The organism is Streptomyces sp. NPDC022910 (assembly GCF_055561075.1).
In genome coordinates this window covers 1-40,723 of record NZ_JBVHHL010000066.1, presented here as the reverse complement: position 1 = coordinate 40,723, position 40,723 = coordinate 1, and the positions used below count along the sequence as shown (strand labels likewise).

The window sequence follows — 40,723 nt, the reverse complement described above, 5'->3', positions numbered from 1 at the left end:
TGCCGCCGATGCCGGCATGTACGCCGTGACTCTCGTAGCCTCCGCCTCCGCCCCCCCCCCCCCCCCCCCGGGGCGCCGCCCCCCCCCCCCCCGGGGCCCCCCCCCCCCCCCCCCCCCCCCCCCCGGGGGGGGCGCCCCCCCCCCCCCCCCCCCCCCCCCGGGGGGGCCCCCCCCCGCGACCGCCCCCTCTTCGTGCGTCAGCCGCGCAGGCTGCGGGCCGGCAGGAACACGTGCGCGGCGCCGCTGAGGGTTTCCTCGGCGCCCGCGAACGCGGCCAGCCGTGCCGGGTCCACGGGCCGGCCGGGCACCGCATCGGGCCAGGGGCGGGTGGCGAACACGAAGTAGGCGTAGCCGCGTGTGCGGACCGCGGCGAGCCACTCCGGGGGCACGGTGCACTGGGCGTTCAGGTACGGCATGGTGACCACGGCCTGGCCAGCCTCCGCCAGCAGTGTCACGGGCAGACCCGGGCGCTGGGAGCCGTCGACGACCTCCTCGCCCAGGTTCAGTCCGTTGTTGCGCAGCAGGGCCGCCACGGCGGCCCTGGAGCCCTCGGGGCCGTTCGCGCCGTCGCCGAGGGAGTAGGCGAGAAGGTAGGGCATGTCTCCGTCGGGAGCTTCACCGCTCCAGGCCAGGACGACGAGCGTGCCGAGGTCTGCGGCGCGGAAAGGGCGCGTATCACTGGGGGTTGTGGTCACCGCGGAACCGTATCGACGGGCCGGAGCGTGGCCGGACGCTTTCTCGCCCGACCGGGGGATTCGGTCGACGGCGACCACACGAACGGGGGATCCGCGGTGACGGCACGGCCGGAAGGCGAGGTGGAACTCACCGGCCCTGGAGGGGAAGTCCGCCGAGCAGCCGGGCAGGGCCGCCCTGCTGGTTGAGGGTGGTCGCCGCGCTCTTCACGGTGCTGAGAAGGGAGTCCTTGTTCTCGGTGTCGAGGCCGTCGGACTGGTGCGAGAGGGGACGCACGTCGAGCGTCTTCTGGGCGGTGACGGTCTCCAGGGCGCCGTTGAGGCTGGTGGGCGTGAGGTTGGAGGCATCGCCGGCGAAAGCGGGGGCGGCGATCCCGGTGACGGTCAGGGATCCGGCGACGACAGCGGCGGCCTTGAGGGACTTCATCGGGTTCCTTTCTTCGGCGACTCATGTCACCAGGGGGAATGGGTGTGCCCTGGCTAACGAGCCCCCTGACCCGCGGAAACCCCGCGTGCGGAAGATTCCTGTGGCTCGCAGGAAAGCTGAGGAGAAGCGGCCCGGGACCGGCCCTGTACGCGGCCGAACAGCCGTCGGCCTGCACCCGCGTCCGGCACGACGGCGGTTCGGCGCGTGTGTACCGCCCCGGCTCAGGTCGTCGGGCGCGACGGCAACGCCGTGGGCGGCGCGGTGAGCGTCGGGTGCGGCATCGGCCGCAGACTGGGCATCGGGGCGATACTGGGCATCGGCGGGAGACTGGGCATCGCGGGCAGGCTGGGCAGACCACCACCGACCATGTTGACGAGGACGACCTTGAAGAGCGCGTGCAGCACCTGCTTGGCCATCGGCAGCACCTCTCTGGAGTCACCCGAGGTGGCCGCTGCCATCAGCTTGTCGACCGCCTTCTGCAGAGCGGCGAGCGCTTCGCCCTGCGAGAGGGAGACCGTCGGTATGGGGACGGTCGGCACGGGCGTCGGCGTGCCTGTCTCGGCGAGGGCGTCCTTCGCGGCCTTGCCCAGCCTGGCCGTCTCGTCCGCGGGGAGCTGACCGTTGTCCGCTTTGAGCACGGCGGTGAGCAGATCGGTGACCGGTGCCGCGGCACCGCCGGCGCCGGCCAGCCACTGGGCCTGCGCCAGGAGCGCGTCCGCCCCGGGCACGGGTGCCGCCGCCGCGTGCGTGCGGCCGTGCGATGAGTCGTGGTCGGCGGCCACGGCAGTCGGCACGGCGATGCCGAGCACGAGCGTGGCGCAGACGGCGGAGGAGGCGAGGCGCCGGGCGGGCAGAGCACGCATGGGGTGTTCCCTTCGTTGTGAGCGTTGGGGTCCTTGTGCTCACCGTGAAAGCGGACATCGACTCCTGCAACCGAGCGAACGCGTTGCGTAGCTCCCGCACCGGGCAATCGCGGGCTTCTTCCCTGGTGGGACGCCCTTCGACGCATTGAAACCCGACCCACCCGTTTGGGGTACGCCCGGACGACGCAACGCCAACCGGCCGCCTCCCGGAGGGAGAACGGCCGGTAGAAGGGGTCCGCTCGGGCGTCAGCCGTTGACGCAGGAGTTGCCGAACGCGGGGTTCAGCAGGCCGATCACGTTGACCGTGTTCCCGCACACGTTGACCGGAACGTGAACCGGGACCTGCAGGACGTTGCCCGACAGGACGCCCGGGGAGTTGTCGGCGGCGGCGATGGCGCCGCTGTCGGCGGCGGCGATGCCGGCGGTGCCCGCCACGGCCGCAGCGGCAACGGAAGTCAGGGCCAGGCCCTTCGCGATACGCGACATGGAGAGGTGCTCCTTGGGGATCGTCACAACAGCCGGGGCGGAATGCCCGACGTTGAGTCAACTGCGGGGTGCGCACCCGGGTTGCGCCTCCGATGGGGTGATCTCCGGAATTGCCGGGCTCCACAGCTCCGACACACTTGACTCGTCCGGCAGGCCGCGGTTCCGCCGCCGTGCCGTGCGTCGCCGCCGATCCCACGCCGCACGACACACCGCCCCCGCCCCACGCAGGGCGGGCCGGACCCGCTGCGCCAGGCCCGGCCCGCCGGTCCGCGCGCTCCCCCGCAGCGACTGCCGGAGCGTCCAGCGTGCCCTCAGGCGATCCTGCCGGTCTTGGAAAAATGCGCACTACGGTTCGGGGAGATCAGGAGACTGGTCGCCTCACCGCGGTAGCTGATCACCCGGGCGCAGCCTGGGATGGGGAGACGCGACCACGGTCTCCCAGCTGCCACCCGGCCCGCGCCTGCCCCGCGACACGATCCCACTCGCCATCCGCCCTCCCCCAGCGCACACCGGAAACCACCCATGGTGCACGCCACCGGAAAAGGCCGGAACCCCGCCGGACGACGGTTTCGCCCAGCCCTGAGGCCCTGGAGGACGCGCGGGTGCCCGAGCACCGCTCGCGCCTACGCGCGCCGCCTCACGCCCCGCACGACCTCAGAAACGCCCGGGTCCGCCGCGCGATCGGCAGCGGCTTGTCCGGATCGCACGGGTACATGTCCTGCTCCACGATCGCGAACAGGTCGACGTCGAGCTTCTGCACGGCCGCCAGCACCGGCTCCAGCGCGGGGACTCCGGAGGGCGGTTCGCACATCACGCCACGCGCCACCGCAGGGCCGAACGGGACCTCGTCCGCCCGTACCTGGGCCAGGATCTCCGGGTCGACCTGCTTGAGATGGAGGTAACCGATCCGCTCCCCGTAGGTCTCGATCAGCTTGACGCTGTCACCGCCGCAGTACGCGTAGTGTCCCGTGTCCAGGCACAGCGACACCACCGAGGAGTCCGTGGCGTCGAGGAAGCGCGTGACGTTCTCCTCGCTGTCGATGTGCGTGTCGGCGTGCGGATGGACGACGATCTCCAGCCCGTACCGCTCGCGCACCTCGCGCCCCAGCCGCTCGGTCTGCGTGGTCAGGTGCCGCCACTGCTCGGCGGTCAGGGTGCTCGGCTCCAGCACCTCGCCCGTCTTGTCGTCCCGCCAGAACGCCGGGATGACCACGAGGTGCGAGGCGCCCATGGCCTGGGTCAGCGCGGCGATGTCCGAGACGTGCGCCCACGTGGCCGCCCATACGTCAGGGCCCCGGTGCAGCCCCGTGAAGACCGTGCCCGCCGAGACCTTGAGGCCGCGCCTCCCGGTCTCCTCCGCCAGCACCGTGGGATCGGTGGGCAGATAGCCGTAGGGGCCCAGTTCGATCCACTCGTACCCGGACTGGGCGACCTCGTCGAGGAAGCGCTGCCAGGGCACCTGACGGGGGTCGTCCGGGAACCAGACGCCCCAGGAGTCGGGGGCCGATCCGACCTGGATACGGGAGAGTGGGCCTTGGGGTGACAACGACGTCATGGGCGTCAGCTTCCGGCCACTCCGAAGCCATGTCAAGCTGTCGTCCGAATGTCTGGACAAAACATTGACACGGCTCCCTCAACGCGGCTAGACCTGGGGGCAGCCGATGTGAAGGGAACTCGATGGAGGAGTTCAAGGAGTCCGCGCCGCACGCCGCCGCGGGGTCCGGCGGCCCGAGCGGCCCCGGTGGCCCGTACGAGCTGATCACCATGGGCCGGATCGGCGTGGACCTCTATCCGCTGCAAACGGGCGTGCCGCTGCCGCAGGTGACGTCCTTCGGGAAGTACCTGGGCGGTTCGGCGACGAACGTCGCGGTCGCCGCTGCGCGTCTCGGACGCCGTACTGCGGTCATCACGCGCACGGGCGACGATCCCTTCGGCACCTACCTCCACGAGGCACTGCGCGGTTTCGGCGTGGACGACCGCTGGGTCACGCCGGTCGCGGGGTTGCCCACCCCGGTGACGTTCTGCGAGGTGTTCCCGCCGGACGACTTCCCGCTCTACTTCTACCGGCAGCCCAAGGCTCCCGACCTGGAGATCGACGCGCACGAGCTGGACCTGGACGCGATCCGCGCCGCGCGCATCTTCTGGATGACGGGCACGGGCCTGAGCGAGGAGCCCAGCCGCACCGCCACCCTCGCCGCGCTGGCCCATCGCGGCAAGGCCGGTACGACGGTCTTCGACCTCGACTGGCGGCCCATGTTCTGGCGCGACCCGGAGTCCGCGCGCCCGTTCTACGCCGAGGCCCTGCGCCACACGACCGTCGCCGTCGGCAACATCGACGAGGTGGAGATCGCCACCGGTGAGCGGGACCCGCACGCCGCCGCACGCGCCTTGCTGGACGCAGGCGTCGAACTCGCGGTCGTCAAACAGGGACCCAAGGGCGTCCTCGCGGTCAGCGGCACGGGCGAGTCGGCGGAGGTCCCCCCGCTCCCGGTCAAGGTCCTCAACGGCCTCGGCGCGGGCGACGCCTTCGGCGGGTCCCTCTGCCACGGGCTGCTGGGCGGCTGGGAGCTGGAGCGGATCATGCGGTACGCGAACGCCGCGGGCGCCATCGTCGCCTCCCGTCTGGAGTGCTCGTCCGCGATGCCCACGGCCGCCGAGGTCGAGGGCGCGGTCACGGCGGGAGCGGTGCTGTGAGGACCGGACATGTCGGGGGCGCCCGCCACGAGGGCGAGGCCGGCACCGAATTCCGGAACGGCCGCTCCGGCGACACGCACGCGCGCGTGGACGAGGAGAAGGCCACCACCGCGCGCGTGGAGCACCAGAAGACCGCCACCGCGCGCGTGGACGACGACAAGACCCCCACCGCGCACGCGGAACACGACAGGGCCCCCACCCCGCGCGTTGACATCGCCGAGCTCGTTCGCCTCCGCGCCCACCGGCCCCAGGCGATCGCCGAGGCCGCCGCCCGCCGGTCACGGCGTCCCTTGATCAGCGACACGGGCCGACTGATGATCGTCGCCGCCGACCACCCCGCCCGCGGCGCCCTCGGCGTCGGTGACCGCAGGATGGCCATGGCGAGCCGCGCCGACCTGCTGGAGCGGGTCTGTCTGGCGCTGTCCCGTCCCGGTGTCGACGGCGTGCTCGCCACCGCCGACATCCTCGACGACCTGCTGCTGCTCGGCGCCCTCGACCACAAGGTCGTCATGGGGTCGATGAACCGCGGCGGCCTCCAGGGCGCCTCCTTCGAACTGGACGACCGCTTCACCGGCCACCGCCCGCGGGACATCGAGCGGCTCGGCTTCGACGCGGGCAAGCTGCTGCTCCGCATCGACTACGACGACCCGGGATCGCTCAACACCCTGGAGTCCACCGCCCGCGTCATCGACGAGATGGCCGAGCGCGGGCTGCCGGTCTTCATCGAGCCGTTCATCAGCCGCCGCACCCCCGAGGGCCGGCTCCGCAACGACCTGAGCGCCGAGGCCGTGACCAGGTCCATCGCCATCGCCAGCGGCCTGGGCGGCAGTTCGGCGTACACGTGGCTGAAGGTCCCGGTCACGGACGATCCGGACGACATGGCCCGGGTCATGGAGACCTCCACTCTGCCGGCCGTGCTGCTCGGCGGTGACGTCGGCGAGGACCAGGAGGGCGCCTACGAGAAGTGGCGCGGGGCCCTCCAACTGCCCACCGTCAAGGGCCTGGTGGTCGGCCGTTCGCTGCTGTACCCGGCGGACGGCGACGTCGCCACGGCCGTGGACACCGCCGTAGGACTTCTGTGAGGGCCGCATGAGCAACGAGCTGTACGTCCCCAGGGGCGCCACCACGAACGCGCAGTACGCCCTCGACATCGACCCCAAGCGGGCCGGCTGGAGCCACAGCAGTCTGCGGATCGTGGAGCTCCGGCCCGGCAGCACGCATATGTTCACCACCGGTGACAGCGAGTGGATCGTGCTTCCCCTCGAGGGCGCCTGTACCGTGCACATAGAGGACAAAATGTTCCAACTCCTGGGCAGGGACGACGTGTTCGCGGGGGTTTCCGACTTCGCGTACGTGCCCCGGGACGCCCGGGTCCAGATCGCCTCCGGCGCGGGAGGCCGCTTCGCCCTGGCAGGAGCGAAGTGCGAGCGCCGACTCCCCGCCCGCTACGGCCCCGCGCCGGAGGTCCCCGTCGAAGACCGCGGCAGCGGCAACTGCGCCCGCCAGGTGCGCAACTTCGCCTCTGCCGACGCCTTCGAGTGCGACAAGCTCATCGCCGTCGAGGTGATCACACCCGGCGGAAACTGGTCCTCGTACCCGCCGCACAAGCACGACGAGACGCGGCCGGGCGAGGAGACGGAGCTGGAGGAGATCTACTACTTCGAGATCCAGGGCCCGAACGGTTTCGGATACCAGCGCGTATTCCCCTCCCGTGAGGGCGGATCCGACGTCCTCGCCGAGGTCCGCAGTGGCGATGCCGTCCTCGTCCCCGACGGCTGGCACGGCCCCTCCGTCGCCCAGCCCGGACACACCATGTACTACCTGAACGTCATGGCCGGGCCGGGTGAGGAGCGCCAGTGGCGGATCTGCTTCCACCCGGCCCACATAGAAAGCACAGGGGGATACCGATGACCTCAACGACGAGGCTCACGGTCGCTCAGGCGCTCGTACGCTTCCTGGCCGCCCAGTACACCGAGCGCGACGGCGTGCGCCGCCGCCTGATCGGCGCGACCTGGGGCATCTTCGGCCACGGGAACGTCGCGGGCCTCGGGCAGGCGCTGGTCGAGTACGGCGATGTCATGCCGTTCCACCAGGGCCGCAACGAGCAGTCGATGGTTCACGCGGCGGTCGGCTACGCCCGCCAGTCGGACCGGCTGTCCACGCACGCCGTGACGACGTCGATCGGGCCCGGCGCGACCAACCTGGTCACGGGTGCCGCCCTCGCCACCGTCAACCACCTCCCGGTCCTGCTGCTGCCCGGCGACGTCTTCGCCACCCGGCCGGCGGACCCGGTGCTCCAGCAGCTCGAGGTCCCGCACGCCGGTGACGTGTCCGTCAACGACTGTCTGCGCCCGGTCTCGAAGTACTTCGACCGGATCACCCGCCCCGAGGCACTGATCCCGGCCGCCCTCCAGGCGATGCGCGTGCTCACCGACCCGGTGGACACCGGCGCGGTCACGCTCGCGCTGCCGCAGGACGTGCAGGCGGAAGGCTTCGACTGGCCGGAGGCGTTCTTCGCCGAGCGCACGTGGACGGTGCGCCGTCCGGGCTCCGACCCGGTCGAACTCGCGAAGGCCGTCCACGCGATCCGCTCCGCCCGGCGCCCGCTCGTCGTGGCCGGTGGCGGCGTCCACCACAGCCGGGCAGAGGAGGCTCTCGCCGAGTTCGCCGAGGCCACCCTCATCCCGGTCGCCTCCACCCAGGCCGGCAAGGGCTCGCTGCGCTGGGACCACCCGCAGGACGTGGGTGGCATCGGGCACACCGGCACGGCGACCGCCGACGAACTGGCCCGCACCGCCGACCTGGTGATCGGCGTCGGCACTCGCTACACCGACTTCACGACGGCCTCCGGCACCCTCTTCAGCGGTGACGGTGTCCGTTTCCTCAACCTGAACATCGCCCCGTTCGACGGGCACAAGCTCTCCGGACTGCCGCTGATCGCGGACGCGCGCAGCGGTCTGGGGGAGCTGACCGAGGCGCTGGAGCTGCACGACCACCGCGTCGACGCGGCATACGTCACCGAGTACACCGAGGACAAGCAGCGCTGGGAGCACCGCGTGGACGCGTGCTTCGAGGCCGAAGAACCGGACGTCCGGCCGACGCAGCCGCAGGTCATCGGCGCGCTCGACGCCGTCGTCGACGAGTCGGACATCATCATCAACGCGGCCGGCTCGCTCCCCGGCGACCTCCACAAGCTGTGGCGGTCCCGTTCCCGTGACCAGTACCACCTCGAGTACGGCTACTCGTGCATGGGCTACGAGATCCCGGCGGCCATCGGTGTGAAGATGGCCGCCCCGGACCGGCCGGTGTGGGCGCTCGTCGGCGACGGCACGTATCTGATGATGCCGACGGAGATCGTCACGGCCGTGCAGGAGGGCGTCGCGATCAAGATCCTGCTCGTACAGAACCACGGCTACGCGTCCATCGGCGGCCTGTCGGAGACAGTGGGCGGCGAGCGGTTCGCAACCGCCTACCGCTTCAGGTCCGAGGACGGTACGTACACGGGGGCGCCGCTGCCCGTGGACCTCGCCGCCAACGCGGCCAGCCTCGGCATGCGCGTGCTGCGCGCGAAGACCGTACGCGGCCTGCGCGCCGCCCTCGCCGAGGCACGCGACGCGGACACTCCCACATGTGTCTACGTGGAGACCGAAACCGCAGACACTGTGTCGGGCGCGCCTCCGGCGCAGGCCTGGTGGGATGTACCCGTGGCCGAGACCGCGACACGGCCGTCGGCGGTCAAGGCGCGCGAGGAGTACGACCGGCACGTCTCGACCCGACGCCGCCATCTGTGAAGGAGTTCTTGGGCATGACGAAGATCGTCAACCACTGGATCGGCGGCAAGGCCGTCGAAGGCGCGTCGGGCACGTACGGTCCGGTGACGGACCCGGCGACCGGCGCGGTCACCACGAAGGTCGCCTTCGCGAGTGTGGACGAGGTGGACGCGGCCGTCGCGGCGGCCAAGGACGCCTACCGCACCTGGGGGCAGTCCTCGCTCGCGCAGCGCACGTCCATCCTCTTCAGGTTCCGGGCGCTGCTCGACGCGCACCGCGACGAGATCGCCGAGCTGATCACCGCCGAGCACGGCAAGGTGCACAGCGACGCGCTCGGCGAGGTCGCGCGCGGCCTGGAGATCGTCGACCTGGCCTGCGGCATCAACGTGCAGCTGAAGGGCGAGCTGTCCACGCAGGTCGCGAGCCGCGTGGACGTGGCCTCGATCAGGCAGCCGCTGGGCGTCGTCGCGGGCATCACGCCGTTCAACTTCCCGGCGATGGTCCCGATGTGGATGTTCCCGATCGCCATCGCGTGCGGCAACACGTTCGTGCTGAAGCCGTCCGAGAAGGACCCGTCGGCGGCGATCCGCCTCGCCGAACTGCTGGCGGAGGCCGGCCTGCCGGACGGCGTCTTCAACGTCGTCCACGGCGACAAGGTGGCCGTGGACCGTCTCCTCGAGCACCCGGACGTCAAGGCCGTGTCCTTCGTGGGCTCGACCCCGATCGCCCGCTACATCCACACCACGGCCTCCGCGAACGGCAAGCGCGTGCAGGCCCTGGGCGGCGCGAAGAACCACATGCTGGTCCTGCCGGACGCGGACCTGGACGCGGCGGCCGACGCCGCGGTCTCGGCGGCGTACGGCTCGGCGGGCGAGCGCTGCATGGCGATCTCCGCCGTCGTCGCCGTGGGCTCCATCGGCGACGAGCTGGTGGAGAAGATCCGCGAGCGCGCCGAGAAGATCAAGATCGGTCCGGGCAACGACCCGGCGTCGGAGATGGGCCCGCTGATCACGAAGGCGCACCGCGACAAGGTGGCCTCGTACGTGACGGGCGCGGCGGCGGAAGGCTCCGAGGTCGTCCTGGACGGCACCGGCCACACCGTAGAGGGCTACGAGGACGGTCACTGGATCGGCATCTCGCTCCTCGACAAGGTGCCGACCTCGGCGAAGGCGTACCAGGACGAGATCTTCGGCCCGGTGCTGTGCGTGCTGCGCGTCGACACCTACGAGGAGGGCGTCGACCTCATCAACGGCTCGCCGTTCGGCAACGGCACCGCGATCTTCACCCGGGACGGCGGCGCGGCCCGCCGCTTCCAGCTGGAGATCGAAGCGGGCATGGTCGGTGTGAACGTGCCGATCCCGGTCCCGGTGGGCTACCACTCCTTCGGCGGCTGGAAGGACTCGCTCTTCGGCGACCACCACATCTACGGCAACGACGGCACGCACTTCTACACCCGCGGCAAGGTGGTCACCTCCCGCTGGCCCGACCCGTCGGAGGCTCCGGCGGGCGTGGACCTCGGGTTCCCGCGGAACCACTGAGAGTGCCCCCGAAACCTTGATGAGGCCGTCCGTTATGCGGACGGCCTCATTTTTTTACACAACCTTGCTGCGGTTCCCGTACGGTGAAAAGCCGCCGTGCGGCAGTGCAGTAGACGCGCGAATCAGTTGTGCAACAACATCTCGCCACTGATTCCGTAGGTGGGGACCCATTGACGTGACGGTTTTCGTCGGGGTTCCATCAGCGCCGGGAGCGGACGAAGTGACATACGACGAGAGCCGCCGGAGGCGATAGCGCTCCCTACCGCAACCAGCCGCACCAGTCGATCGGAACCGCCGCATGACCGACACGCTCCGTCCTGTCGACAACGCCGTCATCGAGGCGTCGGACAGTCCTCAGAAACTCAAGCGCTCGATCGGAGTCGTCGGCGGCACCCTGCTCACGCTGTCGTGCGTGACGCCCGCCTCCACACTCTTCGTGGTCGTCCCCGATCTCTTCGGCTCGCTCGGCACAGCGACCGCCCTCACGATCGCCATCGGCTCCCTCCTCTGTATCGCCGTGGCGTTCTGCTACTCGGAGCTGGGCACGCTGATCCCCAGCGCCGGCGGCGAGTACGCCATGGTGTCCACGCTGGCCGGGCGGCTGGCGGGCTGGCTGGTCTTCGTGCTGTCCCTGCTGGTCGTCATGATCGTCCCGCCGGTGATCGCGATGGGCACGGCGGACTACCTGGCGCCGGTCGTGCACCTCGACCCGGCGATGACGGGCGCCGGGGTCATGCTGCTCGCCACCCTCGCCGGTCTGCTCGACCTGCGCGCCAACGCCTGGATCACCGGTATCTTCCTGGTCCTCGAGGTCGTCGCCGCGGGTGTCGTCGCGATCCTGGGCTTCACGCACAGCGAGCGCGGCGTCGGCAGCCTGGTGTCGATGCAGGTGGCCGGCTCCGGCGGCCACGCGGACACCGTGACGGCCATGCTGGTGGTCTCCGGGCTCGCCATCGCCCTCTTCGTCACACAGGGCTTCTCGACCGCCGTCTACCTCTCCGAGGAGCTTGAGGACCCGCGCCGCAACGTCGCCCGCACCGTCCTCACCACTCTCGCGATCTCCTCGGTCGTCATCCTGGTCCCGGTCGTCGCCATCACCATGGGCGCCTCGGACCTGCAGGCCCTGACCGGCGGCGACATCAGCAGCATGGTCACCGCCTGGTCGAACTCGGCCGTCGGCACCTTCGTGAGCCTCTGCGTGGCCCTCGCGATCATCAACGCAGGCATCGTCATGGTCATCCAGAACTCCCGCGTGCTGTTCGCCTCGGCCCGCGACAAGGCGTGGCCCGAGCCGGTCAACAACGCCCTTGCCAAGCTCGGCCGGTTCGGCTCCCCGTGGGTCGCCACCCTCGTGGTGGGCGTCCCCGGCGCGCTGCTGTGCTTCGTCAACCTGGACACGCTGTACGGCGTCACGGGCGTCTCCGTGACCGGCATGTACCTACTGGTGGCCGTGGCCGCCCTGCTCGCCCGGCGCGGCTCCCATGCGAGGACTCCGGCGTGGCGGATGCCTCTGTGGCCCGCGATGCCCGTCCTGCTGATCGTGGTCCTGGCGTACATCCTCAGCCAGCAGGAGGCGAGCTACCTGCTGTGGACGGGCGGCATCACGGCGGTGGCCACCCTGTACTGGCTCCTCTACCTGCGTCCGCGCCGCGACACGCGCTGGCTGGTGTCGATTCCGGAGGACGCGCAGGCCTGAGCCCTCGCGTGTGTCCCGGGCCGCTCTCCGCACGATGTGTCAGGGAGCCGGAGCCTCGCCCGTCTCGAGGCCGGCAAGCGTCGAGGCACCCGAGTACACCAGACGCCTGCCGCGCAGGACGCGCAGCCGGACGGTGCCGGCCGGATGGTGGGTGGAGTGACCGAGACGGTGGGGGGTGAGCGAGGGAAGGGGCAGCCGCAGAGCCGGGCTGCCCGCTCCCTCGCCGGTGAGCTCTGCCCGGTAGCGCGGACTGGTGGCGGTGATCCGCCACAGCCCGGCCTGGTGTCCGCCCCGCACGATCGCCGTGGGAGGGAACAGGTTGAGGCGTCGGCCGCCCCTGCTGATCACCATGCCGCCGACCGGCGCGGTGATCCGGCCCCGCCCGAGCAGGCCGCCGGCGAACGCCACGCCGATGCCGTCGCCGTCGAAGCCGTGCGCCTGTCCCCACCACCACCGGGGAGGAAACCCGCGTCCCCAGGACTTCTCCGCGTACACCTCGCACGTCGAAAGGTCCCAACGGTGGCGGCCCAGGCGCACCGTCCCTTCGACCCGTGCGTCGAAGAGGTGGGGGTGCCAGTAGTGGTTGAGACCCGGCAGCAGCGAGAAGACGCCGGCCGCCGGAAGCACGCTCCGCCGTCGCGGTGAGGGCACGATGGTCGCCTCGAGGCACACGTCCGCGAAACGGACCCGCAGCCTGTCGTGTGCGAAGCGGAGTGCGGGCGGAACACCCACCGCGTGGCAGCGAGTGGCCGTCCAGGCACCGTCATGAGTGGTCGACCGGACGAGGGAGAGCGGGCTCGCCGCTACGGTCACACTTCCCCAGCGACGGCCTCGGTGGTGGTTGACCCCGCACGCGACCAGGAGGACCCGGCGCCGTTCGGTGTCGGTGAACCGCCACAGACAACCCTCCATCAGCGCCTGGTGGGAGCGGAGGGCGTCTCCCCAGGGCGGGGTAGCGCCCGTGGCGCGCCACCACGCGGCGGGCATCCTCAGGTCTCCCGCTGTGTGACGTACTCGGCCATCGCGGCGCACCGCTCCCGGATGTCGCGCGGCAGGCGCACCGGCGCGAGCGCTTGGAGCGCCGCCGTCGTCCGCCGGCGCGCTCCGTCGCGTGCCGCGGCGGTGGGGGCTTCCTCGATCAGGTCCAGGATCTCGGGCAGGTCCTGCGGGCTGGGACGTTCGTTCGTACGTCCCAGCAGTCCCCGCAGTCCCCGCAGCCGCGTGACCGCGGGATCGGTCGTGGTGAGCGCCGAGATGACCGGGATGGCCTTCCGTGCGAGCCGGAGGTCGTTGCCGACGGGCTTGCCGGTGCGTCGTCGGTCACCGAGCAGACCGAGGATGTCGTCGATGCACCGGAAGGCCGTCCCGAGGCGGCGCCCGAACGCCGCGGCTCGGTTCTCCGCGACCGACACCGCGGAGGGCCCGGTCCAGGGACGCGCCTTCCCGTCCCTTCCGGGCGGAGCGGGCGGCGCTTGTGCCGGGCTGCTCACGGCCGGCGTGCTCCGTCCTCCACGGGGTGGGGAGCGCAGGTCGCTGGTGCGGACGAGGGCGGGCGGTGGGCTGCCACCGCCGTGCGGGCCAGCCACCCGGCGAACAGTGCCGAGGTGCCCGCCGCGATGACGTTCCACAGCGCAGGGGCCGGTGTACCGCGCCGGGCGAGGTCGACTAGCAGCGCTGTCATGGTCGCGCAGGTGGTGAGCGGGAGTTGCATGGAAGCCCAGAAGGTGACCCGGTCCGCGCCGCCGCGCTCCGCGAGCGCTCCGCGCCGCAGTCCCAGGAAGGCGTGGATGCCCGCAGGAGCACAGACGACCTGGGCCACCGCCACGATCAGCGGCAGGCGACCGGTGGCGGTCAGCGCCAACACGCCGACATAGAGGACGGCCTGCCCCGCTCCGTACACCTGAACCACCCGCACGGGCCCGAGGACGGTGGCGAGGGTGTGCTTGCCGACGATGCGGTCACCTTCGATGTCGGCGAGGTTCATGATCAGGCAGCGCAGCACCTGGAGGAGGCAGACGACGGCCGTGCACCACAGCAGGAGCGGGGAGAGCGGAGCGGACTGCAGGAGAGCGGCCAGCAGCGGTCCCATGCCGTAGAGCACGGCCGCGCAGGTGACTTCGCCGAACGCGTGGTAGTTCAGCCGTAGCGGAGGAGCCGTGTAGAACCAGGCCAGTGCCGCCAGGGTGACGGCCAGGAGTCTGGCGGACCCGCTGGGCATCGCGGCCATCAGCGCGGTCCCGATGAAGAGCGCGACGAAGGCGGCGGAGAGACTGACACCGGGCTGGAGCAGCCCGTCGACCAGGGTGCGGCTGCCGCCGGTCCAGGACGTGGGGGAAGGATTGGCCCGGTCCGCGTCCAGGTCGAAGTACTCGTTGCAGAAGTGGGTCATCAGGTGGGTCGACCAGGCGAACCCCAGAGTGAGCAGGTACGCGGGGAGCGAGAACCCTCCGGTCGCGTGGACGGCCAGAGTGACCCCGAAGCCGGTCACCATCATGCTCTGGAACAGGAACTTGACCCGGGCCAGTCTGAGGAAGGCGGCCACCGGGCCCACGTCGACCGGTGAGGCGGCCGCCCGGTGCGGACTCATGGGGCCTCTCTGGTCGCCATGATGATGCCGTGCGGGGTCCAGCCGGGCACCGTCACGCGCTCGATGGCGCCGAACCCCGCGTCGCGCAGGCACTGTTCGTGCACCCGCCACGGATAGATCATGCCGCCTTCGGCGGGCAGGGCCGCGAAGTAGACGCTGTCGAGCGCGGCGATGAGCGGTCCGTCGCCCTCGTCGTTGGACATGGAGTTGAAGATGACGACGCGGCCACCGGGCCGGAGGGCGTCGTGCGCCTTACGAAGGAGAGCCGTGTTCTCCTCAGGGGTCCAGATGACCAGTTGGTGGGCGAAGAGCACGCAGTCCATGTCCGTCGGGAACGGGTCGGCGAACATGTCGCACGGCTTGACCGATACGCGGGAAGCCAGACCCGCCTCGGCGATCTTCGCTCTGGTCACCCTGGCGGACGCGGGAATCTCCAGCACGGTGACGTCGAGGCCGGGGTTGTGCCGTGCCAGGGCGATCGCGTTGACGGCATCGCCGCCGCCGCAGTCGAGCAGGCGCCGCGCACCGCTGAGGTCCAGCTTGCGCACGAGATGGTCATGGGCCAGTTCTGACCAGGAGCGCATGTAGCGGTAGAAGACGGATTCGAGGCGTGGGTGGCTGCTGAAGCGGTGGTACAGGTCGGGGTCGTCGCCGGGAATGCGACGCAGGCCCACATTGGTGTTCTGGCGCAGTGAATCGACGAAATCCGCCTGGCCCTCGTAGACGATGTGCTGCTCGAAGGCGACCGTGTCCTTGATCTTGGGCCAGGTGCCGTCCTTGTCGAGCGTCGCGACGAGGTCGGCGACGCGGTAGCGCGAGCCCTCCTTGACCGTCAGGCCCAGGGCGGTACATCCCAGCAGCAGAATGGCTCCGGCCCGCTCTTCCAGCTCCAGGCGGTCACGGATCTCCGCCTCCGTCAGGGGGCCCTGCGCGAGGAGCAGTTCGATCAGACCCAGCTCGCAGGCGGCGTTGAGGTACTGGAAGGCCGCATGCCCGAACAGGATGAACGACAGGCGGTCCATGGTCAGCCCGTGAGCCGACCGTCCCGGGGCGGCCTGTGCCCCGGAGGGCTGCGCCGTGGTGGATGACGTCATGAGGAGCCTTCCGGCGGCGTAGGAGCAGTGGCGCGCATGTGTGGTGGCCGTGCTCATGCGGCGCTGTGGTGACCACGACGCATGCTCGCATGCGGGAACAGCGGGGCGAAGAAGGCCGGGGAACGCGGTGGTCCCTGCGGGTGAATGGGCCACTCACACGGTGTATGGGCTGGCGTTTCGGGACATCGGGCGTGCCAGGATGCTGCGTCGGCGGGAAGCCTTCCGTTTGTCCTCGGCGCAAAGGACTCCAGGTATGGAGCTGCACACCACCACTCTTTCCTCTCGTCCCGCGCGGCAGGACGCGGGTGCTCATGGAAAAAGGACCCTGGATCTCATGGGGATCGACCATATTCGGCTGTGCGTCGGAAACGCCCGTCAGGCGGCGCACTTCTACGTCACCGCGTTCGGTATGGAGTTGACCGCCCATCGCGGCAGTGAGAAGTCCCGCAACGGCACGGTGGAATATCTGCTCACCTCGGGTGATGTGCGGTTCCTGATCACCGGCGGAGCCGAGCCGGACAGCACCGCCGCACGGTGGGCCTTCGACCATGCGGACGGTGTCAGTGACATCGCCCTGGAGGTGGTCGACCTCGACGAGGGCCTGGCCTACGCGATCGAAGCCGGAGCCACCGTGCTCCAGGAACCCACCACTCATGCCGACGACATGGGGGAGGTCCGTACAGCCGCGATCGCCACCTACGGGAAACTGCGCCACACACTCGTGGAGCGCGGCCACTATCAAGGCCTGTTCCTGCCGGGCTTCGACCGCCCGTCCACGGGTCCCGCTCCCACCGGCCCGAGGCTCTTCCACCGCATCGACCACACGGTGGGATGCGTGGAGTTCGGCCGCATGGACGAATGGGTCGACTTCTACCAGCGCGTTCTGGGCTTCACCACCATGGCGGAGTTCATCGGCGACGACATCGCCACCGAATACTCCGCTCTCATGAGCAAGGTCGTCGCCGATGGAGCCGGGAAGGTGAAACTGCCGCTGAACGAGCCGGCTCCCGGGAAGAAGCGGTCCCAGATCGACGAGTATCTTCAGTACCACCGCGGTCCCGGCGTCCAGCACATCGCCCTGGAAACAGACGACATCGTCGCCGCCACCGACTCGCTCCGGTCGGCGGGCGTCGATTTCCTGACGACCCCCGACGCCTACTACGACGATCCGGAACTCCGCGCCCGTATCGGAACGGTCCGCGTCGACATCGCCGAACTGCGTGATCGCGGCATCCTGGTCGACAGGGACGACGACGGATATCTGCTGCAGATCTTCACGCGGCCGCTCGGCGACAGACCCACATTCTTCGTCGAATTGATCGAGCGGCACGGCAGCCAAGGTTTCGGAAAGGGCAACTTCAAGGCCTTGTTCGAAGCCGTGGAACGTGAACAGGAACGTCGGGGAAACCTGTAGTCACTCCCGAACGGGACGAATCCGAGGAGCGGTCGGTGAGCCGTGCGACTCTTGCCAAGAATCCGGATGACGTCACCCGCATGTTCGACGAGGCGGCAAGACACTACGACCGGACCAACACGCTGCTCTCCGGCGGCCGCGACAGGATGTGGCGCGCCCGTACCCGGGCCGCGCTGGCGCTGAAGACGGGCGAGAGATGCCTCGACGTCGCCTGCGGTACCGGAGTGTCCACCGAGGAACTCGCCCGGTCCGGGGCCACTGTCATCGGCATCGACCGGTCACCGGGCATGGTCTCCCAGTCAGGCGGCAGATCCGTGGACATCCGTGTCGGGGACGCACTGGCGCTGCCTTTCGAGGCGCACAGCTTCGACGCGGTGACGATCATGTTCGGCCTGCGCAATGTGGTCGACCCCGGGGCCGCCCTCCGGGAGATGGCACGCGTCACCCGGCCCGGCGGGCGCCTTGTCGTCTGTGAGTTCAGCCACCCCGTCAGCCCGCCCCTCCGCACCCTGTACCTGCGGTACCTCATGGGCGGCCTTCCGCGCATCGCCCGCCGCGTCTCCAGCAATCCGGCCGCCTACGCCTACCTGTCCGACAGCATCCGTGCCTGGCCCGACCAGCCCGCGCTCGCCGCGATGATCAGGGAGGCCGGCTGGGCGCACGTCGCCTGGCGCAACCTCACCGGAGGAATCGTCGCGCTGCACCGCGCGACCGTCCCGCCGACAGCAGCCGCGTCCGGAATCGGGCAGAGGGAGCCCCAGGCGTGAGGGTTTCGGAGCGGATCGACTCACAGGTGCTCGTCGTGGGGGCCGGTCCGGCCGGATCGACGGCCGCGTACCACCTGGCCCGGCAGGGTGTGCACGTGGTCGTGGTGGACAAGGCGGCCTTCCCCCGGGAGAAGGTCTGCGGGGACGGGTTGACCCCGCGTGCCGTACGGCACCTCGTGCGGATGGGCGTCGACACCTCCGCGCCGGGATGGAGCCGCAACCGGGGACTGCGCTTCGTCTCCCGCGGGGTGGTGCTCGAAGTCGACTGGCCCGAAAGCGGCTCCTTCCCCGGTTACGGCCTCACCCGCACCCGGCACGACTTCGACCGGATCCTCGCCGAGCGAGCGGTCGCCGCTGGTGCCGTGCTGCACACCGAGACCAAGGTCACCGCGCCCCTCCAGGCGAGCGGCCGGATCACCGGTGTCGTCGCCGAGGGCCCGGAGCGCCGGCCCGTGACGTTCACCGCGCCCGTGGTGATCGCAGCGGACGGCGTCGCCGGACGGCTCGGCCTGGCCATGGGCGTCACCCGGTTGGCGAGCCGCCCCGTGGGCACCGCACTGCGCCGCTACTACCGCAGTCCCGTGAAGCACGAGGACCCCTACCTCGAGTCCTGGCTGGACCTGCGCCGCCCCGATGGTCATGTCCTCCCCGGCTACAGCTGGATCTTCCCCATGGGCGACGGCCGGGTCAACGTGGGCCTCGGCGTACTCAACGACTCGCGCACCGGCGCCACCGACGTCCGCAAGATGCTCGGCCCGTGGCTCGACCGGACTCCACAGGAGTGGGGACTGCGCGACGAGACGAACGCCGACGGCCCTCTGCGCGGCGCCGCACTGCCCATGGGATTCAACCGCCTGCCCCACTACCACCGCGGTCTCCTGCTGATCGGCGACGCGGGCGGCATGGTCAACCCGTGCAACGGTGAAGGCATCGCGTACGCCATGGAATCGGCGGAACTCGCCGCCGACATCGTGGCCCAGGCCGTCAGCCGTCCCCCGGGATCCTCCCGCGACCGGGTCCTCAGCGGCTACCGCGAGGAGGTCGCCACCCGCCTGGGCCGCTACTACCGTCTGGGACGGGTCTTCTCCTCACTCATGGCCCGCCCGCTGTTCACCACCCTGGTCACCCAGAACGCGGTGAAGTCCCCGCGCGTCATGGGGGCCATGGTGCGGCTGCTGTCGAATCTCTCCGACAAGCCCGCGGCGGACGCCGTGGACCATCTGGTCAACTCCATGGTCCGCGTCATCCCTCGCGACCGGAAACTCACCGTGCGCTAGCCGCCGTGCGGATCACCGGTGCCTGATCCGGTGAAGTCCCACGTGACCACCGAGCACGTGCCGTCGTCCTCGCCCTCCGCGCTGCGATAGGCGGCGAGGGCGATGTCGTTGCCGGTGTCGATGAGCACCCACATGCCGTAACAGCCGAGTTCACTGCCGAGCGCGGCGAGCCGCCGGACGAGCGCCCGCCCGATCCCCCGGCGCCGGTAGGGCTCCGCGACCGCGAGTTCGTACAGGAACATCTCCGTGCCCTTGTCGGGGTGGATCGTCTCGACGCCGCTGACGAAGCCGACGGGTGAGGGCTCGCCGTCCGCGTAGGCCAGGAAGAGATGGTGTCCGGCGGCGGTCAGAAACCGCTCGGCCCACTCGGGCCGGACGGCATGGTCGAAGAGGTGCTCGGCGGCGGCCACCTCGGCGACGGTCGTGGCACGGCGAATCTCCATGGGTCTTCGTACCACGGCTGCGGTACGCGGCATCAGGTCCGTACGACCGTGGGAGGGGCCGGGGTTCAGCCCCGCGGGTGCTCCGGTTGTCGGTGGCGGCCTTTACCGTTGACACATGGATCTTCGACTGCCCGCAGTCCGACGGCTGCGCCGAGGGGCCGTGGCCGCCGTGGCTGCGGTCCTCCTCGTGCTGGCCGGTGTCGGGACGTGGACGGCCGTCGCCGCGGACGACGCGCCCGCCGTGCACCGCACCGACAGAGTCATGGACATGGGCGGCGGGGTGCGGATCGACACGTCGTACTTCACCTCCGGGTCCGGTGGCCGCCGCCCGGCCGTCCTGCTCGCGCACGGCTTCGGCGGCAGCAAGCAGGACGTCGAGGACCAGGCCGAGAAGCTCGCGCGTGACGGGTACGCGGTGCTGACCTGGTCGGCGCGCGGCTTCGGAAGGTCCACGGGGAAGATCGGGCTCAACGACCCCAAGGGCGAGGTCGCCGACGTCGCCAGGCTGATCGACTGGCTGGCGAAGCGGCCCGAGGTCGAGCTCGACAAGCCCGGCGACCCGCGTGTGGGCGTCGCGGGCGCCTCGTACGGCGGGGCGATCTCGCTGCTGGCCGCCGGATACGACCACCGGGTGGACGCGATCGCCCCGGCGATGACGTACTGGAATCTGGCCGACGCCCTGTTCCCGGACGGCGTGTTCAAGAAGCTGTGGGCGGGCGTCTTCATGAACTCCGGCGGGGGCTGCGACCAATTCACCACCGAGCTGTGCCGGATGTACGACCGGGTCGCCGAGTCCGGGAGGCCCGACGCGCAGGCGCGCGCCCTGCTTGAGGCGCGGTCCCCGTCCGCCGTCGGCAAGGACATCAAGGTGCCGACGCTCCTTGTGCAGGGCCAGTCCGACTCGCTGTTCCCGCTCGGCCAGGCGGACGCCGCGGCGAGGGCGATCAAGGCCAACGGCGCGCCTGTGGACGTCGACTGGATCGCGGGCGGGCACGACGGCGGGGACTTGGAGACGAGCCGCGTCCAGGGGCGCGTCACGGCGTGGTTCGACCGCTACCTGAAGGACGAGACGGGCGTCGACACCGGGCCCGCCTTCCGGATCACCCGCGTCGGCGGCATCGACTCCACAGACGGCGCGGCCCTGTTGCGCGGCGCCAGCGGGGACACGTATCCCGGTCTGGAGAGCGGGCGGCGGACGGTCGCGCTCAGCGGCCGGCAGCAGAGCTTCGTGAACCCGGCCGGTGCGAGCCCGCCCGCGATCTCCGCGCTCCCCGGCCTCGGCGGCTCGGGGGGCCTGTCCCAGCTGTCGTCGCTGGGTATCGGGGTGTCACTCGACTTCCCCGGGCAGTACGCGCAGTTCGACTCACGGCCCGTGCGCGACGACCTGTGGATCACCGGTTCGCCCACGGTGACCGTCCATCTGACGTCGACGAGCGACGACGCCGTGCTCTTCGGAAAGGTGTACGACGTCGGCCCGGGCGGCACCCAGCCGGTGCTGCCCTCGCAGCTGGTCACCCCCGTCCGGGTGACCGGCGCCAAGACCGGCAAGGACGTCACGCTGACCCTGCCCGCCATCGACCACGAGGTGCAGAAGGGACACCGCCTGCGGCTGGTCCTTTCCTCCACCGACCTCGGCTACGCGTCCCCGGCGGCGCCAGCCACGTACACGGCCTCCCTGAAGGGCGGTCTCGAGGTGCCGACGGCACCGGGCGTGACGACCGCGGCGGCCCCGCTCCCCGCCTGGGTGTGGTGGCTCCCGCCGGCCGGGGCGCTGATCGCCCTGGCCCTGCTGCTGACGGGCCGCCGCCGTACGACGGCACCTGCGCCCGATCCCGCACTGGCCGATGTGCCGCTGCAGATCACGGACTTGAGCAAGCGGTACGCGAGGTCGGCGGACCGGTACGCGGTGCGGGACCTCTCCTTCCGCGTGGAGAGGGGCCAGGTCCTGGGCCTGCTCGGGCCGAACGGCGCGGGCAAGACGACGACGCTCCGCATGCTCATGGGTCTGATCAAGCCGGACGGCGGCGAGATCCGGGTCTTCGGCCATGCGATCCGCCCGGGCGCCCCGGTACTGTCCCGGGTCGGGGCCTTCGTGGAGGGTGCGGGCTTCCTGCCGCACCTGTCCGGCCGGGAGAACCTGGAGCTGTACTGGCGGGCCACGGGTCGGCCGCCCGAGGACGCGCATCTGGACGAGGCGCTGGAGATCGCCGGGTTGGGCGACGCGCTGGCGCGTGCGGTGCGCACGTACTCCCAGGGCATGCGTCAGCGTCTCGCCATCGCCCAGGCGATGCTCGGCCTGCCGGACCTGCTGATCCTCGACGAACCGACCAACGGCCTGGATCCGCCACAGATCCGGGAGATGCGCGAGGTCATGATCCGGTACGCGGCGGCGGGCCGCACGGTGATCGTCTCCAGCCACCTGCTGGCGGAGGTCGAACAGTCCTGCACCCACCTGGTGGTCATGGACCGCGGGCGCCTGGTGCAGGCCGGTCCCGTGGACGAGATCGTGGGCTCCGGCGACACCCTGCTCGTGGGCCTGGCGGCCGACGTCCCCGACCCGCTGGTGGAGAAGGTGGCCGCGCTGCCCGAGGTGTCGTCGGCGGTACGGACGGAGGGCGGACTGCTGGTGCGCCTGGCACCGGTCGCGGAGCCGGTCACGCCCACGGGGCTCCCCGCCGAGCCGGTCACCTCGGCGGAGCCGGTCACGCCCGGCGGCGTCCCGGCAGGGGCACTCGTGTCCACCGTGGGCACCGCGGAACCCATCGCCTCCGCCGTGCCGATCGACTCCACCGAGGGCTCCGGCGAGCGGGTGGCCTCCGGTGCCACTGCTGCCGCCCGGCTCCTCGTCGAGCTCGTCCGGCTCGAAGTTCCGGTGGCCTCTCTCGGTCCCCACCGGCGTCTCGAAGACGCCTTCCTCACCCTGATCGGAGGTTCCGCATGAGTGCGCTCGTCGAGCGGGTGGAAACGGCCGACGGGTACCGGGCGCGGCGGACGTTGCCGCTGCGCGTCGAGCTCGTCCGGCAGCTGAAGCGGCGCCGTACGCTCGTCATGGGCGCGATCCTTGCCGTACTGCCGTTCGTACTGGTCGTCGCCTTCGCCATCGGCGGAGAACCGGGCGCCCGCAACGGCCAGGTCACACTGATGGACACGGCGACCGCGTCGGGCGCCAACTTCGCCGCGGTCAACCTCTTCGTCTCCGCCGGGTTCCTGCTGGTCGTCCCGGTCGCCCTGTTCTGCGGTGACACGGTCGCCTCCGAGGCGAGCTGGTCCTCACTGCGCTATCTGCTCGCGGCGCCCGTCCCGCGCGCCCGGCTGCTGTGGTCCAAGCTCGCGGTCGGCCTCGGCCTGAGCCTCGCGGCCATGGTGCTGCTGCCGGTCGTCGCCCTCGCGGTGGGCACGGCGGCCTACGGCTGGGGACCTCTGGACATACCGACCGGTGGCTCCCTCGCCCCGGGCACGGCGGCCGGGCGGCTCGTCGTCGTCGTGGCGTACATCTTTGTGTCGCAGCTGGTCACCGCCGGGCTCGCGTTCTGGCTGTCGACCAGGACGGACGCGCCCCTGGGCGCGGTCGGCGGGGCGGTCGGCCTCACCATCGTGGGGAACGTGCTCGACGCGGTCACCGCCCTCGGACACTGGCGCGACTTCCTGCCCGCGCACTGGCAGTTCGCCTGGGCCGACGCCGTGCAGCCCCGCCCGGAGTGGTCCGGCATGATCCAGGGCACGGCGGTTTCCATAACGTACGCACTCGTGCTGTTCGCCCTGGCCTTCCGCGGTTTCGCGCGCAAGGACGTCGTCTCCTAGGTCAACGGAGGATCTCCCACCGGTCTCGGAGGCCGCCCGCCGTGGCCGGTTCGAGATCCATCCGCAACGCCCCGTGCCGCACATCCGGGCCCCTTCCGCCGTCACAGTCACAGACGTCGACGTCAACGGAGGAGGGGCACCCATGCGGGAGTACCGGACACGACGACCACCGCGCGGCACGTTGCTCGCGCTCACGATCGCGGGCGGCCTGCTGCTCACCGGCTGCTCAGGCGACGCCTCGGACGGGGCGAGCAAGTCGAACGGCTCCGCCCCGTTCCCCGCTCCGACGTACAGCTCGGGGCGGAGCGACAGCAGGGAGAGTACGAACCACCTCTCCACGTTCGCGCTGGACGTGGACACCGCCTCGTACGGTTACGCACGCCGCACCCTCGCCGAGGGCCGGCTGCCGGACCCGGCGACGATACGCCCTGAGGAGTTCGTCAACAGCTTCCGCCAGGACTACGAGCGCCCGAGCGGCAACGGCTTCACCGTCACCGTCGACGGCGCCCGCACCGGCCAGGACGGCTGGTCACTGGTCCGGGTCGGCCTCGCCACCCGTGCCGCACAGTCGGAGGGCGAACGCCCGCCCGCCGCACTGACGTTCGTCGTCGACGTCTCCGGTTCCATGGGCGAGCCCGGCCGCCTCGACCTGGTCAAGGACTCCCTCGATGTACTGACCGACCGGCTGCGCGACGACGACTCGATCGCGATCGTCGCCTTCAGCGACGAGGCCAGGACGGTCCTGCCGATGACCCGCCTCGGGAGCCATGGCCACCGCGCTGACGTCCACGACGCGATCGACGAGCTGCAGCCGACAGACTCCACCAACCTCGGCGCCGGTGTCCGCACCGGATACGCCACCGCCGTCGCGGGCCTGCGCCCGGGCGCCACCAATCGGGTCGTGCTGCTCTCCGACGGGCTCGCCAACACCGGGGACACCGACGCCGACACCATCCTGGAGCGCATCGCGAACGCGCGCCGCGAGCACGGCATCACCCTCTTCGGAGTCGGTGTGGGCAGCGAGTACGGCGACGCGCTGATGGAACGCCTCGCCGACCGGGGTGACGGCCACACGACCTACGTCTCCACCGAGGAGGACGCGCGCGCGGTCTTCAGCGAGCAGCTCCCGCAGAACGTCGAGCTGACGGCCCGGGACGCGAAGGCGCAGGTCGCCTTCGACCCGCGGACCGTGGCGGAGTTCCGCCTCGTGGGCTACGACGACCGGCGTGTGGCCGACGAGGACTTCCGCGACGACCGGGTGGACGGCGGCGAGGTCGGTCCCGGCCACACGGTCACCGCGCTCTACGCGGTCCGCACCCGGCCCGACGCCTCCGGCCACCTCGCCACGGCGAGCGTCCGCTGGCTGGACCCCGACACCCGGGCCCCGCACGAGGAGTCGGGGCAACTGGAGACCGGCTCCCTCGGCGACGACCTGTGGCACTCCTCGTACGGCCTCCAGGTCACCGCGACGGCCGCATACTTCGCGGACCATCTGCGCCGGGGTGACACACACCGAACCCCGCTCCCCGGCGAGCCGGGCCTCACGCCACTCGCGGGCCGCGCCGACGAACTGGCGGCGCGCAGGCAGGACGCGGACCTACGCGGCCTCGCCGAGGCGATCCAGGACGCTTCCGAACTGCGGCGCACGGACTGACCCACCACGCCGCGCCCCCACACCGCGCCCTCGCGCCAACCCCGGTCCGCCCCCCCTTCTCCCCACCGCCCTGTCCGACCGTCTCTGTCCGCACCATCTCTGTCCGCACCATTGCAATTCATTAACTCGCGAGTAAGTTGACCTCCAAGTAAGTACGCAATGTCCGCACGCGAGCCGCGACCGGAGCCGTCATGGGCGTACGCAGGGATCTGAAACGGGCACGGCGGCGCGGCGACCTGGCGGTCCGCACCGAGGTCGAGCTGATCGGGGACGAGACCGGGTCGGTCCGCAAGGTGCGCACCGCCCCGTTGGCGCCGCGCCTCGCCACGGGCAGTACCGCCGACCTGCCCTTCACCAACGCGGCGGAGGCACCCGAGGCGGTGGTGCTGCGCCGTCAGGAGGGCGCCGACTGGCGGCCGGTGACCGCGGCCGCCTTCGCCGCCGAGGTGACCGCCACCGCCAAGGGGCTGATCGCAGCGGGTCTCGAACCCGGCGGGAGATCGAGGCGCTGTACGGCGATTGAGGCCGGACGAGCGCATGCGGACAGGCCCGCGCAACCAAAGGAGCGGCCCGCCGAACCGCTCGGCGGGCCGCTCCTGGTGCGCTGGACTCAGCTGTTGCCGGTGCCGTTGCCCGACAGGACCGGGATGTCGTCCAGGATGTGTGACAGCGGCTCGTCGCCCTTGGCCTGGGTCGAGTTCTCGGTGCACTGCTGGTTCTGCGGAGCCGACAGGACCGGGACGTCCTGGACCGCGACCGGGATGACGCCGACGAGCGAACCGGCGTTGACCTTCGCCGGCAGACCGACACACGGCTTGTTCAGCGAGCCCTGGATGAGCGCCATCTGCGGGCTCATCGCGCCGTACGTGGCCGAGTTGCCGTACTGCTGCGAGCTGGTGTTGCCGTTGGTGGACGTCGTGCCACCGTCGTCGCTGATGGCCAGCGCCTGGGGTGCGACCGCCGCCGAGGCGCCGACAACGGAAGCGGCGACTACCGCGGCAGCCATGACCTTCTTCATCACTTGCTGATCCCTTCTGGAGAAACCCCGTCCACCGGAGCGCTCTGGACAACTGCCAGGCGATCCCTTGGTTGCTCCCATTCACTCCGATGGTCCATGCGAAGGAGTGGAACAGGGCCGTACTCCACCCGCGGATTGCCCGAATTGGCCTCCGTCGAACGGCCCGACCGGGTGAATAGCCGAAACCAATCCGAGGGGATCGGGTTGGTGGCAGCGGCAGGAGCACATGTCTCCGCCAGGAAAGGATCGGGAAATGTTCAAGAAGGCAATGGCCGTGGCGGCGGTCGCGGCTTCCGTCGTCGGTGTCTCGGCAGCGGCCGCCCCGCAGGCGCTTGCCCTCGGTGACGACGGTGGCACCACGTCCACCAACTCGAACACTGTCTCGGAGTCGTTCGGCAACCAGGCGACCGCGGGCAACCTGAGCCCCCAACTCTCCCTCGTCCAGGGTTCGCTCAACAGGCTCTGCGTCGGTCTGCCGGCGAAGGCGAACGCCGGCTCGCTCGTCGGACTCGTGCCGGTCGCCGCCCAGGACGTCCCGGTCCTGTCGGCTCCGCAGAACCAGCAGTGCACCGAGAACTCGACCCAGACCAAGGGCGACGAGCCGCTGTCACACCTCGTGAACGACATCCCGGTGCTGTCCGGCAACGGCACGAACAACAGCTGAGCCTGCAGGCAGCAGCCGGCCGCCCGGAGCCGAGCGGGCGGCCCAGACGGGCCGCCTCCCGGAGGCTTTTCCGGCGTGGTCGACGACTGCTTCCGCTCGCGCGGACCGCACCAATGCCCCTGTCCGCTTTCCGTATGAATTCAGCGGCGGCGTTCGGGTGAATTAGGCGGCACATGAGGTCCGGGAGTTGCTTCGGTCGCCTATTCCTCGTTTCACAGAGTGCAGGTCGTGCGGCGAGCTGTTCAAGTTGTGCTCGCTCGGCTTCGGCCGTCACAGGGGCACGACCGCACAGGAAGGGAAACTACGTGAAGCACAAGAAGAGCGCTGCCGTTGTCGCCGGCGCCATCATGACCCTTGGAATGGCCGCCCCGGCCATGGCCGACTCGGGCGCCGACGGTTCCGCGGTCAACTCTCCGGGCGTCCTGTCCGGGAACGTCATCCAGGTTCCCGTGCACGTGCCCGTCAACGTCTGCGGCAACACCATCAACATCGTCGCGCTGCTGAACCCGACGTTCGGTAACGCGTGCGCGAACAGCTGACGTCACATAGCCGCCACGGCTGATGTCGTCACTCACCAGCCGTCCGGCTGTGTCAGGGCCGGCCTTGGACTGCTCTTCACTGCTCCAGGGCCGGCTTTCCGACTTCTCCCACTTCTACCAGCAGGAAGACAAGTAGATTGCGACAGACCCTGAGCAGGGGAATGGTCGCGGCGGCTGCCGCGACGGGCGTTCTGTCCCTGTGCGGCAGCCCGGTGTTCGCCGACTCGCACGCCGACGGCACCGCGGCCGGATCACCGGGCGTCGCGTCCGGCAACACCGTCCAGGTCCCCGTGAACGTCCCGGTCAACGTCTGCGGCAACACGGTCAACGTGGCAGCCGCGTTGAACCCCGCGTTCGGCAACTCCTGTGCCAACGGCCGCGGCGCGCAAGCGTCCCCTGTGCAACCAGCGCCCACTGTCCCCGCGCAGACGCCTCGCGACAGCGGTTCCACCTCCGGCCACAACCCGAGCGGCCCCGGCCACAACCCGAGCGGCTCCGGCCACAACCCGAGCGGCTCCGGCACGACCCCGGACCACAACGGCCCCGGCACCACCCCGGACCACAACGGCCCCGGCGTGTCGCACACGCCGGGCACAGGGCAGGGGAACAGCCAGGGGGGCCATCCTGCACAGCCCAGCTCCCCGCAGCATCAGCCGAACACGCCGGAGGTCGGCGAGCCGGGGATCGGCGTGCCGGGGATCGGCGTGCCGGGGATCAGCTCGCCCAGTACGCCGTCGCACATGGCGCCCGCCGCCTTGGCCGAGACCGGCAGTGAGGGTCTGCTCGCGGCCTCGGCGGTCAGCGTCGCGATGCTGGCCGGTGGGCTCATCCTGTACCGGCGGGGACGGGCCACGTCCCACCGCTAGCGCGCCGGTGCCGGGCGCCTCGCGCGCCCGGCACCTGTGTCACACGTCTCCTCTTCAGTTCGCGGCCGAGGGGCGGCACCCATCCGATGGGTGCCGCCCCTCGGCCGTGCCCGTCCAGCGCGGACGCCACCGAGAGCCCACGGCAACCGGAGCCACCCGCCCCGCTCCCGCCCCCGAATTCATCACCCGTGTCACAAAGAACTCCTCCGTGTCACACATGTCCCGTGTACGCGGGTCTTCTGTCACACCCGGTTCACAGGGCCTGTCCGCCGGACGAGGTGCGTCGTTGAGGAAGCACAGGCTTTGTGATCGCCAGCGCAGCGCTCGGCTCCCCCGACGGCCTCCCCCGGTCGCCGCCGCGGCGCGCGCGGGGAGGTGCTGCTGATGACCGACCGTCGCCTCTGGTCGTACAAGGAGATCGCCGCGCACATCCGGGTGCAGCCGGACACCGTGAGGTCCTACCGTAAACACGGACTGCTTCCGCCACCCGACCATGTGGAGGCCGGAAAGCCCTACTGGTACGCCGACACGGTCCGGAACTGGGTGGCCTCACGCCCCGGCAACCGCGGCAGGGGAGAGACCTGAGGCGCCCCTGCCCATCGAGTGGCCCACCCCGCCCGGGGACGGGCCACTCGGCCGTTGTGGGTTGCCCCCGTCCACCACGGCCGTCTCAACTCCACGGTTCGATCACCGTCACCCCCTGGCCCGGGGCCGTCCCCATCGTTGCCAGCGCCTCCGGGGAGGCGTCCAGCGGGATCGTCGACGTGACCAGGAGGTCGGGGCGCAGGGCGCCGGAGCGGACCAGTTCCAGCATGGGTGGGTAGGTGTGGGCCGCCATGCCGTGGCTGCCGAGGATCTCCAGTTCCAGGGCGATCGCCCGGGACATGGGGACCGGGGTCGTGCCGGTGGTGGACGGCAGCAGGCCCACCTGGATGTGGCGGCCGCGGCGGCGCAGGCCGTTCACCGAGGCGGCGCAGATCGCCGGGGAGCCGAGGGCGTCGAGGGAGACGTGGGCGCCGCCGCCCGTCAGGGCACGGACCGCCTCCGCCGTGTCCTCGGTGCGCGTCGCGTCCACGCATTCGGCCGCCCCGAACTTCCGTGCCAGATCCAGGGCTTGCGGCGATACGTCCACGGCGACGACCCTCGCGCCCGAAGCCGCCGCGATCATCACCGCCGACAGGCCGACGCCCCCGCAGCCGTGCACGGCGACCCACTGCCCCGCCGTCACCCGGCCCTGCTGGACGACCGCCCGGAAGGCCGTGGCGAACCGGCAGCCCAGTGCCGCGGCCGTCCGGAACGACATTTCCTCGGGCACCGCCACCAGATTCACATCGGCGTGCTCCAACGCCACGTACTGCGCGAAGGACCCCCAGTGCGTGAACCCCGGCTGCGCCTGCCGCTCGCACACCTGCTGGTCGCCCGCCGCACAGGACGGACAGCTGCCGCAGGCGCAGGCAAAGGGCACCGTGACCCGGTCGCCGGGCCGCCAGCCGGTCACCCGGGAACCCACAGCCTCGACGACACCGGCCAGTTCGTGCCCGGGCACGTGCGGGAGGGTGATGTCCGGGTCGTGCCCCATCCAGCCGTGCCAGTCGCTGCGGCACAGCCCCGTCGCCTCGACCCGCACCACGACTCCGTGCTCGGAAGGCTCCGGGTCCGCCACCTCGCGCACCTCGGCCGGCTCCCCGTACCGCTCGAACACCACCGCATGCATACGACCGCACCCTTCGCCGTGTCCGCGTTCCCCGGCTCCGTGGATCTTCTCTCCGGCGGAACGCTAGCCGCGCGCCCCCGGCCTTGTCCCGGAACCGATCCGTCTCCTGTTCCTCGACGGGGCCGCCACAGGCTCCTCCCCGCGCAGTCCGAACCGCCGGTGGAACCGCCGCAGCGGAGCCGGGGCCCACCAGGTGGCCCGGCCGGTCAGCCGCATCACCGCGGGGACCAGACTGCGGACGCCCATCGCAGGCGAGCACCTCCAGGCCGCCGCCGGGGCTGCCCGGGAACCCGTCGCCCGTCGCGTATGCGGTGTGCTGCTGCACGGCCCCGACACCCCCGGACCGATCGCCCAGGAGCACAACACCGTGCACGAGGCCTCCCTCACCCGCATCGAGGAGATGGTCGCCGGCTACCTGCCGAACACCCCGCCCGACGAGCGCGTCCGCACCGCGAACATGCTGCTCACCCTCTTCAAGGGGGGCCTCGACCTGATCATGTCCCGCGAGGGAGCGGAGCGGGAGGCGTACATCGCCGAGCTCAAGGCCGCGATGTACCGCTACCTCGAACCGCTTCTCGACGACGACCACACCGCCTGAACCCCGCCCGCGGCGCGGTGTGGCCCTCCGCCGCGGGGCCACAGCCCCAAGGAGAATGTCTTCCGACGCACCGGAAGCCTCTTTGATGAATACCCCCTAGGGGTATAGTGTGGTTTCCCGTAAGCCACACGTGCCTCCCTGAGGAGTGAGAAATGACCACGCAGACCGACACCCCGGGTTCCGTGACGACCGTCTACAAGGTGAGCGGGATGAGCTGCGGGCACTGTGAAGGCTCAGTCTCCGGCGAGATCTCCGGGATCGCCGGCGTCGGCTCGGTCACCGCCGTCGCCTCCACCGGCGAGGTCACGGTGGTCTCCGCCGCACCCCTCGACGACGCGGCCGTGCGCGCCGCGGTCGACGAGGCCGGCTTCGAGCTCGTCGGCAAGGCCTGAACCGCCAGCATCTGCTCTCCGCACCGTGCCGTGCCGACCAGCTGATACTGGCTCCGCGCGGCACGGTCCGTTTGTCTGGAGTCCGGACATGACCAGCACCGCAGCACCAGCCCTGACAGAGGGCGCAGCGCACGCCGAGGTGGAACTCGCGATCGGCGGCATGACCTGTGCCTCCTGCGCGGCCCGGGTCGAGAAGAAGCTCAACCGCATGGACGGCGTCGCCGCCACGGTGAACTTCGCGACGGAGAAGGCGAAGATCTCGTACGCCGCCGGGATCGCGGTCGCCGATCTGATCGCCACGGTGGTGAAGACCGGCTACACGGCCGAGGAACCGCCGCCGCCTCAGCCCGAACAGACCGAGCGGGCCCCAGGGCCCGAGGCCGCCGAGGAGGACCCGGAGTCGGCCGCCCTCCGCCGGCGTCTGACCGTCTCCGCTCTGCTCGCCCTGCCCGTCGTCCTGCTCGCGATGGTCCCTGCCCTGCAGTTCGACAACTGGCAGTGGCTCTCGCTGACGCTCGCCGCGCCCGTCGTCGTCTGGGGCGGGCTGCCCTTCCACAGGGCGGCGTTCACCAACGCCCGGCACGGCGCGGCCACCATGGACACGCTCGTCTCGGTCGGCACGCTCGCCGCCTTCGGCTGGTCCCTGTGGGCGCTGTTCTGGGGACACGCAGGCATGCCCGGCATGCGCCACGGCTTCGACCTCACCGTCTCGCGCGCCGACGGGTCGTCGACCATCTATCTCGAAGTGGCCGCCGGAGTCGTCGCGTTCATCCTGCTGGGCCGCTATCTGGAGGCCCGCTCCAAACGCCGCGCGGGCGCGGCCCTGAAGGCGCTGCTCGAACTGGGCGCCAAGGACGTGGCGGTCCTGCGGGAAGGCCGTGAGGTGCGCGTCCCGGTGGCGCGGCTGGCCGTCGGGGACCGGTTCCTCGTACGGCCCGGCGAGAAGATCGCCACGGACGGCACGGTCGTCGAGGGCGTCTCGGCGGTCGACGCGTCCATGCTGACGGGAGAGTCGGTGCCGGTCGACGTGACCGTGGGCGACGCCGTGACCGGTGCGACCGTGAACGCCGGGGGCCGGCTGGTGGTCGAGGCCACTCGGATCGGCGCGGACACGCAGCTCGCGCGGATGGGGCGGCTCGTCGAGGACGCGCAGAACGGCAAGGCCGAGGTGCAGCGCCTCGCCGACCGCATCTCCGGGATCTTCGTACCCGTGGTGGTGCTGATCGCCCTGGGCACGTTCGGGGTGTGGCTCGACGTCACCGGTGACACGGTCGCCGCCTTCACCGCGGCTGTCGCGGTGCTGATCATCGCCTGCCCGTGTGCGCTGGGCCTCGCCACTCCGACCGCCCTGATGGTCGGTACCGGCCGCGGCGCCCAGCTCGGCATCCTCATCAAGGGCCCGGAGGTGCTGGAGTCGACCCGCCGGGTGGACACGGTGGTGCTGGACAAGACCGGAACCGTGACCACCGGCCGGATGGCACTCCAGGACGTCTACACGGTCGAGGACGCCGACGAGAAGGGCGTCCTGCGGCTCGCAGGGGCCCTGGAGCATGCCTCCGAGCACCCGATCGCCCGGGCGGTCGCGGCAGGCGCCCAGGAGCGCGCCGGTGACCTTCCGGTGCCGGAGCACTTCGAGAACGTCCCCGGGCTGGGCGTGCGTGGGCGCGTGGAGGGGCACGAGGTCACGGTGGGCCGGTTCCCCGGCGCTCTCCCGGACGTCCTGGGCCGGGCGAAGACCGAGGCCGAGACGGAGGGGCGTACGGCCGTCGTGGTCGGCCGGGACGGTGTGGCACTCGGTGTCCTCACCGTCGCCGACGCGATCAAGGAGACCAGCGCCGAGGCCGTAAGGGACCTGCGCGCGCTGGGGCTGACGCCCGTCCTGCTGACCGGGGACAACCGGACGGTGGCCGAGGCGGTGGCCCGCGCCGTCGGGATCGACGCGGGCGACGTGATCGCCGAGGTGCTCCCCCAGGACAAGGTCGACGTGGTCAGGCGGCTCCAGGCCGAGGGGCGGACCGTCGCCATGGTGGGGGACGGCGTCAACGACGCGGCCGCGCTCGCCACCGCCGACCTTGGCCTGGCCATGGGCACCGGGACGGACGCGGCGATCGAGGCGAGCGATCTGACGCTGGTGCGCGGGGATCTCCGGGTGGCCGCGGACGCGATCCGGCTTTCACGGCGGACGCTCACCACGATCAAGGGGAACCTGGTGTGGGCCTTCGGGTACAACGTGGCGGCGCTTCCACTGGCCGCCGCCGGGCTCCTGAACCCGATGATCGCGGGTGCGGCCATGGCCTTCTCGTCGGTGTTCGTGGTCACGAACAGCCTTCGGCTCCGCACGTTCTCATGACGCGGGGCAACAGTCCCTCTAGAGTCCGAGGCGCGCCTCACATAAGCTCTTCACAAGGCTCGCGCATCATCCTTACGCTAGGGCCTCGATCACGGTATCGGGGCTCTTGCGTATCTTCAGGACATACGCAGGAGACGCAGATCACAATGGCGTGAACGTAACCAGCGGAAGGGTTCGTGAGTCTAAGTTGGCGATGTCAGAAGCGTCTTGGGGGGCGTGACTGACATCTGGGGATGTCTTGGGGGACGTTCCCAGGAAACTGCGTTGCCGGGGCACGTACACCGGGGAGCTTTGAGCGGCCCTCCCGTCCGTACGCGTCCCGGCAGACCGCATCGCAGTGGTACGCCGAGTTCTGCTCGTTTTGCTCGCAGCGATTCAGGCGCTGTCCCGCAGACGCCCGGCCGGATCCCGTGGGGGGAATCCGCACCGGGACATGGGAAGGCGCCCCGGACGTCGGCCCGTGGGGGGACCGTCGCCGGGGCGCCTTCCGCTTCTTCTACGCCTCTTCGTACGACTCTTCTACGCTCTTCGTACGACTCTTCTACGCTTCTTTGTGCGACGAGTGCGCCGCGGTTGGCGTACGCCGCTCCACAACGACGTACGCCCTCACATACGCAGAGCTGCTCAGCGCTCCTCGACCGGAACGAAGTCGCGCTCGACCACGCCCGTGTAGATCTGGCGTGGGCGGCCGATGCGGGAGCCCGGCTCCTTGATCATCTCGTGCCACTGGGCGATCCAGCCCGGCAGGCGGCCGAGGGCGAACAGGACCGTGAACATCTCGGTCGGGAAGCCCATCGCGCGGTAGATCAGGCCGGTGTAGAAGTCGACGTTCGGGTAGAGGTTGCGCGAGACGAAGTAGTCGTCGGAGAGCGCGTGCTCCTCCAGCTTGAGCGCGATGTCCAGCAGCTCGTCGGACTTGCCGAGCGCGGAGAGGACATCGTGCGCGGCAGCCTTGATGATCTTGGCGCGCGGGTCGAAGCTCTTGTAGACCCGGTGGCCGAAGCCCATCAGACGGACGCCGTCCTCCTTGTTCTTCACCTTGGCGATGAAGGAGTCGACGTCGCCGCCGCCCGCCTGGATGCCCTCGAGCATCTCCAGCACGGACTGGTTGGCGCCGCCGTGCAGCGGGCCCCACAGCGCATTGATGCCGGCCGAGATCGAGGCGAACATGTTGGCCTGCGACGAGCCCACCAGGCGGACCGTCGAGGTCGAACAGTTCTGCTCGTGGTCCGCGTGCAGGATCAGCAACTTGTCCAGCGCGGAGACGACCACCGGGTCGAGCTCGTACTCCTGCGCGGGGACCGAGAAGGTCATGCGCAGGAAGTTCTCGACGTACCCGAGGTCGTTGCGCGGGTAGACGAAGGGGTGGCCGATCGACTTCTTGTAGGCGTACGCGGCGATCGTCGGAAGCTTGGCGAGCAGGCGGATGGTGGAGAGGTTGCGCTGCTTCTCGTCGAAGGGGTTGTGGCTGTCCTGGTAGAAGGTGGACAGGGCGGAGACCACCGAGGACAGCATCGCCATCGGGTGCGCGTCGCGCGGGAAGCCCTTGTAGAAGTTCTTGACATCCTCGTGCAGCAGGGTGTGCTGCGTGATGTCGTTCTTGAAGGTGGAGAGCTCGTCCACGGTCGGCAGCTCGCCGTTGATCAGCAGGTACGCGACCTCCAGGAAGGTGGAGCGCTCGGCCAGCTGCTCGATCGGGTAGCCGCGGTACCGGAGAATGCCCTGCTCGCCGTCGAGGTAGGTGATGGCGGATTTATAGGCGGCAGTGTTCCCGTAACCGCTGTCCAGGGTGACCAGACCGGTCTGGGCGCGGAGCTTCCCGATGTCGAAGCCCTTGTCACCGACGGTGCTGTCGACCACCGGGTAGGTGTACTCGCTGCCGTCGTACCGCAGTACTACAGAGTTGTCGCTCACGTCTTCCCTCACCGACGTAGTGCCTCATCTTCGAGGTGCCCTGACTGTCTCTACGATCCCCCATTTGGCGCAGGAGCGTGCACTCGGGGTCGACCATTGGGCTCATCGGCGGCACTGAGTGCCGTCAACTTGCTCATCCTGCCCCCCTTCGACCGGTTCCGGAAGTGCTCTGTGACCTTCGCGACTCATTTGATCGATCATTTTTTTCTATGGTCGGCCGGAGGGGAGAGGTCAGTCCTCCAGGGGCCTCGGCGAGAGCCTGAAGTCCAGGGCCGTGCAGCGTCGGCCGGCCGACACCGTGCGGACCGCCTGTCCGATCGCCTTGCGTGAACCGACGAGAACGACCAGCTTCTTGGCGCGGGTGACCGCCGTGTAGAGCAGGTTCCGCTGGAGCATCATCCAGGCCCCGGTGGTGACGGGGATCACCACCGCCGGATACTCGCTGCCCTGCGAGCGGTGGATGGTCACCGCGTACGCGTGCGCCAGCTCGTCCAGCTCGTCGAACTCGTACGGAACCTCCTCGTCCTCGTCGGTCAGCACCGTGAGGCGCTGGTCGACCTGGTTGAGCGCGGTGACCACGCCCACGGTGCCGTTGAAGACCCCGTTCTTGCCTTTCTCGTAATTGTTGCGAATCTGGGTGACCTTGTCGCCGACGCGGAAGACGCGGCCGCCGAACCGCTTCTCGGGCAGGTCGGGACGGGCGGGGGTGACCGCCTGCTGGAGCAGCCCGTTCAGGGTGCCCGCGCCGGCCGGGCCCCGGTGCATCGGCGCGAGGACCTGCACGTCCCGGCGCGGATCGAGGCCGAACCGGGCCGGGATCCGCCGCGCCGCGACGTCCACGGTGAGCCGGCCGGCCTCCTCGGTGTCGTCCTCGACGAAGAGGAAGAAGTCCTTCAGACCGTCGGTGAGCGGGTGCTGCCCGGAGTTGATGCGGTGCGCGTTGGTGACGACGCCGGACTGCTGGGCCTGGCGGAAGACGCGGGCGAGGCGGACGGCAGGGATCGGGCTGCCGTCCGCCAGCAGGTCCCGAAGGACCTCTCCCGCGCCCACGCTGGGCAGCTGGTCGACGTCGCCGACGAAGAGGAGGTGGGCGCCCGGCGGTACGGCCTTCACCAGCTTGTTGGCGAGCAGCAGGTCGAGCATGGACGCCTCGTCGACCACCACCAGATCCGCGTCGAGGGGGCGGTCCCGGTCATACGCGGCGTCACCGCCGGGCTTCAGCTCAAGGAGCCGGTGCACGGTGGAGGCCTCGGCTCCGGTCAGCTCCGAGAGCCGCTTGGCCGCACGTCCGGTGGGTGCGGCGAGGACGACCTTGGCCCGCTTGGCCCGGGCGAGCTCGACGATGGACCGTACGGTGAAGGACTTGCCGCAGCCGGGACCTCCGGTCAGGACCGCCACCTTCTCGGTCAGCGCCAGCCGTACGGCCTCCTCCTGCTCGGGCGCCAGCTCGGCTCCCGTACGCCCCTTGAGCCAGCCCAGCGCCTTGTCCCACGTCACGTCCCGGAAGGCGGGCATCCGGTCCTCGTCCGTGCGCAGGAGGCGCAGCAGCTGGGCGGAGAGGGAGAGCTCGGCGCGGTGGAAGGGGACGAGGTAGACGGCGGTGACGGGCTCGCCTCCGTCCGCACCCGGAACCCTCTCCCGGACGACACCGGGGTCGGAGTCGTCCTCCGGGGGCGCCGCAAGCTCGGCCAGGCACTCGATGACGAGTCCGGTGTCGACCTGGAGGAGCTTGACCGCGTCCGCGATGAGCTGCTCCTCGGGGAGATAGCAGTGGCCCTGGTCGGTGGACTGCGACAGGGCGTACTGCAGTCCGGCCTTGACGCGCTCCGGGCTGTCGTGCGGGATGCCGACGGACTGGGCGATCCGGTCGGCGGTGAGGAACCCGATGCCCCAGACGTCGGCGGCGAGGCGGTAGGGCTGGTTCTTCACGACGGAGATGGAGGCGTCGCCGTACTTCTTGTAGATGCGCACGGCGATGGACGTGGAGACCTCGACGGTCTGCAGGAAGAGCATGACCTCCTTGATCGCCTTCTGCTCCTCCCAGGCGTCGGCGATCTTCTTGGTCCGCTTGGGACCGAGGCCGGGCACCTCGATGAGCCGCTTGGGCTCCTCCTCGATGATCTTCAGCGTGTCCAGCCCGAAGTGCTGGGTGATGCGGTCGGCGAAGACGGGGCCGATGCCCTTGACGAGTCCCGAGCCGAGGTAGCGGCGGATGCCCTGGACGGTGGCCGGGAGGACGGTCGTGTAGTTCTCGACGGTGAACTGCTTGCCGTACTGGGGATGGGAACCCCAGCGCCCCTCCATCCTCAGCGACTCCCCCACCTGGGCACCGAGGAGCGCACCGACGACGGTGAGCAGATCACCGGCGCCGCGGCCGGTGTCGACGCGGGCGACCGTGTATCCGTTGTCCTCGTTGGCGTACGTGATCCGCTCGAGCACACCCTCCAGCACGGCGAGGCGCCGCTCCGCGGCACCCGCCTGCCCTGCCCGACTCGCCTCCTGGGTCATGATCCGACGCTACCGCCGGGGTGTGACAGCGTGGGAGCGGTCCAGCCCTCGTCGTCCCTGCCATTGACCACGCTGCCGTCGTCGGCTTTCCGTTCTGGTCCCACTCGTGGTCTGAGAGCATGACCGATCCGTCCTCGGCAAACAGCCAGGATGATGACGAAGTCGGCGAAGGCTGAGGCTTCGAGCGGAAGCAGCCAGTCCTGCCTCACCTCATGCATCCGCCTCCTGCGACACCCGGGTCAACGCCTCGAATAGATTTCCTGTCCCGTCTTATGCTCGGGGCATGAGCGACGTGTTTGCCGTGGACCTGGCTCTCGACCTTGCGCCCTCCGCACCGAGTGCTGTACTCGACGATCTACGCTGGCACCTTGGTGTCATGGACAACGGGAGCAGTGCGGTCGATGAGATGGCCGACCTGGTTCCCCTGCTGTCGGCTCGCGGTCCCGCAGCGCGCATCGGCGGTGTGCTGACCGGTGAACTGGTCCGCGGCGCCGACCATTGGTCTCTGACAGCACGTCAAGAGGTGCATGCCGAGCTTCTTCCCGAACTGGATTCGCTCGCGGAGCGACTGGCTTTCAACGCGAGGTCCGAAGGGGTCATCGGACAGCTCAGATTCTACGAAGACGACGTCCCCGAACTACTGGTCAACAGGTCGGGGACTCTGGTCAGGATGACGCTGCGACCTACGGAGCCGACGAATTCCTAGGATCTCGGCCCAGAAGGTCAGCGCTCGTCCCCCATGAGCTCCTCCAGGGAAGCGTCACCGAGGGATTCCTCGTCGACCACCGGGGTCAAACGCAGCACAGCTTCCGCATTTGCGATCATTCGGCCGATCTCGATCGGAGGGTTCTGGAATTCCTCCATCACCACGTCATACGGCTCGACGCGGTATTTCTTTTCGTCCAATCCTGTCGCCTCGACAAAATAGCGGTAGCCGGCCGGAGAACTCTTGTCGTCGACCTTCGTCCAGACCGCTCCGTGACGACGCACGAGCAGGTCGCCCAGGTATGAAGTCAGGTCTGTGTGGAGCGTGATCCAGTCGGACTGCTCGAACTCGCCAAGCGGGAGACGGTCCACATAGCTCTGCAAGCCGGGCAGGAGGGTCAACGGGTCCTCCGCGTACCGCTCCGGCGACACGCCGAGGACGGACGCGAGAGAGGCCGCATTGCGGTGCGCCCCCTCCGTCCACTCGGCGACCTCGGAGGCGGGACCGTCCGGTGTCTTGTTCTGCATCATGCACAGCCTTCCAGTTGACCCGGAACGAGTCTACTTCCTCTTCGTGGGTAGATCCCACTGGTCCTTCTTGGGCGTTGGGCCGTATTCGAGGAATACGATCTTCGCCTTCTCGAGGTAGGCACGGAGTTCGGATGACGGACCTGCGTGCGTGAATGACCACCGGGGGTCATACCCGGGATTCAATCTGCGCAGAGCTACGTCCTTATGTATCTGCTCCTTTATGTGCGGGCTCAGTGGGACTTCATTCTTGATGGTCTGGTGTGTGCCGTCCTTCAGAGTGATCGTGCGGTATGGCCCGTACGTCTTCACCTCGACGGCGACAGTGCGGCCGTCGGGCATGTCCACCGGGACGTCAACCTTGCGCCCGCCGGTGGCAGTCACCGGATACCGAGGATCGTTACTGGTGGGCACGGGGTAGTGGCGCTCGGGCCCCCCGCCCCACATCTGACGGTGGAATTCCTCGCCGCGCTCCCAACGCGTGCGGACGTCGTGCGTATTACGGACGTCCCTCAGAGTGAGCGGACCATCGGCCGGCAGCAGGGCAGGCCTGGAGTAGTCGGGCTCGTGCCCGGCGTACGGGTTGTCGTCGTGGCCGTGGCCGTCCCCGGCGTCCGGTTGATCGTCGGCCGAGTCCCCCGCGGGATTCGAGTCGGTGTCGCCGACGTGACCAGGCTCGTCGTTGTGTCCGACGCCATCGCCGTGGCCCGCGTGTTCGCCGTGGTCACCGTGCTCGCCCGGGAGGTCGTCGGCTCGCCCCGCCTCGCCGAGCGGCTCGTGACCGGCCGGCCCGGCGTCGTCCAGGCCACCGAGGGTCGGAGTTCTCTCCTGACGCGGCAAGGTCTCCGTCGTCGAACCGCCTCCGGGCAGGTCGCGCCCCGTGGACCGGCCACTGGCATCGAGGTCGTCGGTCCGGCCGCCGGGGAGATGGTCCGTGGTGCCTGTGGGGGTGGCTTCACCCGCCGCTTTGATGTCCGGTGCATGGCCCACGGGAAGATGATCCGCGGAGCCGCCCGGAAGACGGTCGCCGGCGTGACCGCCGGGCAGGTTGTCGCCCATGCGACCAGCCAGCAGATTGTCGCCAACGTGCCCGCCCGGCAAGCCTTCCCCTCCGGCATGCACCGTCGGCATGTTGTCACTCCCGGCGTGCACGGTCGGGACGTTCTCGCCGCCCGCGTGCACAGCCGCGTTGTCTCCAGTGCGCCCGACTTCGCCGAGGTCGTTGCCGAGGCTGTCGCCGAGACGGACCGTGTGGACCGCGTGCTCCGCAGTATGGGCTCCCGCGCCCACCAGCGCCGGTTCCCTGACCGGGGAGGGTGTGTGCGGGACGTCCGAGCCCGCGGTCGGGTTCAGGTCGGGGCCACCCGGTTCCTTCGGGGCGTCGCCGGCGTGCTGCACGACGTTGCCCTGGTGGTCGAGGATGTTGCCCTGCGGGTCCAGATACTGCGCCGGGGCACCCTCCGCCGTCGGGAGCTTCGTCGTGCCCTCCGGCAGCACGGGCGTGTCATGCGGCAGCTGGAAGTTGCCGTCCGGGAGCTTGACCGCGCCCTCGGGGACGACCGCGCCCTCCGGCAGGTGCACCGTGCCGTCCGGCAGCTTCAGGGCGCCCTCGGGCAGCGTGATCGCGTTGTCCGGGAGCTTGGGGATCTCGACGTTGCCGACGCCCTTCAGCGCCGCCGTGACGTCCCCGATCTTCGACAACCCCGCACCCGCGGCCTTGCTGA

35 protein-coding genes and 3 pseudogenes are annotated in these 40,723 nt (G+C 70.3%); 21 read left to right on the top strand and 17 right to left on the bottom strand.

Translation table 11 applies throughout. The features are described from left to right. Positions 1 to 197: 197 nt before the first annotated feature. The 5 genes from ACZ3TS_RS36625 to ACZ3TS_RS36605 all read right to left on the bottom strand — a co-directional run bounded on the left by ACZ3TS_RS36625 (position 198) and on the right by ACZ3TS_RS36605 (position 4,023). A complete protein-coding gene (locus tag ACZ3TS_RS36625; protein WP_467626225.1) occupies positions 198 to 695 on the bottom strand; it encodes a DUF5949 family protein in 498 nt (165 codons plus the stop codon). A 127-nt stretch (positions 696 to 822) separates the two neighbouring features. Continuing rightward, a complete protein-coding gene (locus tag ACZ3TS_RS36620) occupies positions 823 to 1,119 on the bottom strand; it encodes a hypothetical protein (protein WP_467626224.1) in 297 nt (98 codons plus the stop codon). A gap of 221 nt (positions 1,120 to 1,340) precedes the next feature. Continuing rightward, complete coding sequence (locus tag ACZ3TS_RS36615; RefSeq protein WP_467626223.1) at positions 1,341 to 1,982, bottom strand: hypothetical protein; 642 nt, start codon at positions 1,980 to 1,982, stop codon at positions 1,341 to 1,343. A gap of 246 nt (positions 1,983 to 2,228) precedes the next feature. Further along, entirely contained in the window at positions 2,229 to 2,468 is a 240-nt protein-coding gene (chpG, locus tag ACZ3TS_RS36610; protein ID WP_467626221.1) for a chaplin ChpG, read from the bottom strand. A 637-nt stretch (positions 2,469 to 3,105) separates the two neighbouring features. Further along, entirely contained in the window at positions 3,106 to 4,023 is a 918-nt protein-coding gene (locus tag ACZ3TS_RS36605; protein ID WP_467626220.1) for a sugar phosphate isomerase/epimerase family protein, read from the bottom strand. A gap of 122 nt (positions 4,024 to 4,145) precedes the next feature. Between ACZ3TS_RS36605 and iolC the strand changes: the two genes are divergently transcribed. The 6 genes from iolC (at position 4,146) to ACZ3TS_RS36575 (ending at position 12,166) form a co-directional block, all read left to right on the top strand. After that, positions 4,146 to 5,162: a 5-dehydro-2-deoxygluconokinase gene (gene iolC, locus ACZ3TS_RS36600; protein ID WP_467626219.1), complete on the top strand. Its 1,017-nt coding sequence runs from the start codon at positions 4,146 to 4,148 to the stop codon at positions 5,160 to 5,162. 212 nt (positions 5,163 to 5,374) lie between these two features. Further along, on the top strand, positions 5,375 to 6,244 hold the full coding sequence (locus ACZ3TS_RS36595) for a Cgl0159 family (beta/alpha)8-fold protein (RefSeq protein WP_467626228.1): 870 nt from the start codon (positions 5,375 to 5,377) through the stop codon (positions 6,242 to 6,244). Positions 6,245 to 6,251: 7 nt separating this feature from the next. Next, positions 6,252 to 7,073 carry a 5-deoxy-glucuronate isomerase gene (gene iolB / locus ACZ3TS_RS36590; RefSeq protein WP_467626218.1) on the top strand — a complete coding sequence of 274 codons (822 nt, stop codon included), beginning with the start codon at positions 6,252 to 6,254 and terminating at the stop codon, positions 7,071 to 7,073. Next, positions 7,070 to 8,953, top strand: coding sequence for a 3D-(3,5/4)-trihydroxycyclohexane-1,2-dione acylhydrolase (decyclizing) (gene iolD / locus ACZ3TS_RS36585; RefSeq protein ID WP_467626216.1), 1,884 nt, complete (start codon positions 7,070 to 7,072; stop codon positions 8,951 to 8,953). The genes iolB and iolD overlap by 4 nt, the downstream gene beginning before the upstream one ends. A gap of 14 nt (positions 8,954 to 8,967) precedes the next feature. Further along, the gene (mmsA, locus tag ACZ3TS_RS36580) at positions 8,968 to 10,470 is read left to right on the top strand and encodes a CoA-acylating methylmalonate-semialdehyde dehydrogenase (protein ID WP_467626215.1); all 1,503 of its coding nucleotides are present in this window, start codon (positions 8,968 to 8,970) and stop codon (positions 10,468 to 10,470) included. Between the two features lie 298 nt (positions 10,471 to 10,768). After that, positions 10,769 to 12,166, top strand: coding sequence for an APC family permease (locus ACZ3TS_RS36575; RefSeq protein WP_467626213.1), 1,398 nt, complete (start codon positions 10,769 to 10,771; stop codon positions 12,164 to 12,166). Positions 12,167 to 12,205: 39 nt separating this feature from the next. Here the strand turns inward: ACZ3TS_RS36575 and ACZ3TS_RS36570 are convergent, their stop codons facing one another. From ACZ3TS_RS36570 to ACZ3TS_RS36555, 4 genes are read right to left on the bottom strand one after another with little or no spacing between them, the layout of a single operon-like run. Then, positions 12,206 to 13,153 (bottom strand): tocopherol cyclase family protein, encoded by a 948-nt coding sequence (locus tag ACZ3TS_RS36570; protein WP_467626212.1) that lies wholly within the window; start codon positions 13,151 to 13,153, stop codon positions 12,206 to 12,208. Between the two features lie 2 nt (positions 13,154 to 13,155). Beyond that, positions 13,156 to 13,656 (bottom strand): polyprenyl synthetase family protein, encoded by a 501-nt coding sequence (locus tag ACZ3TS_RS36565; protein ID WP_467626210.1) that lies wholly within the window; start codon positions 13,654 to 13,656, stop codon positions 13,156 to 13,158. Then, on the bottom strand, positions 13,653 to 14,753 hold the full coding sequence (locus ACZ3TS_RS36560; RefSeq protein WP_467626209.1) for a prenyltransferase: 1,101 nt from the start codon (positions 14,751 to 14,753) through the stop codon (positions 13,653 to 13,655). The genes ACZ3TS_RS36565 and ACZ3TS_RS36560 overlap by 4 nt, the downstream gene beginning before the upstream one ends. Next, positions 14,750 to 15,847: a methyltransferase gene (locus tag ACZ3TS_RS36555; RefSeq protein WP_467626207.1), complete on the bottom strand. Its 1,098-nt coding sequence runs from the start codon at positions 15,845 to 15,847 to the stop codon at positions 14,750 to 14,752. Before ACZ3TS_RS36555 ends, ACZ3TS_RS36560 begins: the two co-directional genes overlap by 4 nt. A 253-nt stretch (positions 15,848 to 16,100) precedes the next feature. Between ACZ3TS_RS36555 and hppD the strand changes: the two genes are divergently transcribed. Genes hppD through ACZ3TS_RS36540 form a run of 3 tightly spaced genes read left to right on the top strand, consistent with a single transcriptional unit; the run spans position 16,101 to position 19,305 of the window. Then, positions 16,101 to 17,261 carry a 4-hydroxyphenylpyruvate dioxygenase gene (gene hppD, locus ACZ3TS_RS36550; RefSeq protein WP_467626206.1) on the top strand — a complete coding sequence of 387 codons (1,161 nt, stop codon included), beginning with the start codon at positions 16,101 to 16,103 and terminating at the stop codon, positions 17,259 to 17,261. A gap of 35 nt (positions 17,262 to 17,296) precedes the next feature. Next, the gene (locus ACZ3TS_RS36545; RefSeq protein WP_467626204.1) at positions 17,297 to 18,028 is read left to right on the top strand and encodes a demethylmenaquinone methyltransferase; all 732 of its coding nucleotides are present in this window, start codon (positions 17,297 to 17,299) and stop codon (positions 18,026 to 18,028) included. Then, positions 18,025 to 19,305, top strand: a complete 1,281-nt coding sequence (locus ACZ3TS_RS36540; RefSeq protein WP_467626203.1) for a geranylgeranyl reductase family protein — start codon at positions 18,025 to 18,027, stop codon at positions 19,303 to 19,305. The genes ACZ3TS_RS36545 and ACZ3TS_RS36540 overlap by 4 nt, the downstream gene beginning before the upstream one ends. Here the strand turns inward: ACZ3TS_RS36540 and ACZ3TS_RS36535 are convergent. After that, a complete protein-coding gene (locus ACZ3TS_RS36535) occupies positions 19,302 to 19,748 on the bottom strand; it encodes a GNAT family N-acetyltransferase (protein WP_467626201.1) in 447 nt (148 codons plus the stop codon). The two genes, ACZ3TS_RS36540 and ACZ3TS_RS36535, sit on opposite strands and share 4 nt — an antisense overlap. 115 nt (positions 19,749 to 19,863) lie before the next feature. Between ACZ3TS_RS36535 and ACZ3TS_RS36530 the strand changes: the two genes are divergently transcribed. From ACZ3TS_RS36530 to ACZ3TS_RS36515, 4 genes and pseudogenes are all read left to right on the top strand, one after another. Beyond that, complete coding sequence (locus tag ACZ3TS_RS36530) at positions 19,864 to 22,689, top strand: alpha/beta fold hydrolase (RefSeq protein ID WP_467626200.1); 2,826 nt, start codon at positions 19,864 to 19,866, stop codon at positions 22,687 to 22,689. Beyond that, positions 22,686 to 23,549 carry an ABC transporter permease gene (locus ACZ3TS_RS36525; protein WP_467626198.1) on the top strand — a complete coding sequence of 288 codons (864 nt, stop codon included), beginning with the start codon at positions 22,686 to 22,688 and terminating at the stop codon, positions 23,547 to 23,549. The genes ACZ3TS_RS36530 and ACZ3TS_RS36525 overlap by 4 nt, the downstream gene beginning before the upstream one ends. 142 nt (positions 23,550 to 23,691) lie before the next feature. Beyond that, the gene (locus tag ACZ3TS_RS36520) at positions 23,692 to 25,203 is read left to right on the top strand and encodes a vWA domain-containing protein (protein WP_467626197.1); all 1,512 of its coding nucleotides are present in this window, start codon (positions 23,692 to 23,694) and stop codon (positions 25,201 to 25,203) included. 191 nt (positions 25,204 to 25,394) lie between these two features. After that, positions 25,395 to 25,703: pseudogene (locus ACZ3TS_RS36515) on the top strand (long-chain fatty acid--CoA ligase); the annotation flags it as partial. A 110-nt stretch (positions 25,704 to 25,813) separates the two neighbouring features. Here the strand turns inward: ACZ3TS_RS36515 and ACZ3TS_RS36510 are convergent. Further along, a complete protein-coding gene (locus ACZ3TS_RS36510; protein WP_467626196.1) occupies positions 25,814 to 26,224 on the bottom strand; it encodes a rodlin in 411 nt (136 codons plus the stop codon). 250 nt (positions 26,225 to 26,474) lie between these two features. Between ACZ3TS_RS36510 and ACZ3TS_RS36505 the strand changes: the two genes are divergently transcribed. The 4 genes from ACZ3TS_RS36505 to ACZ3TS_RS36490 all read left to right on the top strand — a co-directional run bounded on the left by ACZ3TS_RS36505 (position 26,475) and on the right by ACZ3TS_RS36490 (position 28,875). Beyond that, positions 26,475 to 26,885, top strand: a complete 411-nt coding sequence (locus tag ACZ3TS_RS36505; protein ID WP_467626194.1) for a rodlin — start codon at positions 26,475 to 26,477, stop codon at positions 26,883 to 26,885. 347 nt (positions 26,886 to 27,232) lie between these two features. Further along, positions 27,233 to 27,424 (top strand): chaplin, encoded by a 192-nt coding sequence (locus ACZ3TS_RS36500; protein WP_467626227.1) that lies wholly within the window; start codon positions 27,233 to 27,235, stop codon positions 27,422 to 27,424. Positions 27,425 to 27,561: 137 nt separating this feature from the next. Beyond that, the gene (locus ACZ3TS_RS36495; RefSeq protein ID WP_467626193.1) at positions 27,562 to 28,290 is read left to right on the top strand and encodes a chaplin; all 729 of its coding nucleotides are present in this window, start codon (positions 27,562 to 27,564) and stop codon (positions 28,288 to 28,290) included. 384 nt (positions 28,291 to 28,674) lie between these two features. Further along, entirely contained in the window at positions 28,675 to 28,875 is a 201-nt protein-coding gene (locus ACZ3TS_RS36490) for a helix-turn-helix transcriptional regulator (RefSeq protein ID WP_467626192.1), read from the top strand. Between the two features lie 85 nt (positions 28,876 to 28,960). Here the strand turns inward: ACZ3TS_RS36490 and ACZ3TS_RS36485 are convergent, their stop codons facing one another. Then, a complete protein-coding gene (locus ACZ3TS_RS36485; protein WP_467626191.1) occupies positions 28,961 to 30,004 on the bottom strand; it encodes a zinc-dependent alcohol dehydrogenase family protein in 1,044 nt (347 codons plus the stop codon). Between the two features lie 63 nt (positions 30,005 to 30,067). Beyond that, a pseudogene (locus tag ACZ3TS_RS36480) lies at positions 30,068 to 30,253 on the bottom strand (hypothetical protein); the annotation flags it as partial. Between ACZ3TS_RS36480 and ACZ3TS_RS36475 the strand changes: the two are divergent. The 3 genes from ACZ3TS_RS36475 to ACZ3TS_RS36465 all read left to right on the top strand — a co-directional run bounded on the left by ACZ3TS_RS36475 (position 30,198) and on the right by ACZ3TS_RS36465 (position 33,344). Further along, the gene (locus ACZ3TS_RS36475; RefSeq protein ID WP_467626190.1) at positions 30,198 to 30,602 is read left to right on the top strand and encodes a hypothetical protein; all 405 of its coding nucleotides are present in this window, start codon (positions 30,198 to 30,200) and stop codon (positions 30,600 to 30,602) included. The pseudogene ACZ3TS_RS36480 and the gene ACZ3TS_RS36475 sit on opposite strands and share 56 nt — an antisense overlap. A gap of 152 nt (positions 30,603 to 30,754) precedes the next feature. Further along, positions 30,755 to 30,994: a heavy-metal-associated domain-containing protein gene (locus tag ACZ3TS_RS36470; protein ID WP_467626188.1), complete on the top strand. Its 240-nt coding sequence runs from the start codon at positions 30,755 to 30,757 to the stop codon at positions 30,992 to 30,994. An 88-nt stretch (positions 30,995 to 31,082) separates the two neighbouring features. Beyond that, entirely contained in the window at positions 31,083 to 33,344 is a 2,262-nt protein-coding gene (locus tag ACZ3TS_RS36465; protein ID WP_467626187.1) for a heavy metal translocating P-type ATPase, read from the top strand. Between the two features lie 624 nt (positions 33,345 to 33,968). On the opposite strand, the gene ACZ3TS_RS36460 is transcribed toward ACZ3TS_RS36465, so the two are convergent. Together ACZ3TS_RS36460 and recD2 are read right to left on the bottom strand one after the other, a co-directional pair. Next, the gene (locus tag ACZ3TS_RS36460) at positions 33,969 to 35,258 is read right to left on the bottom strand and encodes a citrate synthase (RefSeq protein ID WP_467626185.1); all 1,290 of its coding nucleotides are present in this window, start codon (positions 35,256 to 35,258) and stop codon (positions 33,969 to 33,971) included. A 231-nt stretch (positions 35,259 to 35,489) separates the two neighbouring features. Then, positions 35,490 to 37,766, bottom strand: a complete 2,277-nt coding sequence (gene recD2 / locus ACZ3TS_RS36455; RefSeq protein ID WP_467626184.1) for an SF1B family DNA helicase RecD2 — start codon at positions 37,764 to 37,766, stop codon at positions 35,490 to 35,492. 283 nt (positions 37,767 to 38,049) lie between these two features. On the opposite strand from recD2, the gene ACZ3TS_RS36450 reads away from it, so the two are divergent. After that, on the top strand, positions 38,050 to 38,472 hold the full coding sequence (locus ACZ3TS_RS36450; protein WP_467626182.1) for a hypothetical protein: 423 nt from the start codon (positions 38,050 to 38,052) through the stop codon (positions 38,470 to 38,472). Positions 38,473 to 38,489: 17 nt separating this feature from the next. Here the strand turns inward: ACZ3TS_RS36450 and ACZ3TS_RS36445 are convergent, their stop codons facing one another. Together ACZ3TS_RS36445 and ACZ3TS_RS36440 are read right to left on the bottom strand one after the other, a co-directional pair. After that, positions 38,490 to 39,002, bottom strand: a complete 513-nt coding sequence (locus ACZ3TS_RS36445) for a hypothetical protein (RefSeq protein ID WP_467626181.1) — start codon at positions 39,000 to 39,002, stop codon at positions 38,490 to 38,492. Positions 39,003 to 39,032: 30 nt separating this feature from the next. Continuing rightward, positions 39,033 to 40,723, bottom strand: a pseudogene (locus ACZ3TS_RS36440) (hypothetical protein); the annotation flags it as partial.

Coding starts and splice junctions, on each gene's coding strand:
- ACZ3TS_RS36525 (WP_467626198.1), top strand. CDS start 22,686: ATGAGTGCGCTCGTCGAGCGGGTGGAAACGGCCGACGGGTACCGGGCG.
- ACZ3TS_RS36445 (WP_467626181.1), bottom strand. CDS start 39,002: ATGATGCAGAACAAGACACCGGACGGTCCCGCCTCCGAGGTCGCCGAG.
- iolB (WP_467626218.1), top strand. CDS start 6,252: ATGAGCAACGAGCTGTACGTCCCCAGGGGCGCCACCACGAACGCGCAG.
- iolC (WP_467626219.1), top strand. CDS start 4,146: ATGGAGGAGTTCAAGGAGTCCGCGCCGCACGCCGCCGCGGGGTCCGGC.
- ACZ3TS_RS36450 (WP_467626182.1), top strand. CDS start 38,050: ATGAGCGACGTGTTTGCCGTGGACCTGGCTCTCGACCTTGCGCCCTCC.
- iolD (WP_467626216.1), top strand. CDS start 7,070: ATGACCTCAACGACGAGGCTCACGGTCGCTCAGGCGCTCGTACGCTTC.
- ACZ3TS_RS36520 (WP_467626197.1), top strand. CDS start 23,692: ATGCGGGAGTACCGGACACGACGACCACCGCGCGGCACGTTGCTCGCG.
- ACZ3TS_RS36605 (WP_467626220.1), bottom strand. CDS start 4,023: ATGACGTCGTTGTCACCCCAAGGCCCACTCTCCCGTATCCAGGTCGGA.
- chpG (WP_467626221.1), bottom strand. CDS start 2,468: ATGTCGCGTATCGCGAAGGGCCTGGCCCTGACTTCCGTTGCCGCTGCG.
- hppD (WP_467626206.1), top strand. CDS start 16,101: ATGGAGCTGCACACCACCACTCTTTCCTCTCGTCCCGCGCGGCAGGAC.
- ACZ3TS_RS36615 (WP_467626223.1), bottom strand. CDS start 1,982: ATGCGTGCTCTGCCCGCCCGGCGCCTCGCCTCCTCCGCCGTCTGCGCC.
- ACZ3TS_RS36490 (WP_467626192.1), top strand. CDS start 28,675: ATGACCGACCGTCGCCTCTGGTCGTACAAGGAGATCGCCGCGCACATC.
- ACZ3TS_RS36505 (WP_467626194.1), top strand. CDS start 26,475: ATGTTCAAGAAGGCAATGGCCGTGGCGGCGGTCGCGGCTTCCGTCGTC.
- ACZ3TS_RS36620 (WP_467626224.1), bottom strand. CDS start 1,119: ATGAAGTCCCTCAAGGCCGCCGCTGTCGTCGCCGGATCCCTGACCGTC.
- ACZ3TS_RS36485 (WP_467626191.1), bottom strand. CDS start 30,004: ATGCATGCGGTGGTGTTCGAGCGGTACGGGGAGCCGGCCGAGGTGCGC.
- ACZ3TS_RS36500 (WP_467626227.1), top strand. CDS start 27,233: ATGACCCTTGGAATGGCCGCCCCGGCCATGGCCGACTCGGGCGCCGAC.
- recD2 (WP_467626184.1), bottom strand. CDS start 37,766: ATGACCCAGGAGGCGAGTCGGGCAGGGCAGGCGGGTGCCGCGGAGCGG.
- ACZ3TS_RS36535 (WP_467626201.1), bottom strand. CDS start 19,748: ATGGAGATTCGCCGTGCCACGACCGTCGCCGAGGTGGCCGCCGCCGAG.
- ACZ3TS_RS36470 (WP_467626188.1), top strand. CDS start 30,755: ATGACCACGCAGACCGACACCCCGGGTTCCGTGACGACCGTCTACAAG.
- ACZ3TS_RS36575 (WP_467626213.1), top strand. CDS start 10,769: ATGACCGACACGCTCCGTCCTGTCGACAACGCCGTCATCGAGGCGTCG.
- mmsA (WP_467626215.1), top strand. CDS start 8,968: ATGACGAAGATCGTCAACCACTGGATCGGCGGCAAGGCCGTCGAAGGC.
- ACZ3TS_RS36560 (WP_467626209.1), bottom strand. CDS start 14,753: ATGAGTCCGCACCGGGCGGCCGCCTCACCGGTCGACGTGGGCCCGGTG.
- ACZ3TS_RS36555 (WP_467626207.1), bottom strand. CDS start 15,847: ATGACGTCATCCACCACGGCGCAGCCCTCCGGGGCACAGGCCGCCCCG.
- ACZ3TS_RS36530 (WP_467626200.1), top strand. CDS start 19,864: ATGGATCTTCGACTGCCCGCAGTCCGACGGCTGCGCCGAGGGGCCGTG.
- ACZ3TS_RS36465 (WP_467626187.1), top strand. CDS start 31,083: ATGACCAGCACCGCAGCACCAGCCCTGACAGAGGGCGCAGCGCACGCC.
- ACZ3TS_RS36570 (WP_467626212.1), bottom strand. CDS start 13,153: ATGCCCGCCGCGTGGTGGCGCGCCACGGGCGCTACCCCGCCCTGGGGA.